The following is a 57,671-nucleotide window of genomic DNA, read 5'->3' as shown; positions in this document are numbered from 1 at the left end:
CAAGGTCTGGAGACGAAGGCAGCGCAGTCAATCAGCAGGAAGGTGGCATGTCTGCACAACCCGTCGATATCCAAATATTTGGCCGTTCACTGCGAGTGAATTGCCCGCCTGAACAAAGGGATGCGTTGAATCAGGCTGCGGACGATCTGAATCAGCGATTGCAAGATCTGAAAGTTCGCACTAGAGTCACAAATACTGAGCAGTTGGTTTTCATCGCCGCGTTGAACATCAGCTATGAGTTAACTCAGGAAAAAGCGAAGACGCGTGACTACGCGGCGAGCATGGAACAGCGTATTCGGATGCTGCAACAAACCATTGAACAGGCGTTGCTTGATCAGGGTCGCATTACCGAAAAAACGCCCCAAAACTTTGAATAACACTTTTCGGTTTACTGTGGTAGAGTGACCGTGAAGACAAAATTTCTCTGAGATGTTTGCAAGCGGGCCAGTCCCCTGAGCCGATATTTCATACCACAAGAATGTGGCGCTCCATGGTTGGTGAGCATGCTCGGCCCGTCCGAGAAGCCTTAAAACTGTGACGACGCATTCACCTTGAACCAAGGGTTCAAGGGTTACAGCCTGCGGCGGCATCTCGGAGATTCCCTTCTACCTGGCTACAGCCATGACACTACTTCCTGAACTTCCATTATCCCGGCAAGAAATTCGTCAACTGATCCGTCAGCGTCGCCGTTCGCTTACTTCTGAACAACAAATCCAGTTCGGTCAGCAGGCTGCGACCAGAATGCTGAGCTATCCCCCTGTTGTACTGGCACACACCGTAGCGGTTTTTCTCTCCTTTGATGGTGAACTTGATACCCAACCGCTGATCGAACAGCTCTGGCGGGCTGGCAAGCGTGTCTACCTTCCGGTTCTGCATCCGTTCAGCCCCGGTAACTTACTGTTTCTGCACTATCATCCGCACAGCGACCTGGTGACAAACCGGTTAAAAATCCAGGAACCTAAACTGGATGTACGCGACGTATTGCCGCTGTCGAAACTGGATGTACTTATCACACCGCTAGTCGCATTTGATGAAGACGGACAGCGTCTGGGAATGGGCGGAGGTTTTTACGACCGCACATTACAAAACTGGCAGCAATATAAGATCCAGCCCGTGGGCTATGCACATGATTGCCAGTTAGTCGAAAAACTACCGGTCGAAGAGTGGGATATCCCACTGCCTGCGGTGGTGACGCCGTCAAAAGTGTGGGAATGGTAAGGGTGACAAAAACCAAATTACCTGGATTGACTTTGCTGATTCTTTAACCTAGTTTAGTGAGTAAGGGTAAGGGAGGATTACTCCTCCCCTGTGACTGACTGTTAATAAGCTGCGAAACTTACGAGTAACAGTACAATCAGTATGATGACTGACTTCATCATAACCCTTCTCCTTTAAGCCCTCCCTTCGGTGAGGGCTTTTACCGTTTCAGCCCCATGCTGCCCCTCTATCGTAAATTGTCACTGTATTGACACAATGCGCTATACAGCCTTTACTCTCCTTCTGCGGCAAGCTTCGCAAACGCTCTTGTGAATGATGTAAGCGGTAGAAAAGTTAACAGTATTGAGAAAAGGGGTTGTCAGGGAAGAGACGATGGGAGAAGTGATGTCAAAGCTAAAATGCAGCGATTGCCCCTTTTTGACCAAGCAGCGGCAACGCTGTATTAACAACAAGCAGGCCGCAGCCTGCTTGTCAAAAGCATAATTAGTACAGCATGCGCGCGCGAATTGTTCCTGGAATGGCTTTCATCGCCAGCAGCGCTTTCTCCGCCACATCTTCATCCGCCTCGATATCAATAACCACATACCCCACCTGCGCGGAGGTTTGCAGATACTGCGCGGCAATGTTAACGCCCTGCTCAGCGAAGATTTGGTTCAGCGCGGTCAATACGCCCGGACGATTTTCGTGAATGTGCATCAGGCGACGACCACCATGCAGCGGCAGCGAAACTTCCGGGAAGTTGACAGCAGACAGCGTAGAGCCATTGTCGGAATACTTCGTAAGCTTACCTGCCACTTCCAGACCGATGTTTTCCTGCGCTTCCAGCGTTGACCCACCAATGTGCGGCGTCAGGATCACGTTATCAAAATCGCACAGCGGAGAGGTGAATGGATCGCTGTTGGTCGCCGGCTCTGTTGGGAATACGTCGATTGCTGCCCCTGCCAGATGTTTAGTTGCTAACGCATCGCATAGCGCTGGAATATCGACCACCGTTCCGCGAGCAGCGTTGATCAACAGCGCCCCCGGTTTCATCAGTGCAATCTCTTTTGCGCCCATCAAATTTTTCGTTGATGCATTTTCCGGTACGTGAAGACTCACCACATCGCTCATATTCAGCAGATCGGAAAGATGCTGTACCTGTGTAGCGTTACCAAGAGGTAGTTTATTTTCGATATCATAGAAATAGACATGCATCCCCAGCGACTCCGCCAGAATGCCCAACTGGGTACCAATGTGGCCGTAACCGATAATCCCCAGTTTTTTACCACGCGCCTCAAAAGAGCCAGTAGCCAGTTTATTCCAGACGCCGCGGTGCGCTTTAGCATTGGCCTCCGGAACGCCGCGAAGCAGCAGCAACAGCTCGCCAATAACCAGTTCGGCAACAGAACGCGTGTTAGAGAATGGTGCGTTAAACACAGGGATCCCGCGTTTTGCCGCTGCGCTCAGGTCAACCTGATTGGTACCGATACAGAAGCAGCCAATCGCAACCAGTTTCTCTGCGGCTTCAATAACATCTTCAGTCAGATGGGTACGGGATCGCAGGCCAATGAAGTGGGCATCACGGATGGACTCTTTCAGTTGTTCTGTGTCCAACGCGCCTTTATGAAACTCGATGTTGGTGTAACCTGCCGCACGAAGGCTTTCCAGTGCTTTTTGATGCACGCCTTCAACCAGCAGAAATTTAATCTTGTCTTTCTCCAGCGATACCTTTCCCATTTACCCGACCCTGTCTTTTTTGTTCAAACTGATGTGTTGTGTGTGGGATTTTCATCCTCCTCTTCAACATATCAAAAAATAATATTGCGGCAATATGAACGTTTGCGTCGTCGTTCTGAAGAAGTGTCATTCAGTGGGAAATGTCAGAGTAAAATACTGGTGATAACTTTTTCTTTGGAGGGATCGGCAGGACAAGATTGAAAACGTGACAGATGTCACCAAATTTGCCCTGCCAAAATTTTTTTAACGGTAGAAGACTCTCCCGTCAGATCATTTTACGATAGTTTTCACGCCATCAGCCGTGCCAATCAGCGCCACATCGGCGCCACGATTGGCAAACAAACCTACGGTCACAACGCCTGGAATCGCATTAATGGCGTTTTCCATAGCAACGGCGTCGAGGATCTCCAGGCCGTGCACGTCGAGGATCACATTACCATTGTCCGTCACCACGCCCTGGCGGTATTCAGGACGCCCACCCAGTTTCACTAACTGGCGAGCAACCGCGCTACGCGCCATCGGGATAACTTCTACCGGCAGCGGAAAGTTACCGAGAATATCGACTTCTTTAGACGCATCAGCGATGCAGATAAATTTCTTCGCCACTGAAGCAATAATTTTTTCACGGGTTAACGCCGCTCCGCCACCTTTAATCATCTGCATGTGGCCGTTAATTTCATCAGCACCATCAACATATACGCCGAGGCTATCCACTTCGTTAAGATCGAACACGTGGATGCCGAGGCTTTTGAGTTTTTCAGTCGATGCGTCCGAACTGGACACCGCGCCTTCAATCTGGCCTTTCATTGTGCCCAGCGCATCAATAAAGTGTGCGGCTGTTGAACCTGTACCTACGCCCACAATGGTGCCGGGCTGTACATACTGAAGTGCCGCCCATCCTACTGCTTTTTTCAGTTCATCCTGCGTCATGATCGTTTCGCCTGTGGTGTGAAAATTCACGCGCATTATAGAACATTGCGCAGAAAAATGTCCCCACACCCGCTCGCAGGCGGCGGATTTCGTCTTTACCCAACCAAAAATTGTGTCATAGTGCAGAACACGCAAAAATTTCAGGAGTACGTCAGAGCAATGAAACGTCCGGACTACAGAACACTACAAGCACTGGATGCGGTTATTCGTGAACGAGGATTTGAGCGCGCTGCGCAAAAGCTGTGCATCACGCAATCCGCGGTTTCACAACGCATAAAACAGCTTGAGAATATGTTCGGACAACCGTTGCTGGTGCGCACCGTACCGCCTCGTCCTACTGAACAGGGACAAAAGCTGCTGGCGCTTCTGCGCCAGGTTGAGCTGCTGGAAGACGAGTGGCTCGGCGATGAACAAACCGGCTCTACCCCGCTGTTGCTCTCTCTGGCGGTGAACGCCGACAGCCTGGCGACATGGTTACTCCCGGCGCTGGCACCAGTGCTGGCAAACTCACCGATTCGCCTGAATTTACAGGTTGAAGATGAAACGCGCACCCAGGAACGCCTGCGTCGCGGTGAAGTGGTCGGTGCGGTGAGTATTCAACATCAGGCGCTGCCAAGCTGTCTGGTGGATAAGCTAGGCGCGCTTGACTACCTGTTTGTGGGATCAAAGCCTTTCGCCGAGCGTTATTTTCCTAATGGCGTCACCCGCTCAGCCCTGCTGAAGGCGCCGGCGGTGGCGTTTGACCACCTTGACGATATGCACCAGGCCTTCCTGCAACAAAACTTCGATCTTCCGCCTGGCAGCGTTCCATGCCATATCGTTAACTCGTCCGAAGCCTTCGTACAATTAGCGCGCCAGGGCACCACCTGCTGCATGATCCCGCACTTACAGATAGAAAAAGAACTGGAAAGCGGTGAGCTTATCGACTTAACGCCGGGCTTATTCCAGCGCAGGATGCTGTACTGGCATCGCTTTGCACCGGAAAGTCGCATGATGCGCAACGTCACTGACGCACTGCTGGCATACGGGCACAACGTGCTGCGCCAGGATTAACCCTTTCATTTCATTGCCGGATGACGCTTCGTTTATCCGGCTTAACACCTTTCATATTATCTCCGTCATTTCTTTGAAATTCATCACAAAATAAAACACACCACGCGGCAAAAAACGACGCCCTGTTGGCTATTTTTTGCTGGCGACAAGCCCAATGAAAAAGCTCACCGTATTCGCAAAGATTCAACTAATTGCGTAATACGGAGCAAAAAATGGCAAACGTACAGGAGTGGCAAACACTCGCCAACAAAGAACTCAGCCGACGGGATAAAACCGTCGAATCGCTGGAACGACAAACGGCGGAAGGGATTGCCATCAAGCCGCTGTACACTGAGGCTGACCTCGATAATCTGGAAGTAACAGGCACACTCCCCGGCCTGCCGCCTTACGTACGCGGCCCGAGAGCAACCATGTATACCGCGCAACCGTGGACCATTCGCCAGTACGCCGGTTTCTCCACCGCTAAAGAGTCCAACGCTTTTTACCGCCGTAACCTCGCCGCGGGTCAAAAGGGGCTTTCCGTCGCCTTTGACCTTGCCACCCACCGGGGCTATGACTCAGACAATCCACGTGTAGCAGGCGACGTTGGGAAGGCAGGCGTAGCTATCGATACAGTAGAAGACATGAAAGTCCTGTTCGACCAGATCCCGCTCGATAAGATGTCAGTGTCAATGACCATGAACGGCGCGGTGCTGCCAGTGCTGGCGTTTTATATTGTGGCCGCAGAGGAGCAAGGTGTATCACCGGAGCTACTCACCGGTACCATCCAGAATGACATTCTGAAAGAGTACCTGTGCCGTAACACCTATATTTACCCACCGAAACCTTCAATGCGCATTATCGCCGACATCATCGCCTGGTGCTCAGGCAACATGCCGCGTTTTAATACCATCAGCATCAGTGGTTACCACATGGGCGAAGCCGGAGCCAACTGCGTTCAGCAGGTGGCGTTTACGCTGGCTGATGGCATTGAATACATCAAAGCCGCACTCTCTGCCGGGCTAAAAATCGACGATTTCGCCCCACGTTTGTCATTCTTCTTCGGCATCGGCATGGATCTGTTTATGAACGTCGCCATGCTACGCGCCGCGCGCTATCTGTGGAGCGAGGCAGTCAGCGGTTTTGGCGCGACAAACCCGAAATCATTAGCCCTGCGCACCCACTGCCAGACTTCCGGCTGGAGCCTGACCGAACAGGATCCTTATAACAACGTAGTCCGCACCACTATTGAAGCGCTCGGCGCCACACTTGGCGGCACGCAGTCTTTACACACCAACGCCTTTGATGAAGCGCTCGGTCTGCCTACTGATTTCTCCGCACGTATTGCACGTAATACGCAGATCATTATTCAAGAGGAGTCGGAAATCTGCCGTACCGTTGATCCGCTGGCCGGATCGTATTACGTCGAGTCGTTAACCGATCAAATCGTCAAACAGGCGCGCGCGATCATTCAACAGATTGATAAGGCGGGCGGGATGGCGAAAGCGATCGAAGCCGGATTGCCGAAACGCATGATCGAAGAAGCCTCTGCCCGTGAGCAGTCGCTGATCGACCAGGGCAAGCGCGTCATTGTTGGGGTTAACAAGTACAAACTGGATAAAGAGGATGAAACGTCGGTACTGGAAATTGACAACGTCAAAGTGCGCAACGAACAGATCGCGTCTCTGGAGCACATCCGTGCCACCCGCGATGATGCCGCAGTCAAAGCGGCGCTAAACGCGCTCACCCACGCCGCGCAGCATAATGAAAACTTGCTTGCCGCTGCAGTCTGCGCTGCCCGCGTTCGCGCCACGCTCGGGGAAATCTCCGATGCACTGGAAGCCGCCTTTGACCGTTATCTGGTGCCAAGCCAGTGCGTCACTGGCGTGATTGCGCAAAGTTACCACCAGTCCGATAAATCCGCCTGCGAATTTGATGCCATCCTTGCGCAAACCGAACAGTTCCTGGCAGACAATGGTCGTCGCCCACGCATTCTGATCGCCAAAATGGGGCAGGACGGCCACGATCGCGGCGCGAAAGTGATCGCCAGCGCCTATTCCGATCTCGGTTTCGATGTCGATCTCAGTCCAATGTTCTCCACCCCGGAAGAAATAGCCCGTCTGGCGATCGAAAATGATGTGCATGTGATCGGCGCATCTTCACTGGCGGCGGGTCATAAAACCTTGATCCCGGAACTGGTCACCGCACTCAAAGGCTGGGGACGAGAAGATATCTGCGTGGTGGCTGGAGGTGTAATCCCGCCGCAGGATTACGCTTTCCTGCAAGAGCGCGGCGTGGCGGCCATATATGGCCCCGGCACACCAATGCTCGACAGCGTCCGCGATGTATTAACCCGTATCAGTCAACATCATGATTAACACCACCACGCTTGAAGACACCATCCAGCGCTTGCGTATGGGCGATCGCGCCACACTCGCTCAGGCCATGACGCTGGTGGAGAGCTACCATCCGCGACACCAGGCGCTAAGCACGCAATTGCTGGACGCCATTATGCCATTCACTGGTAACGCCCTGCGTCTGGGAATTACCGGCACTCCTGGCGCGGGCAAAAGTACCTTTTTGGAAGCGTTCGGCATGTTGCTGATCCGCCAGGGACTGCGGGTGGCGGTGATTGCCGTCGATCCCAGCAGTCCGGTCAGCGGCGGCAGCATTCTTGGCGATAAGACCCGGATGACGGAACTGGCACGCGCAGAGGCAGCGTTTATTCGCCCGGTCCCCTCCAGTGGCCATCTGGGGGGGACCAGCCAACGCGCACGTGAGTTAATGCTGTTGTGCGAAGCGGCGGGCTTCAACGTGATAATTGTTGAAACCGTTGGCGTTGGGCAGTCCGAAACTGAAGTGGCCCGCATGGTCGATTGCTTTATCTCGCTACAAATCGCCGGTGGCGGGGACGATCTGCAGGGGATCAAAAAAGGCATCATGGAGATGGCAGACCTGATTGTCATCAACAAGGACGACGGTGAAAACCGGGCCAACGTCGCCATCGCCCGCCATATGTATGAATCTGCCCTGCATATTCTGCGCCGTAAGTACGACGAGTGGCAGCCGCAGGCTCTGGCCTGTAGTGCACTGGAAAAACGAGGCATTGAGGAAATCTGGCAGGCGATAACCGACTTCAAAACATCTCTTACCGCCAGCGGCCGACTAGAAAAAGTTCGCCAACAGCAGTCTGTGGACTGGTTACATAAACAGGCCGAAGAAGAGGCGCTTCACCTGCTGTTTGCGCGCGCTGATTTCGACCGTTACTTCCAGCAAACGCTACAGTCGGTCAAAAACCATAATCTTTCGCCGCGCACCGGCCTGCGGCATATCAGCGAATTTATCCAGCATCATTACTTTGAATAAAGAGAACATTATGTCTTATCAATACGTCAACGTTGTCATCATCCAGAAAGTCGCGGTCATCGAATTCAATTATGCCCGCAAGCTCAATGCTCTGAGTAAAGTGTTTATCGATGATCTGATGCAGGCGCTGAGCGACCTCAACCGCCCGGAAATTCGCTGTATTATCCTGCGCGCGCCGAGCGGGGCAAAAGTGTTCTCTGCCGGGCATGACATTCATGAACTCCCCGCCGGACGTCGCGATCCGCTCTCTTATGACGATCCACTGCGCCAGATCACCCGCATGATCCAAAAATACCCAAAACCCGTGATCTCCATGGTCGAGGGCAGCGTCTGGGGCGGTGCGTTTGAGATGATCATGAGTTCCGATCTGATCATCGCCGCCGAAACCTCCACCTTCTCGATGACGCCGGTCAACCTCGGTGTACCGTATAACCTGGTGGGTATTCACAACCTGACCCGCGATGCGGGATTCCATATCGTCAAAGAGCTGATTTTTACCGCCTCCCCTATTACGGCGCAACGCGCAATGGCGGTCGGGATCCTTAACCATGTGGTCCCTACTGATGAACTGGAAGATTTCACTCTACAAATGGCACACCACATCTCGGAAAAGGCGCCACTGGCAATAGCCGTTATCAAAGAAGAGCTACGCGTGCTGGGCGAGGCGCACACCATGAATTCAGATGAATTTGAGCGGATCCAGGGCATGCGCCGCGCAGTTTATGACAGCGAGGACTATCAGGAAGGGATGAATGCGTTTATGGAAAAACGCAAACCTAACTTTGTAGGTCATTAATCACACGGGGGAAAGGAGATCGCCATGAAACGGATGAGTGCCGAAAAAGCGGCAGAGATTATCCAGCACGATGATATGGTCGCGTTCAGCGGCTTTACGCCAGCAGGTTCACCAAAAGCGTTACCTGCTGCGATTGCCCGACGTGCCAGCGAGCTGCATCAGGACGGACAGTCCTTTCAGATCCGCCTGCTGACCGGGGCGTCCATTAGCGCGGCCGCTGACGATGCGCTATCAGAGGCTGATGCTGTTTCCTGGCGCGCCCCTTATCAAACCTCTTCCGGCCTGCGTCAGAAAATTAATCAGGGTCAGGTGAGATTTGTCGATCTCCATCTGAGTGAAGTCGCTCAGATGGTAAATTACGGTTTTTTTGGCGATATCGATGTTGCCGTCATTGAAGCCTCCGCTATCGCACCGGATGGTCGGATTTGGCTTTCCAGCGGAATTGGCAATGCGCCAACCTGGCTGCTGCGAGCAAAAAAAGTGATTATTGAGTTGAATCACTATCATAATCCACGCGTCTCAGAGTTGGCCGACATTGTTATTCCGGGCGCTCCGCCGCGCCGTAACAGCGTTCCCATCTTTCATACTATGGATCGCGTAGGCAGCCAGTGCGTTCAGATTGACCCGAAGAAGGTTGTCGCCGTGGTAGATACTGAGCTTCCCGATGCCGGAAATGCATCGGATAAAACCAACCCAGTCTGCCAGCAAATTGCTGATAATGTAGTGGCCTTTCTGCTGACAGAAATGGCGCACAAACGTATCCCGCCTGAGTTCCTGCCGTTACAAAGCGGCGTCGGCAATATTAACAACGCAGTGATGGCACGACTTGGCGAGAACCCGGATATCCCGCCTTTTATGATGTACTCAGAGGTATTGCAGGAGTCCGTTGTACATCTGCTGGAAACGGGAAAAATCACTGGCGCCAGTGCCTCAAGCCTGACGGTTTCCGCAAATTCACTGGAGAAGATCTACGACAACATGGATTTCTTCAGCAACCGGATTGTGCTTCGTCCGCAGGAGATCTCCAATAACCCGGAGATCATCCGTAGGCTTGGGGTGATCGCGCTAAACGTCGGGCTGGAGTTTGATATCTACGGTCATGCCAACTCCACGCACGTCGCAGGAGTGAACCTGATGAACGGCATTGGCGGCAGCGGTGATTTCGAACGCAATGCCTATCTGTCTATCTTCATGGCTCCGTCCATTGCCAAAGGCGGAAAAATTTCGACAATCGTCCCCATGTGCAGTCACGTTGATCACAGTGAACATAGCGTAAAAGTGATCGTTACCGAGCAAGGAATCGCCGATCTGCGCGGGTTATCACCGTTGCAACGGGCGCACACCATTATCGAAAACTGCGCGCATCCCCTTTATCGGGACTACCTGCACCAGTATCTGGAGAAAGCGCCTGGTGGGCATATCCATCACGATCTCAGTCATGCGTTTGATCTGCACCGCAACTTAATAGAGAGTGGCTCAATGCTGGGTTAATTTGCCATGCCGTCACGATCTTCAACAATGTGCTGTAGCATTGTGGCGGTATAGCGATGATTTTTCAGCGAATAGAGAAATTCCTGCATGTACATTGGACTACCGGGCGCATCGAAATATTTCAGCGTCGCCGGATTCACCAGTCGCCAGGCAAAATGGGGAATCACTGTCAGAAACTGCCCGCGCTCGACTGCGCTTATCTTGGCCATAAAGCTGTATGGACGGTAGATGATTGTCGGATGGATCCCACACGGGCGCATATATGCATCGATCATCGCCTCAAAGTTAGCCCGATTCTGAAAGCGCATTTGCAGCCAGGGTAACTCGCGCAGCAGATCCTGCGGCTGTTTTTCTTCATAACGTCGGGAAACCAGAAACCCCAGGCGCAGCGGTGGCAACTCGCTGACCGTCATATTTTCCAGTCCTTGCACACGAGGTGAAACGTGCTGAGGTGAAATAATAAAGTCCAGTTGCCTGTCGAACAGATTATCAATTACCCCATTCTCACTGAACTCAACAGCCTGAGCGGTCACGCCATCGTACTTGTCGCCAAGACTAATCAGTTGGTCAAAAATAATGGTGGGATAGGTATTGTCGATGCCGATGACGACATCTCGCGAGCGACGAGAGGAATTATTAATTTCATTATCAATAGCAGATAGACGTTGATAGACGGGAAACAGTTTCTGATACAGCTCCTGCCCCGCTTTGTTCAGACTGATGTTGTTATCTTTCCGGGTAAACAACGTATAGCCGATTTGCTCTTCCAGTGCGGCAATGCTTTTACCAAAGGGCGATGCGGTCATGTGTATTTTTTCTGCTGCTCTGGCGATGTTATTGGTTTGCGCCAACAGAATAAAATTCCGCATCTTTTTCGAGATAAAAATATCCATAGTCACCTCATAAAATCACTATGGCATATCCTCATGCAGACAAATAAAAGACTCGCGACGCGGTCTCACTTTTACAGTTGTTCACAGAAAAAGCCCGGCTGATTAGCCGGGCCTGAAATGGTTATTGCGTCTTTGTTGGTGTTGCCGTTGGCTGGCTCGCTGCAGGCTCTATCTGAAAGACCACATCCACCTGATCGTCAAACTGAATGACCGGTTGTTCGTAGGTTTCCTGAGCTGATGGCGCAGGTGCCGCGTCAGCTTTCATCATCCGTACCATTGGGCTCGGTTGATAGTTAGAGACATGGTAACGCACGCTATAAACCGGGCCCAGCTTGCTGTTGAAGCCGGCAGCCAGCTCCTGCGCCTGATGAACAGCATCATCAATAGCCGCTTTACGCGCTTTGTCTTTGTAGGCATCCGGTTGGGCAACGCCTAGCGATACCGAACGGATCTCATTCAGACCTGCTTTCAACGCGCCATCCAGCAGTGCGTTAAGTTTATCCAGCTGACGCAGTGTGACTTCAACGGTACGCACCGCGCGATAGCCTTTGAGTACGCTTTTACCGTTCTGGTAATCGTAGTCTGGTTGTGTACGCAGGTTTGCTGAGCTGATGTCCTTCTTCGCTATCTGATTCTGCTCAAGGAAGGAAAGATATTGCGCCACACGATCGTCGGCCTGTTTCTTTGCTGATGCAGCGTCCTTCGCTGCCACGTTGACTTCGATCGCCAGAGTTGCGATATCAGGCGTTGCATCTACGCTTGCCGTTCCTGAAGTCACGATGTGCGGTCCGTTCGGCAATTCATTTGCCTGTACCGATAGTGCACTGAATCCGACTAATGCCGCCAGGGCCATCACTTTGAACTTCACTCTCGTTCCTCCATGTTACATTAATTACCCCGAAACTCAGGGCACATGCAGGCAAGCTTAGCGGATCTCAGCCTGTTGTCCATCAGACAACACTTAGAGTCTGGCCCATCAGGTGTCCTTGTTACAGCCAGTCTGGGCACAGACAACGCGGAAAAACAGGAGCTTATACATAGTAAGTGAGGATGTTGATCACTGCCCATGGTCAAAATGGCAAATAGAATAACCTAATGGGCCAGACTTTTAGTTGAACAGGGCGTGAACATGCCCAACACCCTCTTTCGCCAGTTGAAAAGCGATAAACCACATCACTAATCCCACCAGCGTATTAATGATACGCTGAGCTTTAGCCGTGCGCAGTCGCGGCGCCAGCCAGGCTGCCAGCAGCGCCAGTCCGAAGAACCACAGGAACGATGCGCTAACGGTTCCCAGCGCAAACCAACGCTTAGGCTCAACGTCCAGTTGACCGCCCAGACTTCCCAACACCACAAAGGTGTCCAGATAGACGTGGGGATTGAGCCATGTCACTGCCAGCATGGTGGCGATAATCTTCCAGCGCCCCTGCTTCATTACCTCAGCACTGGCCAGTTCCAGATTACTGCTCATTGCTGTTTTTAACGCCCCGAAACCGTACCAGAGTAAGAACGCCACGCCCCCCCAAGTCACCAGAGCCATCAGCCATGGCGACTGCATCAGCAATGCGCTACCGCCAAAAATTCCTGCGCAGATCAACACTAAATCGCTGATGGCGCAGAGTAAGGCAATCATGATGTGATACTGGCGGCGAATGCCCTGATTCATTACGAATGCGTTTTGTGGGCCAAGCGGAAGTATCATGGCTGCGCCAAGCACAAGCCCTTGAAAATAATACGATAACACGTTAATCATCCCGAACTGTTTCTCTTAGGAGCAGACTATAGCGCGGGAATATCATTAGCGGAAATTGATAATTTTAATTGGTGATAAGATCAGCTAATAACGATAATTTAAAGAAAGGCCGGCAAACCGGCCTTGCACTGATTACTCTGCTGCGTTCTCTTTAACACGCTTGAAATTCACGTCCATCTGCGGATACGGGAAACTGATACCATTGGCATCAAATTCGCGCTTGATGCGCTCCAGCACATCCCAGTAGACGCTTTGCAGATCGCTGCTATTGCTCCAGACACGCACCACAAAGTTAATGGAGGACGCACCCAGTTCATTCAGGCGCACCGTCATTTCGCGATCTTTCAGGATACGATCGTCAGACTGGATGATATCGGTAAGGATTTTTTTCACCTGATCAATATCAGAGTCATACGCCACGCCAATGATAAATTCGTTACGGCGAACCGGTTCACGTGAGAAGTTAATGATATTCCCGGCGATAATCTTACCGTTCGGGATAACAACAATCTTGCCGTCTAAGGTACGCATGGTGGTTGAGAAAATCTGCACGTTGAGCACGGTTCCGGCGACACCGCCGAGATCAACATACTCACCAGCGCGAAAAGGACGGAACATCACCAACAACACACCAGCGGCAAGGTTAGACAGTGAACCTTGCAAGGCCAGACCTACGGCTAAACCCGCGGCACCGAGAACAGCAATCACCGAGGCCGTTTGCACTCCAACGCGCCCCAGAGCGGCGATCAGCGTGAATGCAATAATACCGTAGCGCACCAGTGCAGAGAGGAAGTCAGCAACGGTCGCATCAATTTGACGCGCAACCATCACACGGTTAATGGTGTTAGAGACAACACGCGCCACAATCATCCCGATGATGATAATAGCGATAGCCGCAACGATGTTAACGGCATAACTCAGCAGCAGAGCCTGGTTACGTACCAGCCAGGTGCCCGCACCATTTATGCTGTCGACAACATTCAAATCTTCCATTCAATATTCCTTTTATGCTTACCCAATTGGGAGAACTAAAGCCGCCCCACAGGAGCTGGCAATCAGACAAGGTTAAACAAAAAACGTCATTGTTGCCAAATTGATCACAAAATTTTTGTCGTCAGCATATTGTAATCATAAAAAAGGCCCGCGTTTGCGGGCCTCATGTCACGTTGAGCAGGGGTCAATTACAGAACGTCAACCGCGTTCAGTTCTTTGAAAGCCTGTTCCAGACGGGTGATCATCGTTGCCTGACCAGCACGCAGCCATACGCGCGGATCGTAGTATTTTTTGTTCGGCTGATCTTCGCCTTTCGGGTTGCCCAGCTGGCCCTGCAGGTAAGCTTCGTTCGCTTTGTAGTAGTTCAGAACACCTTCCCAGGTAGCCCATTGGGTATCGGTATCGATGTTCATTTTCACTACGCCGTAGCTTACGGAGTCTTTGATTTCCTGAGCAGTCGAACCGGAACCACCGTGGAATACGAAGTTCAGGCTGTTGTGCGGCAGGTTATGTTTCTTAGAAACATAGTCCTGAGAGTCGCGCAGGATAGTCGGGGTCAGAACCACGTTACCCGGCTTGTACACGCCATGTACGTTACCGAAAGAAGCCGCGATGGTGAAACGCGGGCTGATTTTGCTCAGCTCGGTGTACGCGTAATCAACGTCTTCCGGCTGGGTATACAGTGCAGAAGCGTCCATGTGGCTGTTGTCCACGCCGTCTTCTTCACCACCGGTGCAACCCAGTTCGATTTCCAGGGTCATGCCCATTTTGGACATACGCGCCAGGTATTTGGAGCAGATTTCGATGTTCTCTTCCAGAGACTCTTCAGACAGGTCGATCATGTGAGAAGAGAACAGTGGTTTACCGGTTGCAGCAAAGTGTTTTTCACCCGCGTCCAGCAGACCGTCGATCCACGGCAGCAGTTTCTTCGCGCAGTGGTCAGTGTGCAGGATAACCGGAACACCGTAGTGTTCAGCCATCTGGTGAACGTGATGCGCGCCAGAGATAGCACCCAGGATTGCAGCACCCTGAGGAACGTCAGACTTCACACCTTTACCGGCGATGAAAGAAGCACCACCGTTGGAGAACTGTACGATTACCGGCGCTTTAACTTTTGCAGCGGTTTCCAGAACGGCGTTGATGGAGTCGGTACCTACGCAGTTAACGGCTGGCAGAGCAAAGTTGTTTTCTTTTGCTACCTGGAAAACTTTCTGTACGTCATCACCAGTGATTACGCCCGGTTTTACGAAATCAAAAATTTTAGACATGTTGCGAGTCCTGTATCTTCGGCCTTGGAAAGGGGGCGCGCTCTAAAAGCGCGCTAAAAATTGGGCAGGTTATCCCTGCCCATTAGTGTCTTACTTTTTAGCACGCTCTTCGAGCATTGCTACTGCTGGCAGTACTTTACCTTCCACGAATTCGAGGAATGCGCCGCCACCAGTGGAGATGTAGGAGATTTTGTCAGCGATGCCGAACAGGTCGATAGCTGCCAGAGTATCGCCGCCGCCTGCGATAGAGAACGCTTCGCTGTCTGCGATGGCGTTAGCCACAATTTCAGTCCCTTTGCGGAAATTCGGGAATTCGAACACACCTACCGGACCGTTCCACAGAATGGTTTTTGCATTCTTCAGGATTTCAGCCAGTTGCTGTGCAGATGCGTCACCGATATCCAGGATCTGCTCGTCTTCTTTCACGTCGTTAACGGATTTCAGCGTAGCAGGTGCGGTTTCAGAAAACTCGGTCGCAACACGAACGTCAGCCGGAACCGGAATATCACAGATAGTCAGCAGGCGTTTAGCTTCATCAACCAGGTCTGCTTCGTACAGGGATTTACCCACGCTGTGACCCTGCGCGGCAACGAAGGTGTTGGCGATACCACCACCCACGATCAGCTGGTCAGCGATTTTAGACAGGGAATCCAGAACGGTCAGTTTGGTAGAAACTTTAGAACCACCGACGATGGCAACCATCGGGCGAGCAGGTTCTTTCAGAGCTTTACCCAGCGCATCAAGCTCAGCAGCCAGCAGCGGGCCAGCACATGCTACGTCAGCGAATTTCGCGATACCATGAGTAGAAGCCTGAGCACGGTGAGCAGTACCGAAAGCATCCATTACGAATACGTCACACAGTGCAGCGTATTTTTTGGACAGTGCTTCGTCATCTTTCTTCTCGCCTTTGTTAAAGCGAACGTTTTCCAGAACCACCAGCTCACCGGCAGCAACATCAACGCCGTCCAGGTAATCTTTCACCAGGCGAACCGGGTTAGACAGTTTGTCTTTCAGGTAGTTAACAACCGGCAGAAGAGAGAATTCTTCGTTGTACTCGCCTTCGGTAGGACGACCCAGGTGGGAAGTTACCATCACTTTTGCACCCTGCTTCAGGGCCAGTTCGATGGTCGGCAGGGAAGCACGGATACGCGCGTCGCTGGTTACTTTCCCTTCTTTAACTGGTACGTTCAGATCCGCACGGATAAAAACACGTTTACCAGCAAGATCCAGATCGGTCATCTTAATTACAGACATGGTGAATCCTCTCGTTGATTCTTAAAGTTTTGCAAGCGCTCACGCGCCTTACCTGAAACCAATAGCAGCCATAGCTAACGTTGTGTCGAGCATACGATTAGCAAAGCCCCATTCATTATCGCACCAGACCAATGTTTTGATCAGGTGAGCGCCACTTACGCGCGTTTGAGTACCATCAACGATGGCGCTGTGCGGGTCGTGGTTAAAATCTACAGAGACCAACGGTAATTCCGTATAGTCAACTATACCATGAAATGCACCTTGTGCTGCTTTTTGCAGCAACTGGTTGACTTCACTGGCTTTTACAGGTTTTTTCACCGTCACGCTTAAGTCGATCGCCGTCACATTTATGGTCGGTACACGTACCGCAATCGCCTCAAAACGATCGTTAAATTGCGGGAAAATTCGCGTGATACCCGCTGCCAGTTTGGTATCGACCGGAATAATCGACTGGCTGGCTGCTCTCGTGCGGCGCAGGTCAGGATGGTAGGCATCGATAACCTGTTGATCGTGCATCGCAGAGTGGATCGTCGTGACAGTACCAGACTCAATGCCGTAAGCATCATCCAGCAATTTAATGACGGGAATTATGCAATTCGTGGTGCAGGAGGCGTTGGAAACGATCCGGTGTTCAGCGCGCAGCTGTTCCTGATTAACGCCAAACACAACGGTTGCATCGATGTCGTGACTACCTGGATGTGAAAAGAGCACTTTTTTGGCGCCAGCGGCGATATGCGCCTCGCCGTGTTCGCGGCTACCGAAGACCCCCGTACAGTCCAGCACAACGTCAACACCCAGTTCGCGCCATGGAAGCGCATCGAGTGTTCGCTCATGCAGGATGCGAATTGCGTCGTCGCCAACAATGAGCTGGTCACGCTCCTGGCGAACATCCCAGGCAAAACGTCCATGGCTGGTGTCATATTTCAACAAATGCGCCATGCCAGCGGCATCCGCCAGTTCGTTGATTGCCACCACGGTGATTTCCGCCCGACGCCCGGATTCGTACAAAGCACGAACCACGTTACGTCCGATGCGACCGAAACCATTAATCGCTACGCGTACGGTCATAGGTCTCCTGCAAGGATTTCTCAGAAACGATGTGGCTGACAGAGTAATGCAGCAAACCGCTCAGGAAAACCTTACCTGTCGCAAACTGCGACTGATTGATTAATTGTCGAACATTTAATCGACTGAAACGCTTCAGCTAGAATAAGCGAAACAAGGAATAAAAGGAATGATTGTCCAGCAACAGAACGCAGTTATCTGACTTACGTCACATTTTAAAGCCCTTCATCGCTAAATTTATTCCATATCCCAGAATTGTGAATAAGCGTAGCAAGATAATTTCGTTGCCGTATCACAAATCCTGATTTATATCAGAAAGCTCCCTTACCTGCGTCTATATTATCAGCGCTACGTCCGAGTCTCGGAGTCCCCAATCTATGGCCACATTTTACCCCCACTCATCTGAAGCTCGCTTCCACGCGCTGCGTTTATTACCCGGTCAGGAAGTTTTTGCCCAACTGCACGCTTTTGTACAACAGCATCAGCTCCAGGCTGCCTGGATAGCCGGTTGTACCGGGAGTCTGACCAACATAGCCTTACGCTATGCAGGGCGCGAAGAAACTACATTAGTGACCGGAACATGGGAAGTCATCTCCCTGAACGGTACGCTTGAGCTCACCGGAGAGCACCTTCATCTCTCGGTATCCGACCCACAAGGCGCGATGCTGGGAGGCCATATGATGGCTGGCTGCACCGTGCGTACCACGTTGGAACTGGTTATTGGCGAGCTGACAAGTCTGGCTTTTAGCCGTCAGCCCTGCGTTGTTTCCGGCTATGACGAACTGGTTATCTCATCCCGCTAACGCTTCACTTTAAAGAGGTCTTTTATGGCGCGTCGCCAATTTTCCAGCCAGTCACTGGTACTGATTGTCATTGCTATAGCGATCAATATGGTCGGAGGACAGCTAATCAGTATGTTGAAACTTCCTATTTTTCTCGACTCCATTGGCACCTTAATCAGCGCGGTGCTGTTAGGCCCGATTGTAGGGATGCTGACAGGATTACTTACCAATCTGCTCTGGGGTTTATTGACCGATCCTATCGCCGCAGCCTTTGCTCCCGTAGCAATGGTTATCGGACTGGTTGCCGGATGGCTGGCGCGGGCAGGATGGTTCCGTACCTTACCGAAAGTGGTGGTCAGTGGCGTGATTATTACCCTGGCCGTCACAATCGTCGCCGTACCTATCCGCACCACTCTTTTTGGTGGTGTCACCGGCAGCGGTGCCGATTTATTTGTCGCCTGGATGCATTCCGTCGGTCAGAACCTGGTGGAGTCCGTTGCCATCACCGTCATCGGTGCGAATCTGGTCGATAAAATTCTGACGGCGGTGATCGTCTGGATACTGTTGCGTCAGCTTCCGTTGCGCACAACGCGTCATTTTCCAACGATGTCTGCAGTGCGTTAAATGCATCCGTTTACCTCGTTGACCTTATGGGCGTTTGCCGCCTGCTCGACGTTACTGCTACCGGCAGGAATACCGCTTACCGTTTACAGCCTGGCGATGTTTCTCTGTTTGCTGAGCATAAAAGCAACGCGCCCCCGGGCGAAATATGTGGTCTGGCTGATGCTCCCCTTAGGGTTTGGGCTGTGGCTGATACACGGAGGATGGTTGACGGAGTGGATCAGCGGTCAACCACGCACGCCAGAACGCTGGGCCGGAGCCGTCACGCTGTGGCTACGGATCCTGGCGATTGTATCAACGTCACAGATGTGGATGCAGTACGTACCGGTATCGCGGTTTATTCGCGCCCTGTTCGCCTCCCGCCTGCCCCCCGGCGTCGCCTATCTGTTCGCAGGTCCGCTACTGGTCGTCGAGCAGCTCAAACGGCAGTTGGCGATCATTCATGAGGCTCAACGTGCTCGCGGCGTACCGCTGGATGAGCGCTGGTATCAGCGCTTGCGTGCCATACCTGCACTTATTGTGCCGTTAACACATAATGCGCTAAACGATCTGGTTGTACGCGGCGCAGCGCTGGACATGCGGGCATTTCGCCTGCACCGCAGACGAACCACGCTTTGGGCACCAGAAGACAGTACATTACAGTGCATCGCCCGGTACACCATGGTGTTCGCCATGCTGACAGAAGCAGGAGTGTGGATATGGTTACGCTAGAGCAGTTTCGCTATATCCCAACACACGCCACGCGTCCGCCAGCCTGCTTTGACTTTCACTACTCAGCGCCTGGCATGATCGCGATTTTTGGGGATAACGGCAGCGGTAAAAGTACGCTGGCACAGCTGATGGCGGGCTGGTACCCGGATTTTCTTCCCGGAGAAATTGAGGGCAAAGGTACACTGCTGGGTAATCCCGTCGGGGAGGTGTCGCTCGTGGAGCAATCCTGCACCATCCAGCTTGTGCAGCAATCGCCTTATTTACAGCTTTCCGGGTGTACTTTCAGCGTAGAGGAGGAGGTGGCATTCGGCCCGGAAAACCTCAGCCTGGACGAAGCGGAGATAATGCGCCGAATTGACAAGGCACTTACGCTGACTGAATGTCAATCACTGCGTCATCGCCATCCAGCTACGCTTTCAGGCGGCGAAACTCAACGGGTTGTCATTGCCAGCGCCCTCGCGATGCAACCTAAGATATTAATACTGGATGAGGCTTTCAGTCGTCTGACGTCACAGGCCACCGACATGCTGTTGGAGCGCTTGCAACAATGGGCACAGATACAACATTCATTGGTCGTACTTTTCGAGCGTAATCACTCCCCTTTTCTGAGCCAGTGCCAGCGGGCCTGGCAATTGCGCAACGGAGCTTTATTCCCCTTATGTTAACGCTGAATCAGGTCACCTATCGCTGGCCAAACGCTAATGAAGACTGTTTGCGCGATGTTTCGTTAGTGCTTAGAGAAGGTGAATGGCTGGCGCTAACTGGCGATAATGGTGCAGGCAAATCCACGCTGCTGCGTGTAATGGCAGGGCTTTTGCCTCCCTCATCGGGTGAGATTACCCTGCAGAACATGCCCATTGCGCAACTAAAAAACCGTGAACGAGCCAAAATTCTCGGGGTACTGTTTCAGGAAGCAGAAAATCAAATTTTTCACAGCAAGGTAGCTGAAGAAGTGGCCTTTGGCTTACGGTTACAGAAGCGCCCTGCAACGGAGATTGCGCAACGCACCACAGCAGCACTGCAATTATGCGGGTTAGAGGACGTCGCCGACGCACATCCACTGGATTTGCACACAGCGCAGCGACGTATGGTCGCCGTCGCCAGCCTGGGAGCCCTCGCCCCCTCCATTTTACTGCTTGATGAACCCAGCCGGGATTTTGATACGCACTGGCTGAGCATATTTGAAAACTGGCTTTCAGTATGCCGCAAGAGGGGAACCAGCGTTGTCGCAATCAGTCATGACGCTGCCTTCACACAGCGCCATTTTGCCAGCGTAGTGCGTCTTGAATCCGGTCAATTAATCCCGGAACTGCCCTGATGAGCAAAAAAAACGGGCCGCCTGAGCGACCCGTTTACCGTTGTAATCAGAATTACAGCAGCGCTTTCGCTTTCGCGACCACGTTGTCTACGGTGAAGCCGAACTCTTCAAACAGCAACTCTGCCGGAGCAGACTCACCAAAGGTGGTCATACCGACGATAGCACCGTTCAGGCCCACGTATTTGAACCAGTAGTCCGCAATACCCGCTTCGATAGCAACGCGAGCAGAAACGGCTTTCGGCAGTACAGATTCACGGTAAGCCGCGTCCTGTTTGTCGAATGCGTCAGTGGACGGCATGGAAACCACACGCGCCTTCACGCCTTCTGCGGTCAGTTTGTCCCACGCAGCAACAGCCAGCTCAACTTCAGAACCGGTAGCAATGAAGATCAGCTCCGGCTGACCTGCACAATCTTTCAGTACATAACCACCGCGAGCGATGTTCGCCAGTTGCTCTTCGGTACGTTCCTGCTGCGCCAGGTTCTGACGGGAGAGGATCAGCGCGGTCGGGCCATCCTGACGCTCAACGCCGTATTTCCACGCTACTGCGGATTCAACCTGGTCACATGGGCGCCATGTGCTCATGTTCGGGGTAACACGCAGGGAAGCAACCTGCTCTACGGGCTGGTGAGTCGGGCCATCTTCACCCAGGCCGATGGAGTCGTGGGTATAGACCATTACCTGACGTTGTTTCATCAGCGCAGCCATACGTACCGCGTTACGGGCATATTCCACGAACATCAGGAAGGTAGAGGTGTACGGCAGGAAACCACCGTGCAGAGAGATACCGTTCGCGATAGCGGTCATACCGAATTCACGTACACCGTAATGGATGTAGTTACCGGCGGCATCTTCGTTAATCGCTTTAGAACCAGACCACAGCGTCAGGTTGGAAGGCGCAAGGTCAGCAGAACCACCGAGGAATTCCGGCAGCAAAGGACCAAACGCTTCGATTGCATTCTGCGATGCTTTGCGGCTGGCGATTTTCGCCGGGTTAGCCTGCAGTTTAGCAATGAACTCTTTCGCTTTCGCATCGAAGTCAGACGGCATTTCACCGTTCATACGACGGGTGAATTCAGCCGCTTCCTGAGGGAAGGCTTTCGCATAAGCAGCAAACTTCTCGTTCCATGCGGCTTCTTTTGCCTGGCCTGCTTCTTTCGCATCCCACTGAGCATAGATTTCAGACGGGATTTCGAACGGCGCGTATTTCCAGCCCAGTTGTTCACGGGTCAGTGCGATTTCAGCGTCGCCCAACGGTGCGCCGTGAGAATCGTGCGTACCTGCTTTGTTTGGAGAACCGAAGCCGATGATGGTTTTGCACATCAGCAGAGACGGTTTGTCAGTCACTGCACGGGCTTCTTCTACTGCGCGTTTAATCGCATCAGCATCGTGACCATCTACGCCACGAACTACGTGCCAACCGTAAGCTTCGAAACGCTTCGCGGTATCATCAGTGAACCAGCCTTCAACGTGGCCGTCGATGGAGATGCCGTTGTCGTCGTAGAACGCAATCAGTTTACCCAGTTTCAGCGTACCGGCCAGGGAGCATACCTCGTGAGAGATACCTTCCATCATGCAGCCATCGCCCATGAAAGCGTAGGTGAAGTGATCAACGATGTCGTGGCCTGGACGGTTAAACTGCGCCGCCAGTGTTTTTTCAGCGATAGCCATACCAACCGCGTTAGCGATACCCTGACCCAGCGGACCGGTAGTGGTTTCCACACCCGCGGTATAACCCACTTCCGGGTGACCCGGAGTTTTTGAATGCAGCTGACGGAAGTTCTGCAGTTCAGACATCGGCAGATCGTAGCCGGTGAGGTGCAGCAGGCTATAGATGAGCATAGAGCCGTGGCCGTTGGACAGCACGAAGCGGTCACGGTCAGCCCAGGATGGGTTATTCGGGTTGTGGTTCAGGAAATCACGCCACAGGACTTCGGCAATGTCAGCCATCCCCATCGGGGCGCCCGGGTGACCGGATTTGGCTTTCTGTACTGCGTCCATGCTCAGCGCACGAATAGCATTGGCAAGCTCTTTACGTGAGGACATTTTGACTCCAGATCGGATAATGAAGGCCATACCCTTAACGACTTGACGACAGCGCGTTTTGGGCTACGCCGGAAAAAAGTGCCAACAATGTAACCCAAGCCGCGTGTCATGTACATGGAGCATCCTTTTACCGCTTCAGAAATCTCCGGATCATGCTCGTAAGTTGCGCAATCTTCTCGCACGCTTATTGTTCTTTTCTTTATACTTAGGCCGAGCGTCGGTTTATCTGCAAACCACGCATTTTTTAGAATAATCCTGACTTTGTGCGGAAGAGAAAAAATGAAAATTCGCGCTTTACTGCTTGCTATGAGCATGGCTACGGCATTGACCGGTTGCCAGAATATGGACTCCAACGGACTGCTTTCTTCAGGTGCGGAGGCTTTTCAGGCCTACAGCCTGAGCGATGCCCAGGTTAAAGCGCTGAGCGATCAGGCCTGTAAGGATATGGACAGCAAAGCGACCATCGCCCCGGCGGGCAGCGAATATGCGACGCGTTTAAGTAAAATTTCCGCTGCGCTTGGCGATAACATCAACGGCCAGCCGGTAAACTACAAAGTCTACATGGCGAAAGATGTGAACGCCTTTGCCATGGCAAACGGCTGTATCCGCGTCTATAGCGGTCTGATGGATATGATGACCGATAATGAAGTTGAGGCGGTCATTGGTCACGAAATGGGTCACGTCGCGCTGGGTCACGTGAAAAAAGGTATGCAGGTTGCGCTGGGAACCAACGCCGTACGTGCCGCGGCGGCCTCTGCAGGCGGGATCGTCGGCAGCCTGTCACAATCACAATTGGGCGATCTGGGTGAAAAACTGGTGAACTCACAGTTCTCCCAGCGTCAGGAGTCCGAAGCGGATGATTACTCGTATGATTTGTTGCGCAAACGTGGCATCAGTCCGGCAGGGTTAGCAACCAGTTTTGAGAAGCTGGCGAAACTGGAGGAAGGACGTCAAAGCACGATGTTTGACGATCATCCGGCATCAGCAGAACGAGCTCAACATATTCGCGATCGCATGAGCGCAGATGGGATTAAATAGTTTTAGCCCTATTCTGCGATGATATCGAACGTTATTGGCGAAGCCAGTTTGGACACGGACAGCGCACAGCCACCGGAGCGTACACGCAGTACGTGAGGATGGCGAGCACTGCCCGGGTTCAAAATGGCGAGCAAAATAGTCCGATACCGGTTACTCGCCCTTTTTCGCTGCCTGGATGTAAAGCATTTCCAGAGCCAGCGTAGCCGCCGCCAGCGCGGTGATCTCGGACTGGTCATAGGCCGGAGCGACTTCTACGACGTCCATCCCAACGATGTTCAGATCCTTCAGACCGCGCACCAGCTTGATTGCACGATCGGAGGTCAAACCGCCGATCACCGGCGTACCGGTTCCCGGAGCAAACGCCGGATCAAGACAGTCGATATCAAAAGTCAGGTATACCGGCATATCACCCACAATCTGCTTAACCTGCGCAATGATGTCATCAACGCTACGATCGTTCACCTGGCAGGCATCCAGTACGGTAAAGCCGTTGTCTTTGTCGAACTCAGTGCGGATCCCGATCTGTACAGAATGGTTCGGATCGATCAGACCTTCGTTCGGTGCGGTATAGAACATGGTGCCATGATCGAATTCGCAGCCGTTGGCGTAGGTATCGGTGTGAGCATCAAAATGTACCAGCGCCATTTTACCGAAGTGCTTAGCGTGGGCGCGCAGCAGCGGCAGAGTGACGAAGTGGTCACCGCCGAAGGAGAGCATACGTTTACCCGCGGAAAGCAGTTTCTCTGCATGCGCCTGCAGCTTTTCACTCATTTCACGAGCATCACCGAACGCATAAACCAGATCGCCGCAGTCCACTACGTTCAGGCGCTCACGCATATCGAAGTTCCACGGGAAGCGGTTATGTTCCCAGGCGAGGTTGGTGGAAACCTGACGGATCGCTGCCGGGCCATGGCGGCCACCCGCACGACCGGACGTTGCCATATCAAAAGGTACGCCGGTAATCACCCAATCGGCGTCGCTGTCGTATGGCATGAAATTCATTGGCAGACGCAAAAAACCAAAGGCGTTAGAAACCAGGGAGTTGTCGTATTGATGACCTAAGGTGCTCATGTACTGACCTCTTTTAAAATCGGTGAAAAAAAATCCCCTCCGCGTCGTTAAGCCCGACGAGGAAGGGATTGATTTACGTGGCTACTTATATGGGCGAATTATCGCCGTTAATTTGTCCCGGTTCAAGCGAACCGGGACAGCCTTACTCGTCTTCCAGGTATGTGTATCCGTAAAGACCTGCCTCGAACTCTTCGAGGAACTGCTGTTGCAGAGCATCATCCAGATCGGTCTGTTTGACCTGGTCACGGAAGTGCGTCAGCAAAGTATTTGGATCCAGCTGTACGTACTGCAGCATGTCCGCCACGGTATCCCCTTCGTCAGATAGCTCAACTTCCACGCTGCCGTCCGGGAAGACAAACACGTCAACCGCTTCGGTATCACCGAACAGGTTGTGCATGTTGCCGAGGATTTCCTGATACGCACCCACCATAAAGAAGCCCAGCATCGGCGGGTTCTCTGGATCGTACTCCGGCATCGGCATGGTGGTGGCAATACCATCCCCATCGATGTAGTGGTCGATAGCGCCGTCAGAGTCACAGGTGATATCCAGCAATACCGCACGACGCTCAGGCACTTGATCCAGCCCTTCCAGCGGCAAAACCGGGAACAGTTGATCGATGCCCCACGCATCCGGCATTGACTGGAACAGTGAGAAGTTGACGTACACTTTGTCCGCCATACGCTCTTGCAGTTCATCAATGATTGGACGGTGCGCACGGTTTTGCGGATCTAACTGTTTTTGCACCTCGTGGCACATGCTTAAATACAGTTGCTCCGCCCAGGCGCGCTCCTGCAGGCTGAACGTACCGGATGAATAGCCAACATGAATGTCGTGCAGATCCATCTGGCTGTCGTGCAGCCATTCACGCAGCGAACGACGGGTACCTGGTTCGTGCATTTCCTGCCAGGTTTCCCACATACTCTGCAACGCACGTGGAGCATCTTCAACCGGTGCGGTCGGCTCGGTATATTCGTTACGCTCCACACCAATAATGTTAGACACCAGTACGGTATGATGCGCGGTTACCGCACGGCCAGACTCGGTGATCACCGTCGGGTGCGGCAATCCGTTTTCTTCACAGGCGTCGCCAATCGCCCAGATGATATTGTTGGCGTACTCGTTCAACCCATAGTTGACCGAGCAGTCAGACTGCGAGCGCGTACCTTCATAATCCACGCCCAGACCGCCGCCCACATCGAAGCACTGAATATCAACACCCAGTTTGTGCAGTTCAACGTAGAAACGTGCAGATTCACGTACGCCGGTCGCGATATCGCGAATGTTCGCCATCTGCGAACCGAGGTGGAAGTGCAGTAACTGCAGGCTATCCAGACGCCCTGCTTCACGCAGCGTTTCAACCAGTTGCAGAACCTGCGTTGCCGCCAGACCGAACTTGGATTTTTCGCCGCCGGAGGACTGCCATTTGCCAGAACCTTGTGATGCCAGACGCGCACGCACGCCCAGACGCGGGATCACATTCAGGCGCTCAGCTTCATCCAGCACGATAGCGATTTCAGACATCTTCTCGATGACCAGATAGACCTTGTGGCCCATCTTCTCGCCAATCAGTGCCAGACGGATGTATTCACGGTCTTTGTAGCCGTTACAGACGATAACGCTACGGGTCATACCCGCATGGGCCAGAACAGCCATCAGTTCGGCTTTCGAACCCGCTTCCAGCCCCAGTGGCTCACCGGAATGGATCAGCGATTCAATCACGCGGCGGTGTTGGTTGACCTTGATCGGGTAAACAAGGAAGTAGTCGCCTTTATAGCCGTAAGATTCCCGCGCGCGTTTAAACGCGGCGTTAATTGAACGCAGACGGTGTTGCAGGATCTGCGGGAAGCAGAACAATGCAGGCAGGCGCTGGCCTTGCGCTTCACGGGCTTTCACCAGTTTAGCGAGATCGACGCGCGCTTCCGGTACGTCAGGGTCCGGGCACACGCTAATGTGTCCTAACTCATTGACGTCATAGTAGTTATTACCCCACCAGGCAATATTGTAAGTACGCAGCATCTTGCTGGCTTCCTGGGAACTCATTGCAACCTCCTGCATGGAGCGTAGTACACCCTGTCCGCCTGCTGACGAAGGCGAACCCATAGAAATGTCGTCAGACATAGCGAACCTCAGATTTTATTAACAAGTGTAAAACAGTTGACTACTATCGCAATCCGAAGACGCGATAACAACCCATAAACAGGCAGATTTTCCAGCAGATAGTGCTGACGCTCCGACTGTGCGACCGGTTTCTTTTTCATTTCATTGTAAACACGTAACCGAACTTAAAGATGACGGTTCGGCGAAACCACGAGAAAACTCTTGTTTTAACAAGAGCGCCCTTGTTCAGTCCTTAGTTGCCGTTACCGGCTCTGGAGTCCTGAGAAGCGCCGAGATGGGTATAACATCGGCAGGTATGCAAGATGCAGATTGCGGGGGACATATGTACACCAGAACGGTGTGACAGATTCAGCAGAATACAACGGTTCATTATCTCGTATCACCTCCATGGTCGCTCCATAAAGAACGAACCCACAAGCCAAAGCTAAAGTTTTAACCCGGCTGGAAGTGGCAACACGATGAAAACGTCGTGTGCTTTTTGTCTACCCTAAATAATTCGAGTTGCAGGAAGCCAATGCATATGCAACTTGAACTATGACGGATATTTGAGCCGCGCGCCGCGTTTTATACCGACAACAGTGCGAAAAAGCAAAAGATAAATGCACGCATTGCCAGCACCGTCAGGAAAAATTTCCAGTTACATTTTCAGTGCAATACGACTTTACTCAAAAAAAGCTGGAAATCGTGCGGAGAAGTAACCTAAAATAGACGTCCAGAAGTTAATCCATCTATACCGATTAACACTCAGACTGCCAGTGTCAGTAATATGCAGACTCATGGTAGAATCTTCTACACATGACTATTCCACGCAACAGTTTGAGCTAACCAAATTCTCCTTAGGTGAAATTAAATATGGCAAAACACCTTTTTACGTCCGAGTCCGTATCAGAAGGGCATCCTGACAAAATCGCTGACCAAATTTCTGATGCTGTTCTGGATGCAATCCTCGAGCAGGATCCGAAAGCACGCGTTGCCTGCGAAACCTACGTCAAAACCGGCATGGTTTTAGTTGGCGGTGAGATCACTACCAGCGCATGGGTAGATATCGAAGAGATCACCCGTAACACCGTTCGCGAAATTGGCTACGTGCATTCCGACATGGGCTTTGATGCTAACTCTTGCGCTGTCCTGAGTGCTATCGGTAAACAGTCCCCGGATATCAATCAGGGTGTTGATCGTGCCGATCCACTGGAGCAAGGCGCGGGTGACCAGGGTCTGATGTTTGGTTATGCAACCAATGAAACCGACGTGCTGATGCCAGCTCCCATCACCTATGCTCACCGTCTGGTTCAGCGTCAGGCTGAAGTACGTAAAAACGGCACGTTATCCTGGCTGCGCCCGGATGCAAAAAGCCAGGTCACTTTCCAGTATGACGATGGCAAAATTGTCGGTATTGATGCAGTAGTTCTGTCTACTCAGCACTCAGAAGACATCGATCAAAAATCACTGCAAGAAGCGGTGATGGAAGAGATCATCAAGCCAGTACTGCCGACCGAGTGGCTGACTGCTTCGACCAAATTCTTCATCAACCCAACTGGTCGTTTTGTTATCGGCGGCCCGATGGGCGACTGCGGTCTGACAGGTCGTAAAATCATCGTTGATACCTACGGCGGCATGGCTCGTCACGGCGGCGGTGCATTCTCTGGTAAAGATCCTTCTAAAGTTGACCGTTCCGCAGCCTACGCTGCCCGCTATGTAGCGAAAAACATCGTTGCCGCAGGTCTGGCTGACCGTTGTGAGATTCAGGTTTCCTACGCTATCGGCGTAGCTGAACCGACCTCTATCATGGTGGAAACTTTCGGTACTGAAAAAGTACCTTCTGAACAGTTGACCCTGCTGGTTCGTGAGTTCTTCGACCTGCGTCCGTACGGCCTGATTCAGATGCTGGATCTGCTGCACCCGATCTACAAAGAAACCGCCGCTTACGGTCACTTTGGTCGCGAACATTTCCCATGGGAAAAAACTGACAAAGCGCAACTGCTGCGTGATGCTGCCGGTCTGAAGTAATTCACCGGCAACAGACAGCAAATTAGGACCAGCCTGAAGGCTGGTCTTTTTTTTTGCCTTCGCCTCGCCCACAACTCAGCCCACTGGCAATGCGTTTTACACGTGACTTTCACTACAAATGAAAGCGATTACATTCAGTTGATATCAACCCACACTGAATTCACATTGCCTTATTTCTATAGTTTCAATACTGTTACATATTTTTTCAGCATCGTCTTAATTCCAGGCAATCACTCACCAAACACCATTATTAAAAATCTTTATTTTCAATAAGATAATACATAATCAATATGAATGTTAGTGTAAGCGATTACACTAATGTGATGAAAATCGCATTTTTTTACTCCGTACTCACCTACCCTTAACATCAACAAAACTAGCTACCCAACCGGAGGGCATCATGCCTGACAATAAAAAACAGGGGCGTTCCAACAAAGCCATGACATTTTTTGTCTGCTTTCTTGCAGCCCTGGCAGGATTACTTTTTGGCCTGGATATCGGTGTTATTGCCGGTGCTTTACCTTTCATTACCGACGAGTTTCAAATTTCCGCACACACTCAGGAATGGGTGGTGAGTTCCATGATGTTTGGTGCAGCCGTAGGGGCTGTCGGCAGTGGCTGGCTCTCCTTCAAGCTGGGGCGTAAAAAAAGCCTGATGATCGGCGCCATCCTGTTTGTCGCAGGGTCGCTGTTCTCCGCAGCCGCACCGAATGTTGAAGTGCTGCTCCTCTCCCGCGTACTGCTGGGCCTGGCGGTTGGCGTCGCGTCCTACACCGCACCGTTGTACCTGTCCGAAATTGCGCCGGAAAAGATCCGTGGCAGCATGATCTCCATGTATCAGTTGATGATCACCATCGGGATCCTCGGCGCCTATCTGTCCGATACCGCATTTAGCTATAGCGGTGCATGGCGCTGGATGCTGGGCGTAATTATCATCCCTGCTCTGCTGCTACTGGTTGGCGTGTTCTTCCTGCCGGACAGTCCACGCTGGTTCGCCGCCAAACGTCGCTTTGTTGATGCCGAACGGGTGCTGTTGCGCCTGCGAGATACCAGCGCAGAAGCCAAGCGCGAGCTGGATGAAATTCGTGAAAGCCTGCAGGTGAAACAGAGTGGCTGGGCTCTGTTTAAAGAGAACAGCAACTTCCGTCGCGCGGTATTCCTCGGCGTGCTGTTACAGGTGATGCAGCAATTCACCGGGATGAACGTCATCATGTACTACGCGCCAAAAATCTTTGAACTGGCGGGTTACACCAACACCACTGAGCAGATGTGGGGCACCGTTATCGTTGGCCTGACCAACGTACTGGCTACCTTTATTGCCATTGGCCTGGTTGATCGCTGGGGCCGTAAACCAACGTTGATCCTCGGCTTTATCGTCATGGCCGTTGGTATGGGCGTGCTGGGTACCATGATGCATGTGGGTATTCATTCTGCTGCTGCCCAGTACTTCGCAGTGTTGATGTTGCTAATGTTTATCGTTGGCTTCGCAATGAGTGCCGGTCCGCTGATTTGGGTACTGTGTTCTGAAATTCAGCCGCTGAAAGGCCGCGATTTCGGGATTACCTGTTCTACTGCAACCAACTGGATTGCCAACATGATTGTCGGCGCAACCTTCCTGACGATGCTGAACTCGCTGGGAAGCGCCAATACCTTCTGGGTCTACGGTGGTCTGAACGTCCTGTTCATCTTCCTGACCTTGTGGCTGATTCCGGAAACCAAAAACGTTTCTCTGGAACACATTGAACGTAACCTGATGAAAGGCCGTAAACTGCGCGAAATCGGCGCACACGACTAATCATCTGAGGCTTCCTCCCCCACCGGGGGAAGCCTCCCTCTTGCAGTCCTTTTCCTGTCCCATTATCCTCTGGCGTTATGAAAACCTCCCGTCTACCCATCGCGATCCAGCAAGCCGTAATGCGCAGCCTGCGGGAAAAACTCGCCCAGGCAAACCAAAAGCTGGAACGTAATTACCCGGAACCAAAGCTGGTTTATCAACAACGTGGCACCGCAGCGGGTACGGCGTGGCTGCAAAACTATGAAATCCGCCTCAACCCGGTACTGTTGATGGAAAACGTCGAGGCGTTCGTTGAAGAGGTCGTTCCTCATGAACTGGCGCATTTGCTGGTCTGGAAATACTTTGGCCGCGTACCGCCACACGGTAAAGAGTGGAAATGGATGATGGAGAATGTGCTGGGCGTACCGGCCAGACGCACGCATCAGTTCGAACTTCAGTCAGTACGACGCAATACTTATACCTACCACTGTAAGTGCCAGGAGCACCAGCTCACTGTCCGTCGCCACAATCGCGTTGTTCGTGGTGAAGCGACTTATCGCTGCGTCCACTGCGGTGAACCGTTGGTTGCCGAATAATCCTGCGAATTATCAGGAACTTTTCTGATCCTGCTGATTGCATACAGGAACAACTTTCGCTACGTTGCGCGCTCGATTTGACACGGAGTTCGTGATGTACCGTAATCTCTCTTTTGCCGTGGCGTTGCTGGCCACAGCGCTATCTGGTCCGGTTTTAGCCGAAGGCATCAACAGTTTTTCACAAGCGAAAACGGCAGGAGTAAAAGTTAACGCCGATGCGCCTGGCGATTTCTACTGCGGATGTAAAATTAACTGGCAGGGAAAAAAAGGGGTCGTTGACCTGGCCTCCTGCGGCTATAAAGTGCGAAAAAATGAAAATCGTGCCAGCCGTATTGAATGGGAACATGTCGTGCCAGCCTGGCAATTTGGTCATCAGCGCCAGTGCTGGCAAGACGGCGGACGTAAAAACTGTGCCAAAGATCCGGTCTATCGCAAAATGGAAAGCGATATGCATAACCTGCAACCGGCGGTGGGTGAAGTGAATGGCGATCGAGCTAACTTCATGTACAGCCAGTGGAACGGCGGTGAAGGTCAGTACGGACAGTGCGCCATGAAGGTCGACTTTAAAGAAAAAGTGGCCGAGCCGCCTGCACGCGCTCGTGGTGCCATTGCTCGTACCTATTTTTATATGCGCGACCAGTACAATCTGACGCTTTCCCGCCAGCAAACCCAGCTTTTTAATGCCTGGAATAAGCAATATCCGGTGACGGACTGGGAGTGTGAACGCGACGAACGCATCGCTAAGGTACAGGGTAACCATAACCCATACGTGCAACGCGCTTGCCAGGCGCAAAAGAGCTAACCTACACTAGCGTCAATATTTTTAACCCATGCCCTGACCTTTAAGTTGCTCAGGGCCATGACGCGGATGGTTAACTATGCGCATTCCTCGCATTTATCACCCTGAACCACTCTCTTCCGGCAGCCAAATTTCATTGTGTGAAGATGCCGCCAACCATATCGGCCGCGTGCTGCGTATGGGCGCAGGCCAGGCGCTACAACTGTTTGACGGTAGCAATCAAGTATTTGACGCCGAAATCACCCATGCCAGCAAGAAAAGTGTGGATGTGAAAGTACTTAGCGCTGAGCATGACGATCGTGAATCACCGCTGCATATCCATCTTGGACAAGTTATGTCTCGCGGCGAAAAGATGGAATTTACTATCCAGAAATCGATTGAACTGGGTGTAAGCCTCATTACGCCACTTTTTTCTGAGCGCTGCGGCGTTAAACTGGATAGTGAACGCCTGAACAAGAAGCTCCAGCAGTGGCAGAAAATAGCTATTGCTGCCTGTGAACAGTGCGGTCGTAACCGGGTACCTGAAATTCGCCCGGCGATGGATTTGGAAGCCTGGTGCGCCGAACAGGATGAGGGATTGAAGCTAAACCTTCATCCTCGCGCCAGCGCGAGCATCAACACTCTGCCGCTACCCGTAGAGCGCATCCGGTTGCTGATTGGCCCGGAAGGTGGGTTGTCGGCAGATGAAATTGCCATGACCGCACGTTATCAGTTTACTGATATCCTGTTAGGACCTCGCGTTCTGCGTACTGAGACAACTGCGCTCACCGCCATTACCGCGCTACAGGTGCGTTTTGGTGATCTGGGCTAAGACCGCCCTATTAGGCGTAATTGTCGCAGCTAGTTTGAACATGGACAGCGCACAGCAACCGGAGCGTACACGCAGTACGTGAGGATTGCGAGCACTGCCCAGGTTTAAACTGGCAAGAAAAATAGCCTAAGAGGTTGGGCTTTTAACGGAGAAGAACAATGATCAAGCTCGGCATCGTGATGGATCCCATCGCAAGCATCAACATCAAGAAAGATTCCAGCTTCGCTATGCTGCTGGAAGCACAACGCCGTGGTTACGAACTTCACTATATGGAGATGGCCGATCTTTATCTGATTAACGGTGAAGCCCGCGCCCGTACGCGTACCCTGAGCGTAGAGCAGAACTACGACAAATGGTATGAGTTCAACAGCGAGCAGGATCTGCCGCTGGCAGACCTGGACGTCATTCTGATGCGCAAGGATCCGCCGTTTGATACCGAGTTTATCTACGCGACCTATATTCTGGAACGCGCTGAAGAGAAAGGGACACTGATCGTTAACAAACCGCAGAGTCTGCGCGATTGTAATGAAAAGCTGTTCACCGCCTGGTTTGCCGACCTGACGCCGGAAACGTTGGTCACACGCAACAAAGCACAACTGAAAGCCTTCTGGCAGAAACACAGCGATATCATTCTTAAACCGCTGGACGGCATGGGCGGCGCGTCTATCTTCCGCGTGAAGGAAGGCGATCCGAACCTGGGCGTAATTGCTGAAACGCTGACCGAGCACGGCACCCGCTACTGTATGGCACAGAACTACCTGCCGGCGATTAAAGACGGTGACAAACGCGTGCTGGTGGTTGATGGCGAACCCGTTCCGTATTGCCTCGCACGTATTCCACAAGGTGGAGAAACCCGAGGCAATCTGGCCGCCGGTGGTCGTGGCGAACCTCGTCCGTTAACCGACAGCGACTGGGAAATTGCGCGTCGCATTGGTCCCACCCTGAAAGCCAAAGGCTTGATTTTTGTGGGTCTGGATATCATTGGCGATCGCCTGACGGAAATTAACGTCACCAGCCCGACCTGTATTCGTGAGATTGAAGCAGAATTCCCGGTTTCCATTACCGGTATGTTGATGGATGCTATTGAGGCACGTCTGCAGAAATAAAGCGTTTAATGCCGGATGACGACGCTAAAGCGTCTTATCCGGCCTACGTTTTTCGCCTCCTACAAACCGGAAAAGCGCTACTTTCCGGCAAAAGACGCCTTACATGAGTGACAATTAAGGGCTTTCCCCACATACTGCACACTGTTGCTTTTTTGAACCAGGAAACAGAACCTCTGACAATGAATTTACAGCATCACTTTCTTATTGCCATGCCTGCTCTCCAGGATCCGATTTTCCGCCGTTCCGTGGTGTACATTTGTGAGCATAATGAAAACGGCGCGATGGGGATTATTATCAATAAACCCCTGGAAAATTTACAGATTGAAGGGATACTGGAAAAACTGAAGATTACACCAGAGGCGCGTGACCCGGCTATTCGTCTGGATAAAGCCGTGATGCTTGGCGGCCCACTGGCAGAAGATCGTGGGTTTATTCTGCATACCCCGCCTTCGCGCTTCGCATCCAGTATTCTTATTTCAGATAACACCATCATCACGACTTCCCGCGATGTGTTAGAAACCTTAGGTACACAGGAACAACCCTCCGAAGTACTGGTCGCGCTAGGTTATTCGTCCTGGGAAAAAGGTCAGCTGGAGCAAGAATTGCTGGATAACGCCTGGCTCACAGCCCCCGCCGATCTCAACATTTTATTTAAAACACCGATTGCTGATCGCTGGCGCGATGCAGCGAAACTTATCGGGATAGATATTCTGACCATGCCTGGCGTGGCAGGGCATGCATAATGAGCGAAACATTACTCTCCTTTGATTTTGGTACCAAAAGTATTGGCGTGGCTATTGGTCAGCGCATTACCGGTACAGCCAGACCGCTGCCCGCCATCAAAGCGCAGGATGGCACACCGGACTGGAGTTTGATTGAGCGCCTGCTTAAAGAGTGGCAGCCGGATGAGGTCATTGTCGGCCTGCCGCTGAATATGGATGGCACTGAGCAACCCCTTACCGCACGCGCACGCAAGTTCGCCAACCGAATTCACGGTCGTTTTGGCGTAACTGTGACACTTCACGATGAACGCCTCAGCACAGTGGAGGCGCGCTCCGGTCTGTTTGAGCAGGGTGGATACCGTGCGTTGAATAAAGGCAAAGTGGACTCCGCCTCTGCCGTCGTTATTCTCGAAAGTTATTTCGAGCAGGGTTACTAAAAGATCATCGTTTCATTTTGCTCCAGCATAAACCCTCAGCCCATTACAGCCTGCCCTGCGCCTGACGCTGCTGCAGGCTCTGAGCGAAAGTCTGCATACCTGCCAGTTGCCCGGTTTGTATAACACCGGGGAGCTGGTGGTTTTTCCCCTCGCGGATCAGATTGCCGACAGCCGGAGTATTTACCAGCAACTCAAATAACGCCACTCGCCCTCCCTGCTTATCTTCTTCCAGCTTTTGCGAGAGCACCGCCCGTAAGCTACCCGCCAGTTGATTACGAACCGGATCTTTCTCCTGCGCGGGAAAAGTATCCACCAGCCGCTCCACCGCCTGCGCCGCACCACGCGTATGTAGCGTTGCCAGCACCAGATGCCCGGTTTCTGCGGCGGTTAACGCCAGACGGATGGTTTCGCTATCGCGTAGTTCTCCCAATAAAATAACGTCGGGATCTTCACGCAACGCAGCTCTTAATCCTGCGGCAAAAGAGCTGCAATGCGCCCCCATCTCGCGCTGTTGGATCAAACAGCGCTTGCTGGTATAGCGATATTCAATAGGATCCTCCAGCGTCAGAATATGTCCTTCAACGTTCAGATTAAGGTACTCCACCATCGCCGCCAGTGTTGTAGACTTCCCGCTCCCCGTGGCTCCCGTCACCAAAATCAGCCCATTTTCACTATGTAGCAGTTCAGATATAAGGTCAGGTGTCTGTAATGCCTCCAGGTTCGGACAGGCGGCCGGCAGCAACCTCAGGGCCAACGAAGTCCCTTGTTGGTGGGCAAATGCACTGGCGCGCAGACGACGAGAGTCCGCCAGCGCAATGGCAAAATCAATCTGTCCACTTTCCCGCCACTGTACCTGTTGTTGATCGCTGAGCCAGCCCATCAGCAGCTGTTCCACATCTGGCGCAGTAAACGGCGCAATTTCTATCCTCCCCCGTATGCGCCAGCGCGCAGGCCATGCATTGCACAGGTGTAGATCCGACACGTTATGCTTTACACTAAGGGCCACTATTTCTTCCATATTCATATGAACATCCTCGGAAAATGAACGATATCGCGCATAACCTGGCACATGTCCGGGACAAAATCTTAGCCGCCGCGACGCGTTGCGGGCGGTCTTCAGAAGAAGTTACGTTGCTTGCAGTAAGTAAAACCAAACCTGCGAGCGCCATCGAAGAAGCCATCGCCGCAGGGCAGCGTGCCTTTGGCGAAAACTATGTTCAGGAAGGTGTGGACAAGATCCGCTACTTCAAAGAAAGCGGCGTAGAGGGTCTGCAATGGCACTTTATCGGCCCGTTGCAGTCCAACAAAAGTCGTCTGGTGGCTGAGCATTTTGACTGGTGCCATACGATAGATCGTCTGCGTATCGCTACCCGTCTAAGTGAACAGCGCCCGACAGACTTAGCACCGCTGAATGTTCTGATTCAGATTAATATCAGCGATGAGAACAGTAAGTCAGGCATTCAACTAGCTGAACTTGATACCCTGGCCGCGGAGATCGCCGCACTGCCACGCATTACCCTGCGTGGTCTGATGGCGATCCCGGCGCCAGAGTCAGATTATGTAAGGCAGTTTGAAGTTGCACAGCAAATGGCTGTAGCATTTGCCGGGCTGAAAACGCGCTACCCAAATATCGACACGCTCTCACTGGGAATGTCTGATGATATGGATGCTGCCATCGCGGCGGGTAGCACGATGGTACGCATTGGCACTGCTATTTTTGGTGCTCGTGATTACACAAAAAATTAAGGAAAACTAAGGAACACCATGAATACGTTGACCTTCCTGCTCTCAACGGTAATTGAGCTGTATACCATGGCGCTGCTATTGCGCGTGTGGATGCAGTGGTCCCGCTGTGATTTTTACAACCCGTTCTCACAGTTCATTGTGAAAATCACGCAGCCCATTATCGGGCCGTTACGCCGTATTATCCCTCCGATGGGACCAATCGACAGCGCCTCGTTAGTAATCGCGTTAATTCTCAGTTTTATCAAGGCAATAGTGCTATTCAAAGTGGTCACATTCCAGCCGATTATCTGGATCGCCGCCGTACTTATTGTTCTGAAAACCATTGGGCTGCTGATTTTCTGGGTGCTGTTGGTCATGGCCATCATGAGCTGGGTCAGCCAGGGTCGTAGCCCCGTGGAGTACGTGCTGATTCAACTGGCGGACCCACTGTTGCGTCCTATCCGTCGCATACTGCCAGGCATGGGCGGAATCGACTTTTCCCCGATGATCCTGGTACTGCTGCTCTATGTCATCAACATGGGGATAGCAGAGGTATTACAGGCGACAGGTAATATGCTGCTGCCGGGGCTGTGGATGGCGCTATGAGTGCCGTAACACCCTGCGATGACGGTCTGGTTTTACGGCTCTATATTCAGCCTAAAGCCAGCCGGGACAGTATTGTGGGTTTACATGGCGACGAAGTAAAAGTCGCCATTACCGCCCCGCCGGTCGATGGCCAGGCAAACAGTCATCTGGTTAAATTTCTCGGTAAACAATTCCGCGTGGCGAAAAGCCAGGTTGTTATTGAGAAGGGCGAGCTTGGCCGTCACAAACAGGTTAAAATCATTCATCCGCAACAAATCCCGCCAGAAATTGCGGCACTAACTGATTAGGTATCCCATGCAAAAAGTTGTCCTCGCAACCGGCAATGCCGGTAAAGTGCGTGAGCTCGCCTCTCTCCTGAGCGATTTCGGGCTTGATGTTGTCGCCCAAACAGATCTGGGCGTTGACTCCGCTGAAGAGACCGGCCTGACTTTTATTGAAAACGCCATTCTGAAGGCGCGTCATGCTGCGCAAATCACCGGACTGCCGGCAATTGCCGATGACTCGGGTCTGGCTGTCAACGCCCTGGGCGGCGCACCAGGCATCTATTCCGCTCGCTATTCAGGAGAAGATGCTACCGACCAACAGAATCTGGAAAAGCTGCTGCACACCCTGCGGGATATCCCTGAAGAGAAACGTCAGGCACAGTTCCATTGCGTGCTGGTGTATATGCGCCATGCGGACGATCCAACGCCAATTGTTTGTCACGGAACCTGGCCGGGCGTGATTACCCGCGAGCCTGTCGGAAACGGCGGTTTTGGCTACGACCCGATCTTCTTTGTACCGTCTGAAGGTAAAACCGCGGCAGAACTGACTCGTGAAGAGAAAAGCGCCATCTCCCACCGCGGACAAGCGCTGAAGCTGCTGCTGGATGCCCTGCGTAATGGTTAAGCTTCCACCACTGAGTCTTTATATTCACATCCCGTGGTGTGTGCAGAAATGCCCCTACTGCGATTTCAATTCGCATACGCTGAAGGGTGAAGTTCCCCATGATGACTATGTTCAGCATCTGCTGAGCGATCTGGATGCCGACGTTGCGTACGCACAAGGTCGTGAAGTAAAGACGATTTTTATTGGTGGTGGCACGCCAAGCCTGCTCTCAGGGTCGGCAATGCAAACGCTGCTGGATGGTGTGCGCGCACGCCTGAATCTGGCGGCTGATGCAGAAATCACGATGGAGGCGAATCCCGGTACAGTAGAAGCCGATCGCTTTGTCGATTATCAACACGCTGGGGTGAACCGTATCTCCATAGGTGTGCAGAGTTTCAGCGCAACTAAACTTGAGCGCCTGGGACGTATACACGGGCCGGAAGAAGCCAAACGCGCCGCCAATCTGGCGAACGGTCTGGGGCTTCGCAGCTTTAATCTTGATCTGATGCACGGCTTGCCGGATCAGACCCTGGAAGAGGCCCTGGGCGATTTGCAGCAGGCGATCGCGCTCAACCCGCCTCATCTATCATGGTATCAGCTCACCATTGAACCCAATACTCTCTTTGGCTCACGCCCTCCGGTATTACCGGACGATGACGCGCTGTGGGATATTTTTGAGCAGGGCCATCGGTTGCTGACCGCCGCCGGGTATCAGCAGTATGAGACATCAGCCTATGCTAAGCCGGGTTATCAGTGTCAGCACAATCTGAACTACTGGCGTTTTGGCGACTATCTTGGTATTGGCTGCGGAGCTCACGGCAAAGTCACTTTTCCAGATGGACGCATCCTGCGCACCACCAAAACGCGACACCCGCGCGGATATATGCAGGGGCGCTACCAGGAAAACCAGCGTGATGTGGCGCAGACCGACAAACCATTCGAGTTCTTTATGAACCGTTTTCGTTTACTTGAAGCCGCGCCGCGTGCTGAATTTACCCAATATACCGGGCTTACCGAAGACGTTATTCGTAAAGAGATTGATGAGGCTATCACGCAGGGGTATCTGACAGAGAACGAAGAGTTCTGGCAGATTACCCGACACGGTAAGCTGTTTTTAAACTCTCTGCTGGAATTGTTTTTAGCGGAATAACACTGAAAATAGCCAGGCCTGATGGCGCTGCGCTTATCAGGCCTGGGGGCTTAGAGACGATAAGCGCAGCTATCTTTATAGATTAATACTGATTAAACATCGTCTGGATCTGTTGCGGATCTTTGGTTTGCGTCAACGCCAGTTGCAACAGCACACGTGCTTTTTGCGGGTTCAGCGAACCTGAAGCGACAAATCCGTATTTCGCATCATCGATTTCAGCATCCTGCGTGGTGGCACCTGTTGGTACACGGGAAGAACGCACAACCACGGTACCTTTATGCGCGGCAGTCGCCAGGGTATCGAAAATCGTTTTATACAGGTTACCGTTACCTACACCCGCACTGACGATCCCTGCATAACCTGCGTCTACCAGCGCTTTTGCCGGCAGATCAGAAGCATTAGCGTAGTTGTAGATAATCCCCACTTTCGGCAGTTCTGTCAGCTTAGAAACATCGAACGGCGTAGAAGTAGTGTGCTTACGGGCAGGCGTACGCTGGTAGTCAATTTTGCCGTTATGGATGTATCCCAGCGGGCCGTAGTTAACGGATTTGAAGGTAGCAACATCAGTGGTATTGGTTTTGGTCACATCACGACCATCCAGTACGGTGTCGTTCATCACCACCAGCACGCCACGGTTTGCAGAGGCTTTATCTGCCGCCGTTACCACCGCGTTATACAGGTTAAACGGACCATCGGCGCTCATTGAAGTAGATGGACGCATTGCACCTACCAGTACCACCGGTTTGTTGCATTTGACTGTCAGGTCGAGGAAATATGCGGTTTCTTCCATGGTGTCCGTACCATGCGTGACTACGAAACCGTCGGTTTTATCACATTCAGCATTGATCTTCTTCGCCAGCGTTAACCAGACTTCATCGTTCATATCCTGGGAGCCGATATTCACAACCTGCTCGCCTTTGACCACAGCGATATCTTTCAGTTGCGGCACCGCATCTACCAGATTTTCTACACCGACTTTGCCTGCCGTGTAGTTGGATTTTGTTGCGGAATCACCACCGCCAGCAATCGTTCCGCCAGTGGCTAAAATGGTGATGTTAGGTAATGCCAGCGCCGCGCCGCTGAATCCCATAACCAGTGCAGCAAGTGCCGTTTTCCTGAAAAACTCCATGTTATTTCTCCAGTTACTTGAATTTGCCGCATTATGTCTATCTCACAGATGAATAATGTGACATTGTCCAATTAACCAGATTTATATTTCCATGAAATTGTCGTTCTTAGAGGTGGATATCAAAATAACAGGAAAATACAAAATAAAACGGCACAGAATGTTTCTGTACCGTTAAAGAGAAGTGAATGTTATTTCAGACCGTTAACTAATGCCTTACGGTCATCTTCCAGCGTTACGACGCGCGCGCAAACATCTTTGCCAAACTGCTGGAAATCTTGTTCCTGATTCTTCCATTCGTTCTGGATTGACGTTTGCAAGCCGCCGAGGCTACCGAGCACGCCCTGCAACGGGTTACCGCCGCCTTTGAGCACGGCTTTCGCTCCCATTTCGTTAATGCTGTCTTGCAAAATGCCGCCCATCGCCTGGTTCACCAGCTGTTGCCCGTCAGCGCGGACCTGATCTATCGCCTTATAATGGAAGGTCAGACCGTCGGAGCGATGCTCGATTATCCGGTTCATCTGCTCTTTCAACTGAGCATCAAGCTTGGTTAAACGACCGCGCATATTACTGCTTTCGCCCACTTCTTTGGCGATGATTTTATCCAGTGCCACGCGACCTTTCTCAACGCGCGCTCTGGCACCTTCGTCAATCCACGGCAGACTGCTACGCAACGCCGCCTGATAATCTTTCGCCTGCTCACGCTGTGCAGCGCTCAGGGTGTATTGTTTACCGTTGAAGGTGACATTGCCGGTCGGCGTAATAACCAGATCGCCGTTTTCACCTTTCACCTGCACCGTTTGCGGACTTAAAATCACATCGTCTCGTGGAGTGACGCTGCACTTGTAATCAGCATGTGCGGCCATCGCCGTGAACGTTAGGAGTGCCGCCAGCAGCGTTTTGCGCATCATATCTATCCCTCAATACAAATCGGGCCGGCATTTGCCGACCCTTTGCTACTTAGTCCCACCAAACATCGAAAAGTTCGCTGGTACGCACGTCTTCAAGTTTATGCTCTTCCAGCCACTTACGGACAATCGCCTGATGTTCTTCAGTACATTTGCCAATTTCCTGCAGGCAGATCAGACCTTCCCAGGCCAGATAGCCGCTGCCGTCAAAGGCCAGTTTGTTCGGCTCGATAACTTCATTGATAAGGTCATCAACGATTTTATCAACCTGCTCTTCAGATGTGCCTTCCGGGAAACGCCATGCAACCGAAAATCCTAATTCCTGGAATTCGTCGATATGCATTTTTTTACGCAGACGACGGCTACGGTTCTTTGCCATTATTTCACCCTCTCGAACATTAAGTCCCATACGCCATGGCCAAGTCGATGACCACGTTGTTCAAATTTGGTTACCGGGCGCGATTCCGGGCGCGGTACATAATCGTTACTCTCTGACTGGTTTTTATATCCGTCAATGGAGGACATCACTTCAAGCATGTGTTCCGCATAGGCTTCCCAGTCGGTAGCCATGTGGAAAACGCCGCCCAGTTTCAGCTTGCTTTTAACAAGCTCAGCAAATGGTACCTGAACGATACGGCGTTTATTATGACGTGCTTTATGCCACGGGTCAGGGAAAAAGAGCTGAACCATTGATAAAGAATTGTCAGGAATCATTTTGTGCAGTACTTCAACGGCATCATGGCACATCACGCGCAGGTTCTCGACACCCTCTTCATGAGCTGAGGCCAGACACGCGCCGACGCCTGGAGAGTGCACTTCAATGCCGAGGAAATTCTGTTCCGGACGAGCTTTAGCCATGGCCACCAGCGAAGCGCCCATACCAAAACCAATCTCAAGTGTCACTGGCGCTTCACGGCCAAACAGCGCGGCAAAATCCACAGGCTCTTCGCTAAACTCAACGCCCATCACCGGCCAGTAGTTTTCCAGCGCGTGTTCCTGCCCTTTGGTCAGTCGCCCCTGGCGACGAACAAAACTACGAATCCGGCGCAGAGGGCGGCCGTTTTCATCAAATTCCGGTGAAATGACGTCGTTCTTCATAAAAGTTTAGTCTGCTGTGTTTGAGTTCTGAAAACGGGCATTATCCAAAGTTAGTTGCCGGATGCAAGTAAAGGAAGAAAGTGAGCAGCGGAAAGTTCCGGTTTACACCCCGTTGCCGCTGTGCTGCAATCTTGCCCCCAGTCATTATGAAACGGTAACCATGCAAGCGTCTCAATTTTCAGCTCAGGTATTGGGCTGGTACGACAAATACGGACGGAAAACGCTGCCCTGGCAAATTGACAAGACGCCTTACAAAGTATGGCTCTCTGAGGTCATGCTGCAACAAACGCAGGTTGCGACAGTTATTCCTTATTTTGATCGCTTTATGGCGCGCTTCCCGACGGTTACTGACTTAGCACAGGCACCGCTGGATGAGGTCCTTCATTTATGGACCGGTCTGGGTTATTACGCCCGTGCTCGTAATCTCCATAAAGCCGCTCAGCAGGTAGTGACGCTACACGGCGGAACGTTTCCGCAAACCTTTGATGAAGTAGCAGCCCTGCCAGGCGTCGGGCGTTCTACCGCTGGCGCGATCCTTTCGCTTTCTCTGGGTCAGCATTTTCCGATTCTCGACGGCAACGTTAAACGCGTGCTGGCTCGCTGTTATGCTGTCAGCGGTTGGCCAGGTAAAAAAGAGGTCGAGAAAAAGCTCTGGGATTTGAGCGAACAGGTTACGCCAGCTAAAGGCGTTGAGCGGTTTAATCAGGCAATGATGGATTTAGGAGCGATGGTCTGTACGCGTTCGAAGCCCAAATGTTCCCTGTGCCCGCTAGAAAATGGCTGTGTGGCTAGTGCCAACACAAGCTGGTCACTTTACCCCGGTAAAAAACCCAGACAGACATTACCAGAACGTACAGGCTATTTTTTACTGGTGCAGCATGATGATCAGGTATTGCTTGCGCAGCGCCCACCAAGCGGTTTATGGGGCGGATTGTACTGTTTTCCGCAGTTTGAAGATGAAGATGGGCTACGTCAGTGGCTGGCGCAACGGCACATTAACGCAGATAATCTGACCCAACTTAATGCGTTTCGCCACACCTTTAGCCATTTCCATTTAGATATTGTGCCTATGTGGCTTCCCGTGTCTTCATTCACCTCATGCATGGATGAAGGCAATGCGCTCTGGTATAACTTAGCGCAACCGCCGTCGGTAGGACTGGCGGCTCCCGTGGAGCGTTTGTTACAGCAATTACGTACCGGTACGCATGTTTAACGTGTCGGTTAATAGAGAGGATTTTTTATGAGCAGAACGATTTTTTGTACTTTCCTGCAACGCGATGCAGAAGGTCAGGATTTTCAGCTGTACCCAGGCGAACTGGGAAAACGCATTTACAACGAGATTTCGAAAGAAGCGTGGGCACAATGGCAGCATAAGCAAACCATGCTGATTAACGAAAAGAAACTGAATATGATGAACGTCGAACACCGTAAGCTGCTGGAACAGGAAATGATTAACTTCCTGTTTGAAGGTAAGGACGTGCATATTGAAGGCTATACGCCGGAAGATAAAAAATAAGCATCTCTTGCTGACAATTTCGTAGGCCGGATAAGGTGCTCACACCACCCTCCGGCAAAACGATACAACAACAAACACAACACGCACTCCCGGAATGATGAAAAAATTTCTCGCGCTTGCCGTTATTGCGCCGTTGCTCATCTCCTGTTCCAGTTCGACCAAAAAAGGCGATACCTATAACGAAGCCTGGGTCAAGGATACCAACGGTTTTGATATTCTGATGGGGCAATTTGCTCATAACATTGAGAATTTGTGGGGATTCAAGGAAGTACTGATTGCGGGTCCGAAAGACTACGTAAAGTATACCGATCAGTATCAAACCCGCAGCCACATCAACTTTGATGACGGTACGATAACCGTTGAGACCATCGCCGGGACAGATCCCGCCGGACACCTGCGTCGGGCGATCATCAAGACATTGCTAATGGGCGATGATCCCGGATCTATCGATCTCTATTCCGATGTCGATGATATCAAGATTTCCAAAGAGCCGTTCCTGTATGGGCAGGTGGTTGATAATACCGGTCAGCCCATTCGCTGGGAGGGGCGTGCAACAAACTTCGCGAATTACCTGCTACAAACGCGACTTAAGAGCCGCAGCAACGGCCTGCGCATCATCTATAGCGTGACGATCAATCTGGTGCCAAACCACCTTGATAAGCGAGCACATAAATATATCGGCATGGTACGGCAGGCATCGCGGAAGTACGGTGTCGACGAATCGCTGATTCTGGCAATCATGCAGACCGAATCGTCCTTTAACCCGTATGCTGTCAGTCATGCCGATGCGTTGGGGTTAATGCAGGTAGTACAACACAGCGCCGGGAAAGATGTATTCCGCTCTCAGGGGCGTTCGGGTACGCCAAGCCGCAGCTTCCTGTTTGATCCGGCCAGTAACATCGACACGGGTACAGCCTACCTGGCGATGCTCAACAATGTCTATTTGGGCGGTATTGATAATCCGACCTCGCGCCGCTATGCGGTGATCACCGCCTATAACGGCGGGGCGGGTAGCGTGCTGCGCGTTTTCTCCAGCGATAAGATTCAGGCCGCAAATATTATCAACAGCATGTCCCCGGGGGATGTTTATCAAACCCTGACTACGCGACATCCATCCGCAGAATCACGTCGTTATCTTTACAAGGTTAATTCCGCACAGAAAACCTATCGTCGACGTTAACATCGCCCTCTCCTGACACCTCCGCTAACGGATGTCAGGAGAGCAAAAAGTGTTAACTACGTCACTCTTTTACCTTGCAATTAGAAATTGTTTGCAAATATTTGTCACAGCTAACAAAAAAAGAGTGTCTCTCATTGATAGAATCACATCATATTGCAACGGCAAATGTGCCTTTTAAAACATTCATCCGCATTACGGTGTGAGGAAATTAACATGAATCTTAAGCTGCAGCTGAAAGTCCTCTCCTTTCTGCAGTTCTGCCTGTGGGGTAGTTGGCTCACGACCCTCGGCTCTTATATGTTTGTCACCCTTAAATTCGATGGTGCATCCATTGGCGCAGTGTATAGCTCCCTAGGGATTGCCGCCGTATTTATGCCAACGCTGTTAGGGATCGTGGCTGACAAATGGATCAGTGCAAAATGGGTTTATGCACTTTGCCACCTGGTCGGCGCAGGAACACTGTTCGCCGCCGCCGAGGTCACCACGCCAGGGGCCATGTTCTTTGTGATCTTGCTTAACTCACTGGCCTATATGCCAACGTTAGGGCTAATCAACACTATCTCTTACTATCGCCTGCAATCTGCCGGGATGGATATTGTCACCGACTTCCCGCCAATTCGTATCTGGGGCACCATCGGCTTTATTCTGGCCATGTGGGCGGTAAGCTTCTCTGGCTTTGAACTGAGTCATATGCAGCTTTACATCGGCGCGACATTATCCGTGGTACTGGTACTGTTTACCCTGACGCTGCCGCATATTCCGGTTGCCAATCAGCAAAAAAACCAGAGCTGGACGTCAATGCTCGGCCTGGATGCATTCGCGCTGTTTAAAAACAAGCGTATGGCTATTTTCTTCATCTTCTCAATGATGCTGGGCGCAGAGTTGCAAATTACCAATATGTTCGGCAATACCTTCCTGCACAGCTTCGATAACAACCCACTGTTCTCCGGTAGCTTTATCGTTGAACACGCCTCGGTGATGATGTCGATTTCGCAGATTTCTGAAACCCTGTTTATCCTGACCATCCCGTTCTTCTTAAGCCGTTACGGTATCAAGAACGTCATGCTTATCAGTATCGTGGCGTGGATGCTGCGCTTCGGTCTGTTTGCTTACGGCGATCCGACTCCGTTCGGTACCGTGCTGCTGGTTCTGTCGATGATTGTTTACGGTTGTGCTTTCGACTTCTTCAACATCTCGGGTTCCGTATTTGTGGAAAAAGAAGTGCGACCTGAAATTCGCGCCAGCGCACAGGGTATGTTCCTGATGATGACCAACGGCTTCGGCTGTATTCTGGGCGGTCTGGTGAGCGGTAAAGTGGTTGAGTACTATACACTGAATGGTATTACTGACTGGCAGACCGTGTGGCTGATCTTCGCAGGTTATTCACTGGTTCTGGCGTTCGCTTTCGTGGCACTGTTTAAATACAAACACGTTCGCGTACCGGCTGGCTCCCAACCCGTCGCGCATTAATCTTCATTTATTGGAAAAGGTCACCTGTCGGTGACCTTTTTTTTGCCGGATGGCGCTTACTTCAAGACGTAGCCAAACAGACGCTTAATTCCGTCAGCATCGGTCTCACTGTAGACCCCTTGCAGCTCCGGCGAGAATCCTGGGAGCAGGTTAACGCCCTCTTCCAGCGCCAGAAAATAACGCTGAACCGCCCCACCCCATACTTCTCCCGGTACCACGCACAGTACACCAGGAGGATAAGGCAGCGCACCTTCTGCCGCAATGCGACCCGCGGCATCACAAATACGCACCAGCTCAACGTCACCACGGATAAAGGCACTGTGGGCGTCCTGCGGATTCATCGCCACGACCGGCAAACTCTCCTGACGGAACATCGCCTTTTGTAGATCCTTCACATCAAAGCTGACGTACAGATCGTGCATCTCCTGGCACAGCTCACGCAGCGTGTAATCCCGATAGCGTACCGGGTATTTGTTGGTGATGGTAGGCAGCACATCAGCCAACGGCGTGTCGTCCTCAATATGCTGTTCAAACTGCGCCAGCATAGCCACCAGTTGCGCCATTTTCTCTGCGCTTTCTGCAGGCGTCAGCAGGAACAGAATTGAGTTGAGGTCGCATTTCTCCGGCACGATGCCATTTTCGCGCAGATAATGCGCCAGAATCGTTGCCGGGATGCCGAACTCGGTATATTGCCCGGTCTGCGCATCAATGCCAGGAGTGGTCAGCAACAGTTTGCAGGGATCGACAAAATACTGGTCGCACGCGTAACCGGAAAAACCATGCCATTTCGCGCCCGGTTCAAAGCTAAAGAAGCGACGCTCGCTGGCGATGGTTTTCGTCGGATAGGTTTCCCACGGTTTGCCATCGATCACGGGGGGAATAAAGGGCTGGAGCAGCTTACAGTGGGCAATGATAGCTTTACGTGCCTCAATCCCCATCTCCACGCATTCTGCCCACAAACGACGCCCGCTCTCTCCTTCATGGATTTTAGCGTTAACATCCAGCGCGGCAAATAACGGATAAAACGGGCTTGTAGAGGCATGCAGCATAAACGCGTTGTTCAGACGTTTGTGCGGGCAGAAACGCGCCTGCTCACGAATATGGTTATCTTTTTTGTGGATCTGCGAGGTTTGCGAGAACCCGGCCTGCTGCTTATGCACCGACTGGGTAACAAAAATCCCCGGATCGTTGGCATTAAGCTCCAGCAACAACGGCGATCCATCGGCCATCATCGGAATAAACTGCTCGTATCCGACCCAGGCAGAATCAAACAGGATGTAATCACACAGACTGCCAATCTTGTCGATCACCTGCCGGGCGTTGTAGATCGTCCCGTCATACGTGCCAAGCTGAATAATTGCCAGACGGAACGGGCGCGGCTGTTCGGCCTTTTGCGGTGCAACCTCCCGGATCTGCTGGCGCAAATATTCCTCATTAAAACAGTGCTCATCAATGCCACCAATAAAGCCAAACGGATTGCGTGCCGCCTCCAGATAAACCGGCGTGGCTCCAGCCTGAATCAGAGCACCATGATGGTTCGACTTGTGGTTATTACGGTCAAATAGCACCAGATCGCCACGCGTCAGTAACGCATTAGTCACCACTTTATTTGCAGCCGATGTGCCATTCAGAACAAAGTAGGTTTTATCCGCATGGAAAACTTTAGCGGCAAATTTTTGCGCATGTTTGGCCGACCCTTCATGGATGAGCAGATCGCCCAGTTTGACGTCAGCATTGCACATATCCGCACGAAACAGATTTTCGCCAAAAAACTCGTAGAAATGACGACCCGCTGGATGCTTCTTGAAAAACTCGCCATGCTGATGTCCCGGGCAGGCAAAGGTGCTGTTCCCCATTTCAACATACTGAGTCAACGTGTCATAAAACGGCGGCAACAGCTCTTCCTCATAACGACAGGCTGCGGACTCAAGCTCCAGCCAGTCCTGTGCATTACCGCGAATAATTGCCTCAACGCCTGCAGGTACATCCACATCAGTCTCTGAAAAAATAAACACGGGCAAATGAAAACCAGTGCGTTTAAGCAACGAAAGGATCCCACTGCGGCTGTCCGCAACAGTAATGACGACTGCCGCAACATCAGTAAAATCGGTACTGTCCAGCGACACCACCTGACGATGGGTAGACAGGCGAGAGACCAGTTCACCACTGGCGGCAATATTCATTGATTTCATAAGCGCAAAAACCTGTTTCGGGAAAGTCAAAAGCCCCGGGCAAAGCTGCATTGCTTCGCCCTACGAAATGACAGGTCAAACTGGTAACCAGCCCCGACCGCCAGACATCAGTAAAAGCAGATAGCCTCTGATTTTACTGTTATCCTGCAGTGAGCGTGCGTTGCCGTCACCGCATAGTGGGAGAGTGAAAAAATATCGCAGGAAGGGGCAATCTTCGCGCATAAAGGCGATGTTGAAGGCGATGTAGGGGGAATATATTCATCCCAGGCAGCCCCGTCAGACAGGAGAAAATTCGCGCAATTTTGGCACCTTTAACTATCAGGCGCAAGACAAAATCCTATGCATATATCTTGCAGATAAACACCCATTTTTCCGATCGATAGCGTCATAATAATGCAATCTGAAAACATAAACACACCCGGGCCATTGCCTTTAACATCAAGACGATAACGGGTAATCAGGAGCGAATGTGGTAATCGGACCTTTTATTAATGCCAGCGCCATTTTATTTGGCGGTGTTCTCGGCACACTACTCAGCCAGCATTTACCAGAACGTATTCGAGTCTCAATGACCTCTATTTTCGGGCTGGCCTCTCTGGGTATTGGGATTTTACTGGTAATTAAGTGCGCCAATCTGCCAGTCATGGTTCTGGCAACGCTGGTCGGCGCGTTAATCGGCGAGATTTGTTATCTGGAAAAAGGGATTAACGCTGCTGTAGCTAAAGCACAACAGGTTTTCACCAGATCAGATGTAAATGCAACGCATGAGTCTTTTATCCAAAGCTATGTAGCAATCATTGTGCTTTTTTGCGCCAGCGGTACCGGGATCTTTGGGGCGATGCATGAAGGGATGACTGGCGACCCTAATATTTTAATCGCTAAGTCTTTTCTCGATTTCTTCACCGCCGCCATCTTCGCCTGCTCGCTGGGTATTGCGGTATCAGCCATTTGCGTGCCGGTGCTGGCAATCCAGTTAACTCTGGTCACCTGTGCTGCGTTGATTTTGCCGCTGACAACGCCTGCAATGATGGCCGATTTTAGCGCTGTAGGCGGATTATTGCTGCTGGCAACCGGCTTACGCATTTGTGGAATCAAAATGTTCGCGGTCGTTAATATGCTTCCCGCTCTGCTACTGGCAATGCCGCTTTCCGCTGCATGGACTGCATTTTTTGCCTGAGAATGCGTGCAATACCAGCAATCTGGTGATAGATTGTGCAGTCTGCATTGAATTGAAGAAATTTCGTTGACGAAACGAAGCGAATCGGTTTTAATGCGCCTCGTTGCCCGGATAGCTCAGTCGGTAGAGCAGGGGATTGAAAATCCCCGTGTCCTTGGTTCGATTCCGAGTCCGGGCACCAAAATTTAGAAAAACCAGCCTCAGGGCTGGTTTTTTGCTTTCTGAAGGATGCAGTAGATTTGTGGTCGTTCTGACTGCAAATGTCACCAACCTCTCGCTGAGCGGCGCTCGTTTTTTTGATACAAGGTGTGGCAACGTTTTGCTCAGCAGTAGGTGCTTCCGAACGAAATACCGGCTTGTGACTGAAGCCCCGGAACTATTAAAAAGTACGCATAATTAAAATGAGTATGCTCACATATCCACTGATATCTGCATATAAATAGTTCATAACGCGTGTTCAACGAACAAGCGTCTCACTATCATTCAAAACCTCAATTTTTTTAAGCATTTCCAGATACACTTTATGAACCCCTATTGCTTGCCCAATAGCACATGGAGGAATAGCATTTTCTGATCTGGAAGAACTCTCCCGACGAGGAATACTATATGCATACCAACTGAAATAACCATTGACCTGAAGGTCATTGATAGCATCCAGCATATCCACGCTCATTGAGGAACCATAGCGATCTACCAGTCTATCAAGACGATTAATACCAGATGTTATATGAGTACGAAATATATCATTCCATGTGCCGCCATCAGGCACAGAGAAGAAAGTCTTTGGTCGCAATTCCAGGCATGTGTTCTGAGCCTTTTCCAGCATCGGCTTCTTAAGCATTAAATCAAAAGAGATGTTGTTATCACTGATGTATTTACCACCATTATTTTCAATGTAAAGACTTCGAAAAGGTGATGCTATAGAATTCAAACTTTTTGATATTTCTAAGTTTATAATTTTGCCAAGCTTTTGTTTTTCTAATTTAATATGTTGTTCATTTTCACGCTGTTGATACGTAGAAACAAATGAGTAAATGAGTGCAAAAACTACTAAAGCGAGTGTGAAGCGTCCTGGAATCGTAAGTTTTTTTAGGCCGGACTCATTCTTGTCCCATGTATTACCGATAATTGCTATCAGAGCAGAACCGAAAGCCAGAAAAATTGGAATGTATTCCATATATAACTCCTTAAAAACTGTTCTAAATAATATTAGAACACAAAAAAATCAAGTTCGCTATAAACCGCAGTAAATGCAACAAAACATAAATATAACGTATTAAATATTTACCTTAGGAAGCCATTAATATCGACACTCTTTAACATGCGATAGATTATTTATCTAAAACTTAGCATAAAATACTCTATCCAGACACGAGTATTTAAGTTCCCCGAATCCGATTCCAGACACCACTATTTAGAAAAACCAGCCTTAGGGCTGGTTTTTTGCTTTCTGGCACCAAAAAAGTAACTCGAACTCAGTCAATTGCCAGGACTGACTGAATTCGATCTAGTTAGTTTGAGTTACTTAAAGTTATATTTAATACCAATCATCGCTGAAGTATCGTTATAACCTTTATCTCCAATCTGCGCGCCAATATTACCCCAGATATTGAGCTGCGGATTAATTTGCCCCTCAACACCCGTTTTAATTTCACCCAGATCACGTGCGCCTTCTTGTCGGATACTGACCCCATCCATTGTTGTGCCAAAGTTACGGGTATTGTGGATCCAGTTCACTTCCACAAACGGCTGGAACTCTCGTGCGTTGCCATCATCAATTGCACTGTGGCCTTTCAGGAAAGTACGGACTCCCAGCCGAGTCTGGATATTGCCATCTCCTTTGCCGCTGACGTGAGAACCATTCGATTCACGATGATCGTCTGCTTCAACCCCCATCCAGATAGCTTGTCCCTGCGGCTGGATAAACCATTCGTTTTCAGAACCTTTACTTCCGGTGAATTCACCGAGCTTGTGCGTATAACCCAGCTCCAGCGATCCGGTAATCCCTTTCGATTTGTATGATTCACTCTGAATACCCTGGCCTTTGACACTATTATTAAACCAGTTGTACTGCGCCCATGTATCCAGATAAGCCCCCTGATGCGTTTCATCATTGGCATACCATGTTGCATAGACCCCAGCACTGTAACCATTCACGGAACCATCAGAACGATAACCTGTAGATGAGGAGCGCGTATTGCTGTTGTTATGTCCATACCCGGCCATCACGCCAAGATGCCAGCGATCCAGTCCATCGCCACTCCAGCGGGCAATATCGCTACCAATCTGCATTACATAGCGATTACTCTGGGTTTTCAGCTGGCCGCTACCGTCACGCCAGTTGTTATGTCCACCGACATGACGCATCCACATACTTGTCACTTTCTGCTCGCCTGTCAGCGCGTCGATGTACTGGGTTTCACCCAGACGATCGTGCAGACGGGTAACAAACATATTATTTGCTGCCGCCAGGTTTGCCGTGTAGCTCCCACCCTCCGGGCGCAGATCTTTATCAGTATCAGGATCTGGTTTCGGATCCGGGTCTGGATCTGTTTTACCACTGGTCAAATACCAGTTGCCACTGTTCTCATCCTGGCCACGCCCAAGAGTATAATCATAAGCGCCCGCCACAATACGACCTGCTTGCGTAAATTCACCATCCGACTGCCCGTCTACGTGGATCACTTCAATACCGTCGATCGTGGCAGCCCCTTTCCCACCAGCATTAGTGACGCTAACTGAAGTTGTGCCGCTGGTATCACCCTTCACAACCAGCTTATCCGTTACGGAATCATCATTCCCCAAAGCAGTGTTTAATGAAAGATGGCCGTCATTACCCGCATAATTGCCATTAACTACCAGTTGGTTGCCCGCCAGTTGGCCATTCACGCCGGTCTTAATAGTACCGCTGTTAGTGAGATTGCCTCCCACCGTAAACAGAAGATTATCGCCAGTCCCGGTACCAACCTGCACTCTCCCTGCGTTATTCACATTGCCAGCAACACCACCGACACCAGAGAGCATGCCAAATGTCGCAACATTCACCTGTGAACTGGCAAGGATAACCGGCGACGTTGCGTTGCCCAGCACTAAGCCGCCCTGCTCAATATCCGTTTGCCCGGTCCAGGCTGCGTTATCACCTACGGTAACGGAGCCTGCGCCCAGTTTGGTCACTCGACCACTACCATATACATCATTATTGAGTTGCCAGTCAGTGTCGCTGTTCAATACCAGAGAGCCCGTATTACTCACATCCGCACTGCCCAGGTTTTCTGCAATAGAAGCGGTAAGTTGGGAATCCGCATCGATAGAGAACTGACCGGTGAAAGCGCTGTTATTGCCTACCAGCACAACATCACTGCCGTTGAGTTCAACCAGCCCGGCATCACTGATATTATTGTATAGATTGCCTGCGGCCTTACCGATCGATAGCGTTCCTGCCGCTACAATATCACCCGAACCAAGGCCCAGAGTCGTGTTCATTAACACGCGGGCACCTTCCGCGATGGTGGTTGTCGCCGTCAGCGTACTGTTTTCACCAGTAATGGTCAGCGTATCGGCATTCACATTCAGCTCACCACTTCCCGTTAACACACCGTCTGCTGAGCCGCCGTGCTCAAGTGTCAGGCTACCACCGTTAATATTCAGCAAAGAGCCTGCTGCCGCAGCTAGCTTACCGATAGTCTGGCGATGACCATTCATATCAAACCCGGACTCTGTCGCCAGACGCAGTTCGCTGGTCTGCCCAAGAACATTATCATTTTGCATCAGAAGGTTGCCGCTGCGTACATCGGTAACGCCGGTATAATCATTATCCTGATTGGACAGTGATACCGTCTGGCCTTTCTGGCTGTCAAACGCCAAATCTCCGCTCCCGGTTACACGGGCGCTGAGATCCGCCGCATTGCCGGTCTTGCCGTTTGCATCCAGTACCAGCGCATTATCTCCAGATGCCAGCAATTCTACCTGCGTCAGGCCATAGTTAATGTACAGGCCGTCATCACTCGCACCGCCGGTGAGACGATAGTCATAAGTCCCTTTCGCCACGACCTCGCCGTTTTGACTGATATCGACTTCCACGCCATCACTAATGATATTGCCATTGCTATCAGTCAGCGTCAGGTTACCCGCACCGCCTGAAACAGGGGTATCTGAGGTAGCCAGTTGGATCAGCGACTGCGCATCGTCCTGTTCAAGCAGTGACTGCGTGGTATCAGCCAGCGGACGATCGTTGCTGATCGTGCCAGTATCAACCTGCACGGTACCGCGCCCGGAAAGATCCATCTTCCCTGAATGAATAGTCCCTTCAGCGTTACTCTGCCCAGGGGTCACACCGTCAAAACTGACCGTACCGCCGTTAAAGGCGAGTCCTCCAATCTTCTGCTCGCCAACAGCCACATGCGTCACGCTACCCGTACCCGCACTTAATGTCGCCTGGCTCAGCGCCAGAGTATTCAACCCCGCCAGTTCAAAGGTGCTGTTGCTCAGCGCCAGCGTGCCATTGAATCCGTCTGCTGCATTGTTGCTGGTAAAATCGAACGCATTACCGCTGGCATCCACCTCTACCGTACCGGTACCCGCCAGATGACTGTTAAAGACATACGTGCTATTGGATTTCAGCGACAGCGTGCTGGTCTCGTCGACGCTATAACCAGTATCAGCAGCATCGTTTTGATTATCACCCAGCGCAAATGTGACATTATCAACGGTAAATACGGAGCCAGCAGTGAGATCAATATGCTCCATACCACTGATAGCATCAGTACGATTCAGGATGTACTGCGCGTTTTTCAGTTGAAGTGTATCTCCACCCGCACCACCATTAAGGCTGGTAAACAGCGATGTCTCCGTCTCTTTAATATCATTGAGCACATACAAATCGTTACCGCTTCCGGTCGTGACGTCCGTGGCCGTACTACCAGAATCCAGCGTAACCGTGTTATCGCCGCTCATCAGATTAACCTGTCCGACAATGCTCGCGCCTGCGGCGTTTGTAAACGCAACCCCGGCCCCCGTCAGCATTTCCACTGCTTTTTGCGAGGCATCCAGCGCTTTAATCACACCTTTATTAATGAAACTTTCCAGTGCACCATTATCAGCGTTGACCACCGCATGGCTTGTTGACTTCGAGGTTAGCTCACCAGATTGTTCAACATTTTTGGTTGTCCCCCCAATAATCAGCGCTTCACCGCCGTCACTGTCGAGCACGTTAACGCTGACACCTGTTTTCAGATCGGTTGACGCATTGGTGACAATCCCTTTGCCTGCAGCCTGTTCGACGTTGATCACCAGATTGCGTGAGTCGGACATATCCAGCGTTTGATCGGTTTCGCTACCGTCAATATTTTCAAACAAAATCCCCGTGCCGCTACCCGTTACGGTAACAGTACCGGAGTTGGTTTGCGCCAGCGATGCGCCGGTATGAATACCAATACCGTTACCTACGCTTACAGTAGTATCTTTTAACTGGATGCCCGCAATTTTAGCGACGTTTTCAATAGCACTCCCTTTGCCAGCGCTGTCCATCGTAATGGTAGCGCCATCAACAGTCAGGCCTTTCGCGCCGTTAGCCAGCAGGATGCCATGCGCGTCTCCTGCTGCTTTGGTTTCCCCCGAACCGGTCAAGCTCAGCGAGGCATCATTGCCAACAAGATAGGCTGCTGTGCCATCCGTCGCGGTTACCGTCGCATCGTTTTTAACAACCGAATCAGCACCTTCAATACTGACCGCGACACCATTAACGTTAATATCACCAGCGTTATTCAGCGTGCCGCCAGAAACCAGGACGCCAGTGCTGCCCGCCTGGGCGAAATCAATAGTACCCTGGTGGTTAAGCGTACCACCGTTGCGAGCGATGTAGCCGAAGGCACCATCCGCTGTGTTGCTGGTATTCAATGTGGCATAGCTGGTAAGTACAGAGTCGCCCTTCAGACTCGCATCAACTTTCCCGGACAGATCGTAATAATTACCATCAACAATCCCGGCAGTGGTCCCTTTACCGGAGAGCTTAACAATCACCGCATCTTTAGTGATAACACCATCAGTACCGCCTTCCACACGCACGCCAGTGGCACCGTCGCCCGTGATGCTCAATGATTGCGAACCGGAATCAAAATGGCTTCCCGTCCCCGTCACTTGCAGAATAGTGGAGTCTTTGCCTGATGCCGTCATTGTCGTACCTGATGACCCACTACCATCAAAGGTTGCACCGCCTTCAATACGGTATAGCGTTGACCCTTCAGTCGATACGTCCTGCAGGGTCGAAGAGGATGCGTTGACTTTAGAACCGCTACCGTAAACAAAATAACCGATTTGGTTCTTACCACTGTCAAAAGACACTTTACCCGTATCAGTAATATCGATCGTACCGCCGTCACGAACATGCAGACCAATCGCGTTATCTGCAGCAAGACTGACACTCCCGCTCATGGTCAGTCGTGAACCCGATCCTTCAACCCAGGCACCAATGTTTTTCTGCGTACTGTCGGTTGTACTGCCATTGGTGATGTTGATGCTGCCGGAGTGAAGCGCCTCGCTCCCTCCCTGTAGCTCAATCCCGCTGGCACTGTACCCATTCAGATTGATCTTGCCGCTGTTTTCCAGACCTTTCGCGCCGTTAATACCCATCAGCCCGGTATTTTGCGCTGACCCGGTACCATTGATATCGATAACACCATTTTGCTTAACGCTGATGCCATCTGGCGACTCGCTACCATCCGCCTTGATAGCAACAGCATTTTCTACTTTTTCCCCGATAGTAATGTTGCCGGGGTTATTGATAGTCCCACCTTTCACATACATACCAATGGCGGGGAGCGTCACCACAACCTCACTGGTCGTTTCATCTTTTACCGCCTGGGCGGTACGTCCGATATAGAGAGTCCCGTTGTTTGTCGCAACGACATTATGCTGAGCAAATACACCG

The 57,671-nt window shown here is 51.5% G+C and carries 54 protein-coding genes, 1 tRNA gene and 1 other RNA gene (1 of these 56 only partly in view); 33 read left to right on the top strand and 23 right to left on the bottom strand.

Translation table 11 applies throughout. The features are described from left to right. The first annotated feature begins 47 nt into the window (after positions 1–47). The 3 genes from zapA to OGY01_RS15415 all read left to right on the top strand — a co-directional run bounded on the left by zapA (position 48) and on the right by OGY01_RS15415 (position 1,218). Positions 48–377: a cell division protein ZapA gene (gene zapA, locus OGY01_RS15425; protein WP_045447299.1), complete on the top strand. Its 330-nt coding sequence runs from the start codon at positions 48–50 to the stop codon at positions 375–377. A gap of 41 nt (positions 378–418) precedes the next feature. Next, a non-coding RNA gene (gene ssrS, locus OGY01_RS15420) (6S RNA) lies at positions 419–602 on the top strand. Positions 603–621: 19 nt separating this feature from the next. After that, positions 622–1,218, top strand: a complete 597-nt coding sequence (locus OGY01_RS15415; RefSeq protein WP_045447302.1) for a 5-formyltetrahydrofolate cyclo-ligase — start codon at positions 622–624, stop codon at positions 1,216–1,218. 101 nt (positions 1,219–1,319) lie between these two features. On the opposite strand, the gene OGY01_RS15410 is transcribed toward OGY01_RS15415, so the two are convergent. From OGY01_RS15410 to rpiA, 3 genes are all read right to left on the bottom strand, one after another. Next, entirely contained in the window at positions 1,320–1,379 is a 60-nt protein-coding gene (locus tag OGY01_RS15410) for a type I toxin-antitoxin system Ibs family toxin (RefSeq protein ID WP_136345268.1), read from the bottom strand. Positions 1,380–1,701: 322 nt separating this feature from the next. After that, positions 1,702–2,934: a phosphoglycerate dehydrogenase gene (gene serA, locus OGY01_RS15405; RefSeq protein ID WP_045447305.1), complete on the bottom strand. Its 1,233-nt coding sequence runs from the start codon at positions 2,932–2,934 to the stop codon at positions 1,702–1,704. Positions 2,935–3,204: 270 nt separating this feature from the next. Next, positions 3,205–3,864, bottom strand: a complete 660-nt coding sequence (rpiA, locus tag OGY01_RS15400; protein WP_136345248.1) for a ribose-5-phosphate isomerase RpiA — start codon at positions 3,862–3,864, stop codon at positions 3,205–3,207. A 159-nt stretch (positions 3,865–4,023) separates the two neighbouring features. Here rpiA and argP point away from each other — a divergent pair, with 159 nt between their 5' ends. The 5 genes from argP to scpC all read left to right on the top strand — a co-directional run bounded on the left by argP (position 4,024) and on the right by scpC (position 10,549). Further along, complete coding sequence (gene argP, locus OGY01_RS15395) at positions 4,024–4,917, top strand: DNA-binding transcriptional regulator ArgP (protein WP_003825477.1); 894 nt, start codon at positions 4,024–4,026, stop codon at positions 4,915–4,917. Between the two features lie 212 nt (positions 4,918–5,129). Beyond that, complete coding sequence (gene scpA, locus OGY01_RS15390) at positions 5,130–7,274, top strand: methylmalonyl-CoA mutase (protein WP_048220589.1); 2,145 nt, start codon at positions 5,130–5,132, stop codon at positions 7,272–7,274. Beyond that, a complete protein-coding gene (gene meaB, locus OGY01_RS15385; RefSeq protein ID WP_286493305.1) occupies positions 7,267–8,262 on the top strand; it encodes a methylmalonyl Co-A mutase-associated GTPase MeaB in 996 nt (331 codons plus the stop codon). Before scpA ends, meaB begins: the two co-directional genes overlap by 8 nt. Before the next feature lie 10 nt (positions 8,263–8,272). After that, positions 8,273–9,058 carry a methylmalonyl-CoA decarboxylase gene (gene scpB / locus OGY01_RS15380; protein ID WP_045447321.1) on the top strand — a complete coding sequence of 262 codons (786 nt, stop codon included), beginning with the start codon at positions 8,273–8,275 and terminating at the stop codon, positions 9,056–9,058. Between the two features lie 24 nt (positions 9,059–9,082). Next, complete coding sequence (scpC, locus tag OGY01_RS15375) at positions 9,083–10,549, top strand: succinyl-CoA:acetate CoA-transferase ScpC (RefSeq protein ID WP_045447324.1); 1,467 nt, start codon at positions 9,083–9,085, stop codon at positions 10,547–10,549. Here the strand turns inward: scpC and srsR are convergent. The 7 genes from srsR to epd all read right to left on the bottom strand — a co-directional run bounded on the left by srsR (position 10,546) and on the right by epd (position 17,778). Then, positions 10,546–11,442: a LysR family transcriptional regulator SrsR gene (gene srsR, locus OGY01_RS15370; protein ID WP_045447326.1), complete on the bottom strand. Its 897-nt coding sequence runs from the start codon at positions 11,440–11,442 to the stop codon at positions 10,546–10,548. The two genes, scpC and srsR, sit on opposite strands and share 4 nt — an antisense overlap. A 121-nt stretch (positions 11,443–11,563) precedes the next feature. Continuing rightward, positions 11,564–12,310, bottom strand: coding sequence for an oxidative stress defense protein (locus OGY01_RS15365; protein WP_045447329.1), 747 nt, complete (start codon positions 12,308–12,310; stop codon positions 11,564–11,566). 240 nt (positions 12,311–12,550) lie between these two features. Then, positions 12,551–13,186: an arginine exporter ArgO gene (argO, locus tag OGY01_RS15360; protein WP_045449774.1), complete on the bottom strand. Its 636-nt coding sequence runs from the start codon at positions 13,184–13,186 to the stop codon at positions 12,551–12,553. 141 nt (positions 13,187–13,327) lie between these two features. After that, the gene (locus tag OGY01_RS15355) at positions 13,328–14,188 is read right to left on the bottom strand and encodes a small-conductance mechanosensitive channel MscS (protein ID WP_200041824.1); all 861 of its coding nucleotides are present in this window, start codon (positions 14,186–14,188) and stop codon (positions 13,328–13,330) included. 188 nt (positions 14,189–14,376) lie between these two features. Continuing rightward, positions 14,377–15,456: a class II fructose-bisphosphate aldolase gene (gene fbaA, locus OGY01_RS15350; protein ID WP_003027029.1), complete on the bottom strand. Its 1,080-nt coding sequence runs from the start codon at positions 15,454–15,456 to the stop codon at positions 14,377–14,379. Between the two features lie 90 nt (positions 15,457–15,546). Then, on the bottom strand, positions 15,547–16,710 hold the full coding sequence (pgk, locus tag OGY01_RS15345; RefSeq protein WP_045447335.1) for a phosphoglycerate kinase: 1,164 nt from the start codon (positions 16,708–16,710) through the stop codon (positions 15,547–15,549). Positions 16,711–16,758: 48 nt separating this feature from the next. Then, complete coding sequence (epd, locus tag OGY01_RS15340) at positions 16,759–17,778, bottom strand: erythrose-4-phosphate dehydrogenase (RefSeq protein WP_045447338.1); 1,020 nt, start codon at positions 17,776–17,778, stop codon at positions 16,759–16,761. A 374-nt stretch (positions 17,779–18,152) separates the two neighbouring features. On the opposite strand from epd, the gene OGY01_RS15335 reads away from it, so the two are divergent. The 5 genes from OGY01_RS15335 to OGY01_RS15315 are packed head-to-tail and all read left to right on the top strand — an operon-like array spanning position 18,153 to position 21,207. Then, positions 18,153–18,578, top strand: coding sequence for a PPC domain-containing DNA-binding protein (locus tag OGY01_RS15335; RefSeq protein ID WP_286493303.1), 426 nt, complete (start codon positions 18,153–18,155; stop codon positions 18,576–18,578). Between the two features lie 24 nt (positions 18,579–18,602). After that, a complete protein-coding gene (locus OGY01_RS15330) occupies positions 18,603–19,181 on the top strand; it encodes an ECF transporter S component (RefSeq protein WP_045447343.1) in 579 nt (192 codons plus the stop codon). Next, on the top strand, positions 19,182–19,889 hold the full coding sequence (locus OGY01_RS15325; protein WP_284096787.1) for an energy-coupling factor transporter transmembrane component T: 708 nt from the start codon (positions 19,182–19,184) through the stop codon (positions 19,887–19,889). Then, positions 19,877–20,554, top strand: a complete 678-nt coding sequence (locus OGY01_RS15320) for an ABC transporter ATP-binding protein (protein ID WP_045447349.1) — start codon at positions 19,877–19,879, stop codon at positions 20,552–20,554. Before OGY01_RS15325 ends, OGY01_RS15320 begins: the two co-directional genes overlap by 13 nt. Continuing rightward, entirely contained in the window at positions 20,548–21,207 is a 660-nt protein-coding gene (locus OGY01_RS15315; RefSeq protein WP_286493302.1) for an ABC transporter ATP-binding protein, read from the top strand. Before OGY01_RS15320 ends, OGY01_RS15315 begins: the two co-directional genes overlap by 7 nt. Positions 21,208–21,259: 52 nt before the next feature. Here the strand turns inward: OGY01_RS15315 and tkt are convergent, their stop codons facing one another. Beyond that, on the bottom strand, positions 21,260–23,251 hold the full coding sequence (tkt, locus tag OGY01_RS15310; protein ID WP_048220580.1) for a transketolase: 1,992 nt from the start codon (positions 23,249–23,251) through the stop codon (positions 21,260–21,262). 279 nt (positions 23,252–23,530) lie between these two features. Between tkt and loiP the strand changes: the two genes are divergently transcribed. After that, on the top strand, positions 23,531–24,289 hold the full coding sequence (gene loiP, locus OGY01_RS15305) for a metalloprotease LoiP (RefSeq protein WP_045447355.1): 759 nt from the start codon (positions 23,531–23,533) through the stop codon (positions 24,287–24,289). Between the two features lie 150 nt (positions 24,290–24,439). On the opposite strand, the gene speB is transcribed toward loiP, so the two are convergent. The 4 genes from speB to yqgG form a co-directional block, all read right to left on the bottom strand. Then, entirely contained in the window at positions 24,440–25,360 is a 921-nt protein-coding gene (speB, locus tag OGY01_RS15300) for an agmatinase (RefSeq protein ID WP_003027056.1), read from the bottom strand. A gap of 142 nt (positions 25,361–25,502) precedes the next feature. Then, the gene (gene speA, locus OGY01_RS15295; protein WP_071829027.1) at positions 25,503–27,479 is read right to left on the bottom strand and encodes a biosynthetic arginine decarboxylase; all 1,977 of its coding nucleotides are present in this window, start codon (positions 27,477–27,479) and stop codon (positions 25,503–25,505) included. Positions 27,480–27,487: 8 nt separating this feature from the next. After that, the gene (gene yqgB / locus OGY01_RS15290) at positions 27,488–27,619 is read right to left on the bottom strand and encodes an acid stress response protein YqgB (RefSeq protein ID WP_071829029.1); all 132 of its coding nucleotides are present in this window, start codon (positions 27,617–27,619) and stop codon (positions 27,488–27,490) included. 92 nt (positions 27,620–27,711) lie between these two features. Continuing rightward, on the bottom strand, positions 27,712–27,849 hold the full coding sequence (gene yqgG, locus OGY01_RS15285) for a small protein YqgG (RefSeq protein WP_269429419.1): 138 nt from the start codon (positions 27,847–27,849) through the stop codon (positions 27,712–27,714). A 482-nt stretch (positions 27,850–28,331) separates the two neighbouring features. On the opposite strand from yqgG, the gene metK reads away from it, so the two are divergent. The 8 genes from metK (at position 28,332) to ruvX (ending at position 35,731) form a co-directional block, all read left to right on the top strand. After that, positions 28,332–29,486, top strand: coding sequence for a methionine adenosyltransferase (gene metK, locus OGY01_RS15280; protein WP_020996311.1), 1,155 nt, complete (start codon positions 28,332–28,334; stop codon positions 29,484–29,486). Between the two features lie 400 nt (positions 29,487–29,886). Beyond that, entirely contained in the window at positions 29,887–31,281 is a 1,395-nt protein-coding gene (gene galP / locus OGY01_RS15275; protein ID WP_045447364.1) for a galactose/proton symporter, read from the top strand. A gap of 77 nt (positions 31,282–31,358) precedes the next feature. After that, positions 31,359–31,856: a SprT family zinc-dependent metalloprotease gene (locus OGY01_RS15270; RefSeq protein WP_045447367.1), complete on the top strand. Its 498-nt coding sequence runs from the start codon at positions 31,359–31,361 to the stop codon at positions 31,854–31,856. Between the two features lie 94 nt (positions 31,857–31,950). Beyond that, on the top strand, positions 31,951–32,658 hold the full coding sequence (endA, locus tag OGY01_RS15265) for a deoxyribonuclease I (RefSeq protein ID WP_225761466.1): 708 nt from the start codon (positions 31,951–31,953) through the stop codon (positions 32,656–32,658). Between the two features lie 76 nt (positions 32,659–32,734). Further along, the gene (gene rsmE, locus OGY01_RS15260) at positions 32,735–33,466 is read left to right on the top strand and encodes a 16S rRNA (uracil(1498)-N(3))-methyltransferase (RefSeq protein ID WP_045447373.1); all 732 of its coding nucleotides are present in this window, start codon (positions 32,735–32,737) and stop codon (positions 33,464–33,466) included. A gap of 158 nt (positions 33,467–33,624) precedes the next feature. Continuing rightward, positions 33,625–34,572, top strand: a complete 948-nt coding sequence (gshB, locus tag OGY01_RS15255) for a glutathione synthase (protein ID WP_045447375.1) — start codon at positions 33,625–33,627, stop codon at positions 34,570–34,572. A 179-nt stretch (positions 34,573–34,751) separates the two neighbouring features. Beyond that, entirely contained in the window at positions 34,752–35,315 is a 564-nt protein-coding gene (locus OGY01_RS15250) for a YqgE/AlgH family protein (protein ID WP_045447378.1), read from the top strand. After that, a complete protein-coding gene (gene ruvX, locus OGY01_RS15245; protein WP_045447381.1) occupies positions 35,315–35,731 on the top strand; it encodes a Holliday junction resolvase RuvX in 417 nt (138 codons plus the stop codon). The genes OGY01_RS15250 and ruvX overlap by 1 nt, the downstream gene beginning before the upstream one ends. Before the next feature lie 43 nt (positions 35,732–35,774). Here ruvX and OGY01_RS15240 read toward each other — a convergent pair whose 3' ends face one another. Beyond that, entirely contained in the window at positions 35,775–36,755 is a 981-nt protein-coding gene (locus OGY01_RS15240) for a type IV pilus twitching motility protein PilT (RefSeq protein ID WP_045447384.1), read from the bottom strand. 17 nt (positions 36,756–36,772) lie between these two features. Here OGY01_RS15240 and OGY01_RS15235 point away from each other — a divergent pair, with 17 nt between their 5' ends. The 5 genes from OGY01_RS15235 to hemW are packed head-to-tail and all read left to right on the top strand — an operon-like array spanning position 36,773 to position 40,079. Further along, on the top strand, positions 36,773–37,477 hold the full coding sequence (locus OGY01_RS15235) for a YggS family pyridoxal phosphate-dependent enzyme (protein WP_200009978.1): 705 nt from the start codon (positions 36,773–36,775) through the stop codon (positions 37,475–37,477). Positions 37,478–37,495: 18 nt separating this feature from the next. Further along, positions 37,496–38,062 (top strand): YggT family protein, encoded by a 567-nt coding sequence (locus OGY01_RS15230; RefSeq protein ID WP_045447391.1) that lies wholly within the window; start codon positions 37,496–37,498, stop codon positions 38,060–38,062. Beyond that, complete coding sequence (gene yggU / locus OGY01_RS15225; RefSeq protein WP_003027101.1) at positions 38,059–38,349, top strand: DUF167 family protein YggU; 291 nt, start codon at positions 38,059–38,061, stop codon at positions 38,347–38,349. Before OGY01_RS15230 ends, yggU begins: the two co-directional genes overlap by 4 nt. A gap of 7 nt (positions 38,350–38,356) precedes the next feature. Continuing rightward, a complete protein-coding gene (locus tag OGY01_RS15220; RefSeq protein WP_045447394.1) occupies positions 38,357–38,950 on the top strand; it encodes an XTP/dITP diphosphatase in 594 nt (197 codons plus the stop codon). Next, on the top strand, positions 38,943–40,079 hold the full coding sequence (gene hemW, locus OGY01_RS15215) for a radical SAM family heme chaperone HemW (RefSeq protein WP_286493301.1): 1,137 nt from the start codon (positions 38,943–38,945) through the stop codon (positions 40,077–40,079). The genes OGY01_RS15220 and hemW overlap by 8 nt, the downstream gene beginning before the upstream one ends. An 82-nt stretch (positions 40,080–40,161) precedes the next feature. Here hemW and ansB read toward each other — a convergent pair whose 3' ends face one another. From ansB to trmB, 4 genes are all read right to left on the bottom strand, one after another. Next, complete coding sequence (gene ansB, locus OGY01_RS15210) at positions 40,162–41,208, bottom strand: L-asparaginase 2 (RefSeq protein WP_045447400.1); 1,047 nt, start codon at positions 41,206–41,208, stop codon at positions 40,162–40,164. Between the two features lie 188 nt (positions 41,209–41,396). Beyond that, the gene (locus tag OGY01_RS15205; protein WP_045447403.1) at positions 41,397–42,116 is read right to left on the bottom strand and encodes a YggN family protein; all 720 of its coding nucleotides are present in this window, start codon (positions 42,114–42,116) and stop codon (positions 41,397–41,399) included. Positions 42,117–42,165: 49 nt separating this feature from the next. After that, positions 42,166–42,492, bottom strand: coding sequence for a YggL family protein (locus OGY01_RS15200; protein ID WP_045447406.1), 327 nt, complete (start codon positions 42,490–42,492; stop codon positions 42,166–42,168). Continuing rightward, positions 42,492–43,211: a tRNA (guanosine(46)-N7)-methyltransferase TrmB gene (gene trmB / locus OGY01_RS15195; RefSeq protein ID WP_045447409.1), complete on the bottom strand. Its 720-nt coding sequence runs from the start codon at positions 43,209–43,211 to the stop codon at positions 42,492–42,494. Before trmB ends, OGY01_RS15200 begins: the two co-directional genes overlap by 1 nt. Before the next feature lie 160 nt (positions 43,212–43,371). Between trmB and mutY the strand changes: the two genes are divergently transcribed. The 4 genes from mutY to OGY01_RS15175 all read left to right on the top strand — a co-directional run bounded on the left by mutY (position 43,372) and on the right by OGY01_RS15175 (position 47,377). Continuing rightward, positions 43,372–44,424 carry an A/G-specific adenine glycosylase gene (gene mutY, locus OGY01_RS15190; RefSeq protein WP_225761461.1) on the top strand — a complete coding sequence of 351 codons (1,053 nt, stop codon included), beginning with the start codon at positions 43,372–43,374 and terminating at the stop codon, positions 44,422–44,424. 27 nt (positions 44,425–44,451) lie between these two features. Beyond that, positions 44,452–44,727 (top strand): oxidative damage protection protein, encoded by a 276-nt coding sequence (locus OGY01_RS15185; protein ID WP_045447415.1) that lies wholly within the window; start codon positions 44,452–44,454, stop codon positions 44,725–44,727. Positions 44,728–44,821: 94 nt separating this feature from the next. Continuing rightward, entirely contained in the window at positions 44,822–45,907 is a 1,086-nt protein-coding gene (gene mltC, locus OGY01_RS15180; protein WP_136345243.1) for a membrane-bound lytic murein transglycosylase MltC, read from the top strand. 213 nt (positions 45,908–46,120) lie between these two features. After that, positions 46,121–47,377, top strand: a complete 1,257-nt coding sequence (locus tag OGY01_RS15175; RefSeq protein ID WP_045447421.1) for a nucleoside permease — start codon at positions 46,121–46,123, stop codon at positions 47,375–47,377. Positions 47,378–47,433: 56 nt separating this feature from the next. On the opposite strand, the gene OGY01_RS15170 is transcribed toward OGY01_RS15175, so the two are convergent. Next, positions 47,434–49,569, bottom strand: a complete 2,136-nt coding sequence (locus OGY01_RS15170) for an ornithine decarboxylase (RefSeq protein WP_286493298.1) — start codon at positions 49,567–49,569, stop codon at positions 47,434–47,436. A 469-nt stretch (positions 49,570–50,038) separates the two neighbouring features. Between OGY01_RS15170 and OGY01_RS15165 the strand changes: the two genes are divergently transcribed. Together OGY01_RS15165 and OGY01_RS15160 are read left to right on the top strand one after the other, a co-directional pair. Continuing rightward, a complete protein-coding gene (locus OGY01_RS15165) occupies positions 50,039–50,746 on the top strand; it encodes a DUF554 domain-containing protein (protein ID WP_200009982.1) in 708 nt (235 codons plus the stop codon). Positions 50,747–50,851: 105 nt separating this feature from the next. After that, positions 50,852–50,927: transfer RNA gene (locus tag OGY01_RS15160), tRNA-Phe, on the top strand. Between the two features lie 276 nt (positions 50,928–51,203). On the opposite strand, the gene OGY01_RS15155 is transcribed toward OGY01_RS15160, so the two are convergent. Further along, on the bottom strand, positions 51,204–51,923 hold the full coding sequence (locus OGY01_RS15155; protein WP_200009983.1) for a hypothetical protein: 720 nt from the start codon (positions 51,921–51,923) through the stop codon (positions 51,204–51,206). Positions 51,924–52,267: 344 nt separating this feature from the next. Continuing rightward, positions 52,268–57,671: the 3' portion of an autotransporter outer membrane beta-barrel domain-containing protein gene (locus OGY01_RS15150; RefSeq protein ID WP_286493297.1), read on the bottom strand. 1,514 nt of this gene lie beyond the right edge of the window; 5,404 of the gene's 6,918 nt are visible here — the last part of the coding sequence; the start codon falls outside the window, past its right edge; it ends in the stop codon at positions 52,268–52,270.

Source organism: Citrobacter sp. Cm038 (assembly GCF_030333105.1).
GTDB lineage: Bacteria > Pseudomonadota > Gammaproteobacteria > Enterobacterales > Enterobacteriaceae > Citrobacter > Citrobacter murliniae.
This window is presented reverse-complemented; position numbering and strand designations above follow the sequence as displayed.

Excerpts from the sequence above, each read along its gene's own strand:
- zapA (WP_045447299.1), top strand. The coding sequence starts at position 48 with ATGTCTGCACAACCCGTCGATATCCAAATATTTGGCCGTTCACTGCGA.
- OGY01_RS15415 (WP_045447302.1), top strand. The coding sequence starts at position 622 with ATGACACTACTTCCTGAACTTCCATTATCCCGGCAAGAAATTCGTCAA.
- serA (WP_045447305.1), bottom strand. The coding sequence starts at position 2,934 with ATGGGAAAGGTATCGCTGGAGAAAGACAAGATTAAATTTCTGCTGGTT.
- rpiA (WP_136345248.1), bottom strand. The coding sequence starts at position 3,864 with ATGACGCAGGATGAACTGAAAAAAGCAGTAGGATGGGCGGCACTTCAG.
- argP (WP_003825477.1), top strand. The coding sequence starts at position 4,024 with ATGAAACGTCCGGACTACAGAACACTACAAGCACTGGATGCGGTTATT.
- scpA (WP_048220589.1), top strand. The coding sequence starts at position 5,130 with ATGGCAAACGTACAGGAGTGGCAAACACTCGCCAACAAAGAACTCAGC.
- meaB (WP_286493305.1), top strand. The coding sequence starts at position 7,267 with ATGATTAACACCACCACGCTTGAAGACACCATCCAGCGCTTGCGTATG.
- scpB (WP_045447321.1), top strand. The coding sequence starts at position 8,273 with ATGTCTTATCAATACGTCAACGTTGTCATCATCCAGAAAGTCGCGGTC.
- scpC (WP_045447324.1), top strand. The coding sequence starts at position 9,083 with ATGAAACGGATGAGTGCCGAAAAAGCGGCAGAGATTATCCAGCACGAT.
- srsR (WP_045447326.1), bottom strand. The coding sequence starts at position 11,442 with ATGGATATTTTTATCTCGAAAAAGATGCGGAATTTTATTCTGTTGGCG.
- OGY01_RS15355 (WP_200041824.1), bottom strand. The coding sequence starts at position 14,188 with ATGGAAGATTTGAATGTTGTCGACAGCATAAATGGTGCGGGCACCTGG.
- fbaA (WP_003027029.1), bottom strand. The coding sequence starts at position 15,456 with ATGTCTAAAATTTTTGATTTCGTAAAACCGGGCGTAATCACTGGTGAT.
- pgk (WP_045447335.1), bottom strand. The coding sequence starts at position 16,710 with ATGTCTGTAATTAAGATGACCGATCTGGATCTTGCTGGTAAACGTGTT.
- epd (WP_045447338.1), bottom strand. The coding sequence starts at position 17,778 with ATGACCGTACGCGTAGCGATTAATGGTTTCGGTCGCATCGGACGTAAC.
- OGY01_RS15335 (WP_286493303.1), top strand. The coding sequence starts at position 18,153 with ATGGCCACATTTTACCCCCACTCATCTGAAGCTCGCTTCCACGCGCTG.
- OGY01_RS15330 (WP_045447343.1), top strand. The coding sequence starts at position 18,603 with ATGGCGCGTCGCCAATTTTCCAGCCAGTCACTGGTACTGATTGTCATT.
- OGY01_RS15325 (WP_284096787.1), top strand. The coding sequence starts at position 19,182 with ATGCATCCGTTTACCTCGTTGACCTTATGGGCGTTTGCCGCCTGCTCG.
- OGY01_RS15320 (WP_045447349.1), top strand. The coding sequence starts at position 19,877 with ATGGTTACGCTAGAGCAGTTTCGCTATATCCCAACACACGCCACGCGT.
- OGY01_RS15315 (WP_286493302.1), top strand. The coding sequence starts at position 20,548 with ATGTTAACGCTGAATCAGGTCACCTATCGCTGGCCAAACGCTAATGAA.
- tkt (WP_048220580.1), bottom strand. The coding sequence starts at position 23,251 with ATGTCCTCACGTAAAGAGCTTGCCAATGCTATTCGTGCGCTGAGCATG.
- loiP (WP_045447355.1), top strand. The coding sequence starts at position 23,531 with ATGAAAATTCGCGCTTTACTGCTTGCTATGAGCATGGCTACGGCATTG.
- speB (WP_003027056.1), bottom strand. The coding sequence starts at position 25,360 with ATGAGCACCTTAGGTCATCAATACGACAACTCCCTGGTTTCTAACGCC.
- speA (WP_071829027.1), bottom strand. The coding sequence starts at position 27,479 with ATGTCTGACGACATTTCTATGGGTTCGCCTTCGTCAGCAGGCGGACAG.
- yqgB (WP_071829029.1), bottom strand. The coding sequence starts at position 27,619 with ATGAAAAAGAAACCGGTCGCACAGTCGGAGCGTCAGCACTATCTGCTG.
- yqgG (WP_269429419.1), bottom strand. The coding sequence starts at position 27,849 with ATGAACCGTTGTATTCTGCTGAATCTGTCACACCGTTCTGGTGTACAT.
- metK (WP_020996311.1), top strand. The coding sequence starts at position 28,332 with ATGGCAAAACACCTTTTTACGTCCGAGTCCGTATCAGAAGGGCATCCT.
- galP (WP_045447364.1), top strand. The coding sequence starts at position 29,887 with ATGCCTGACAATAAAAAACAGGGGCGTTCCAACAAAGCCATGACATTT.
- OGY01_RS15270 (WP_045447367.1), top strand. The coding sequence starts at position 31,359 with ATGAAAACCTCCCGTCTACCCATCGCGATCCAGCAAGCCGTAATGCGC.
- endA (WP_225761466.1), top strand. The coding sequence starts at position 31,951 with ATGTACCGTAATCTCTCTTTTGCCGTGGCGTTGCTGGCCACAGCGCTA.
- rsmE (WP_045447373.1), top strand. The coding sequence starts at position 32,735 with ATGCGCATTCCTCGCATTTATCACCCTGAACCACTCTCTTCCGGCAGC.
- gshB (WP_045447375.1), top strand. The coding sequence starts at position 33,625 with ATGATCAAGCTCGGCATCGTGATGGATCCCATCGCAAGCATCAACATC.
- OGY01_RS15250 (WP_045447378.1), top strand. The coding sequence starts at position 34,752 with ATGAATTTACAGCATCACTTTCTTATTGCCATGCCTGCTCTCCAGGAT.
- ruvX (WP_045447381.1), top strand. The coding sequence starts at position 35,315 with ATGAGCGAAACATTACTCTCCTTTGATTTTGGTACCAAAAGTATTGGC.
- OGY01_RS15240 (WP_045447384.1), bottom strand. The coding sequence starts at position 36,755 with ATGAATATGGAAGAAATAGTGGCCCTTAGTGTAAAGCATAACGTGTCG.
- OGY01_RS15235 (WP_200009978.1), top strand. The coding sequence starts at position 36,773 with ATGAACGATATCGCGCATAACCTGGCACATGTCCGGGACAAAATCTTA.
- OGY01_RS15230 (WP_045447391.1), top strand. The coding sequence starts at position 37,496 with ATGAATACGTTGACCTTCCTGCTCTCAACGGTAATTGAGCTGTATACC.
- yggU (WP_003027101.1), top strand. The coding sequence starts at position 38,059 with ATGAGTGCCGTAACACCCTGCGATGACGGTCTGGTTTTACGGCTCTAT.
- OGY01_RS15220 (WP_045447394.1), top strand. The coding sequence starts at position 38,357 with ATGCAAAAAGTTGTCCTCGCAACCGGCAATGCCGGTAAAGTGCGTGAG.
- hemW (WP_286493301.1), top strand. The coding sequence starts at position 38,943 with ATGGTTAAGCTTCCACCACTGAGTCTTTATATTCACATCCCGTGGTGT.
- ansB (WP_045447400.1), bottom strand. The coding sequence starts at position 41,208 with ATGGAGTTTTTCAGGAAAACGGCACTTGCTGCACTGGTTATGGGATTC.
- OGY01_RS15205 (WP_045447403.1), bottom strand. The coding sequence starts at position 42,116 with ATGATGCGCAAAACGCTGCTGGCGGCACTCCTAACGTTCACGGCGATG.
- OGY01_RS15200 (WP_045447406.1), bottom strand. The coding sequence starts at position 42,492 with ATGGCAAAGAACCGTAGCCGTCGTCTGCGTAAAAAAATGCATATCGAC.
- trmB (WP_045447409.1), bottom strand. The coding sequence starts at position 43,211 with ATGAAGAACGACGTCATTTCACCGGAATTTGATGAAAACGGCCGCCCT.
- mutY (WP_225761461.1), top strand. The coding sequence starts at position 43,372 with ATGCAAGCGTCTCAATTTTCAGCTCAGGTATTGGGCTGGTACGACAAA.
- OGY01_RS15185 (WP_045447415.1), top strand. The coding sequence starts at position 44,452 with ATGAGCAGAACGATTTTTTGTACTTTCCTGCAACGCGATGCAGAAGGT.
- mltC (WP_136345243.1), top strand. The coding sequence starts at position 44,822 with ATGATGAAAAAATTTCTCGCGCTTGCCGTTATTGCGCCGTTGCTCATC.
- OGY01_RS15175 (WP_045447421.1), top strand. The coding sequence starts at position 46,121 with ATGAATCTTAAGCTGCAGCTGAAAGTCCTCTCCTTTCTGCAGTTCTGC.
- OGY01_RS15170 (WP_286493298.1), bottom strand. The coding sequence starts at position 49,569 with ATGAAATCAATGAATATTGCCGCCAGTGGTGAACTGGTCTCTCGCCTG.
- OGY01_RS15155 (WP_200009983.1), bottom strand. The coding sequence starts at position 51,923 with ATGGAATACATTCCAATTTTTCTGGCTTTCGGTTCTGCTCTGATAGCA.